39 protein-coding genes and 1 pseudogene are annotated in these 45,617 nt (G+C 70.7%); 15 read left to right on the top strand and 25 right to left on the bottom strand.

Annotated elements, in window-relative coordinates; genetic code table 11:
* The 7 genes from AC5P1B_RS33805 to AC5P1B_RS33775 all read right to left on the bottom strand — a co-directional run.
* A partial coding sequence (locus AC5P1B_RS33805) for a 1-deoxy-D-xylulose-5-phosphate synthase N-terminal domain-containing protein (RefSeq protein WP_493891839.1) occupies positions 1-1,166 on the bottom strand: 1,166 nt, incomplete at its 3' end.
* Positions 1,150-1,557, bottom strand: a complete 408-nt coding sequence (locus tag AC5P1B_RS33800; protein ID WP_493891838.1) for a DUF6917 domain-containing protein — start codon at positions 1,555-1,557, stop codon at positions 1,150-1,152. The genes AC5P1B_RS33800 and AC5P1B_RS33805, both read right to left, overlap by 17 nt.
* Positions 1,554-2,519 (bottom strand): Gfo/Idh/MocA family protein, encoded by a 966-nt coding sequence (locus AC5P1B_RS33795; RefSeq protein ID WP_493891837.1) that lies wholly within the window; start codon positions 2,517-2,519, stop codon positions 1,554-1,556. The genes AC5P1B_RS33800 and AC5P1B_RS33795 overlap by 4 nt, the downstream gene beginning before the upstream one ends.
* Positions 2,516-3,649 (bottom strand): Ldh family oxidoreductase, encoded by a 1,134-nt coding sequence (locus AC5P1B_RS33790; protein WP_493891836.1) that lies wholly within the window; start codon positions 3,647-3,649, stop codon positions 2,516-2,518. The genes AC5P1B_RS33795 and AC5P1B_RS33790 overlap by 4 nt, the downstream gene beginning before the upstream one ends.
* Positions 3,646-5,031 (bottom strand): M20/M25/M40 family metallo-hydrolase, encoded by a 1,386-nt coding sequence (locus AC5P1B_RS33785; protein WP_493891835.1) that lies wholly within the window; start codon positions 5,029-5,031, stop codon positions 3,646-3,648. Before AC5P1B_RS33785 ends, AC5P1B_RS33790 begins: the two co-directional genes overlap by 4 nt.
* Entirely contained in the window at positions 5,028-5,921 is an 894-nt protein-coding gene (locus tag AC5P1B_RS33780) for a sugar phosphate isomerase/epimerase family protein (RefSeq protein WP_493891834.1), read from the bottom strand. Before AC5P1B_RS33780 ends, AC5P1B_RS33785 begins: the two co-directional genes overlap by 4 nt.
* Complete coding sequence (locus tag AC5P1B_RS33775) at positions 5,911-6,981, bottom strand: Gfo/Idh/MocA family oxidoreductase (RefSeq protein ID WP_493891833.1); 1,071 nt, start codon at positions 6,979-6,981, stop codon at positions 5,911-5,913. The genes AC5P1B_RS33780 and AC5P1B_RS33775 overlap by 11 nt, the downstream gene beginning before the upstream one ends.
* A gap of 183 nt (positions 6,982-7,164) precedes the next feature.
* On the opposite strand from AC5P1B_RS33775, the gene AC5P1B_RS33770 reads away from it, so the two are divergent.
* From AC5P1B_RS33770 to AC5P1B_RS33760, 3 genes are all read left to right on the top strand, one after another.
* Complete coding sequence (locus AC5P1B_RS33770; RefSeq protein ID WP_493891832.1) at positions 7,165-7,965, top strand: class I SAM-dependent methyltransferase; 801 nt, start codon at positions 7,165-7,167, stop codon at positions 7,963-7,965.
* 301 nt (positions 7,966-8,266) lie between these two features.
* The gene (locus AC5P1B_RS33765) at positions 8,267-9,214 is read left to right on the top strand and encodes a UbiA family prenyltransferase (RefSeq protein WP_493891831.1); all 948 of its coding nucleotides are present in this window, start codon (positions 8,267-8,269) and stop codon (positions 9,212-9,214) included.
* Between the two features lie 319 nt (positions 9,215-9,533).
* Positions 9,534-11,792 (top strand): MMPL family transporter, encoded by a 2,259-nt coding sequence (locus AC5P1B_RS33760; protein WP_493891830.1) that lies wholly within the window; start codon positions 9,534-9,536, stop codon positions 11,790-11,792.
* Between the two features lie 188 nt (positions 11,793-11,980).
* Here AC5P1B_RS33760 and AC5P1B_RS33755 read toward each other — a convergent pair whose 3' ends face one another.
* The gene (locus tag AC5P1B_RS33755) at positions 11,981-12,562 is read right to left on the bottom strand and encodes a TetR/AcrR family transcriptional regulator (RefSeq protein WP_493891829.1); all 582 of its coding nucleotides are present in this window, start codon (positions 12,560-12,562) and stop codon (positions 11,981-11,983) included.
* A gap of 82 nt (positions 12,563-12,644) precedes the next feature.
* Between AC5P1B_RS33755 and AC5P1B_RS33750 the strand changes: the two genes are divergently transcribed.
* A complete protein-coding gene (locus tag AC5P1B_RS33750) occupies positions 12,645-13,091 on the top strand; it encodes a VOC family protein (protein WP_493891828.1) in 447 nt (148 codons plus the stop codon).
* Positions 13,092-13,284: 193 nt separating this feature from the next.
* On the opposite strand, the gene AC5P1B_RS33745 is transcribed toward AC5P1B_RS33750, so the two are convergent.
* From AC5P1B_RS33745 to AC5P1B_RS33730, 4 genes are all read right to left on the bottom strand, one after another.
* On the bottom strand, positions 13,285-13,782 hold the full coding sequence (locus tag AC5P1B_RS33745) for a hypothetical protein (RefSeq protein ID WP_493891827.1): 498 nt from the start codon (positions 13,780-13,782) through the stop codon (positions 13,285-13,287).
* The gene (locus AC5P1B_RS33740; protein ID WP_493891826.1) at positions 13,779-14,558 is read right to left on the bottom strand and encodes an alpha/beta fold hydrolase; all 780 of its coding nucleotides are present in this window, start codon (positions 14,556-14,558) and stop codon (positions 13,779-13,781) included. The genes AC5P1B_RS33745 and AC5P1B_RS33740 overlap by 4 nt, the downstream gene beginning before the upstream one ends.
* A gap of 294 nt (positions 14,559-14,852) precedes the next feature.
* Entirely contained in the window at positions 14,853-16,193 is a 1,341-nt protein-coding gene (locus AC5P1B_RS33735; RefSeq protein WP_493891825.1) for a protoporphyrinogen/coproporphyrinogen oxidase, read from the bottom strand.
* A gap of 307 nt (positions 16,194-16,500) precedes the next feature.
* On the bottom strand, positions 16,501-18,120 hold the full coding sequence (locus AC5P1B_RS33730; protein WP_493891824.1) for an AMP-binding protein: 1,620 nt from the start codon (positions 18,118-18,120) through the stop codon (positions 16,501-16,503).
* A gap of 291 nt (positions 18,121-18,411) precedes the next feature.
* On the opposite strand from AC5P1B_RS33730, the gene AC5P1B_RS33725 reads away from it, so the two are divergent.
* The 4 genes from AC5P1B_RS33725 to AC5P1B_RS33710 all read left to right on the top strand — a co-directional run bounded on the left by AC5P1B_RS33725 (position 18,412) and on the right by AC5P1B_RS33710 (position 24,350).
* Positions 18,412-20,616, top strand: a complete 2,205-nt coding sequence (locus AC5P1B_RS33725) for an FAD/NAD(P)-binding protein (protein WP_493891823.1) — start codon at positions 18,412-18,414, stop codon at positions 20,614-20,616.
* Positions 20,598-22,298: a class-II fumarase/aspartase family protein gene (locus tag AC5P1B_RS33720; RefSeq protein ID WP_493891822.1), complete on the top strand. Its 1,701-nt coding sequence runs from the start codon at positions 20,598-20,600 to the stop codon at positions 22,296-22,298. Before AC5P1B_RS33725 ends, AC5P1B_RS33720 begins: the two co-directional genes overlap by 19 nt.
* A gap of 64 nt (positions 22,299-22,362) precedes the next feature.
* Complete coding sequence (locus tag AC5P1B_RS33715; RefSeq protein ID WP_493891821.1) at positions 22,363-23,271, top strand: 4-hydroxy-3-methylbut-2-enyl diphosphate reductase; 909 nt, start codon at positions 22,363-22,365, stop codon at positions 23,269-23,271.
* Complete coding sequence (locus AC5P1B_RS33710; RefSeq protein WP_493891820.1) at positions 23,268-24,350, top strand: polyprenyl synthetase family protein; 1,083 nt, start codon at positions 23,268-23,270, stop codon at positions 24,348-24,350. Before AC5P1B_RS33715 ends, AC5P1B_RS33710 begins: the two co-directional genes overlap by 4 nt.
* A gap of 415 nt (positions 24,351-24,765) precedes the next feature.
* On the opposite strand, the gene AC5P1B_RS33705 is transcribed toward AC5P1B_RS33710, so the two are convergent.
* The 4 genes from AC5P1B_RS33705 to AC5P1B_RS33690 form a co-directional block, all read right to left on the bottom strand.
* Entirely contained in the window at positions 24,766-25,896 is a 1,131-nt protein-coding gene (locus AC5P1B_RS33705; protein ID WP_493891819.1) for a 4-(cytidine 5'-diphospho)-2-C-methyl-D-erythritol kinase, read from the bottom strand.
* 14 nt (positions 25,897-25,910) lie between these two features.
* A complete protein-coding gene (locus AC5P1B_RS33700) occupies positions 25,911-28,238 on the bottom strand; it encodes a winged helix-turn-helix domain-containing protein (RefSeq protein WP_493891818.1) in 2,328 nt (775 codons plus the stop codon).
* Positions 28,239-28,563: 325 nt separating this feature from the next.
* On the bottom strand, positions 28,564-29,187 hold the full coding sequence (locus AC5P1B_RS33695; protein WP_493891817.1) for a TetR-like C-terminal domain-containing protein: 624 nt from the start codon (positions 29,185-29,187) through the stop codon (positions 28,564-28,566).
* A gap of 289 nt (positions 29,188-29,476) precedes the next feature.
* Positions 29,477-30,133: a TetR-like C-terminal domain-containing protein gene (locus tag AC5P1B_RS33690; RefSeq protein WP_493891816.1), complete on the bottom strand. Its 657-nt coding sequence runs from the start codon at positions 30,131-30,133 to the stop codon at positions 29,477-29,479.
* Between the two features lie 473 nt (positions 30,134-30,606).
* Between AC5P1B_RS33690 and AC5P1B_RS33685 the strand changes: the two genes are divergently transcribed.
* Complete coding sequence (locus tag AC5P1B_RS33685) at positions 30,607-30,759, top strand: hypothetical protein (RefSeq protein ID WP_493891815.1); 153 nt, start codon at positions 30,607-30,609, stop codon at positions 30,757-30,759.
* A 54-nt stretch (positions 30,760-30,813) separates the two neighbouring features.
* Here the strand turns inward: AC5P1B_RS33685 and AC5P1B_RS33680 are convergent, their stop codons facing one another.
* From AC5P1B_RS33680 to AC5P1B_RS33650, 7 genes are all read right to left on the bottom strand, one after another.
* Positions 30,814-31,323: a GNAT family N-acetyltransferase gene (locus AC5P1B_RS33680; protein WP_493891814.1), complete on the bottom strand. Its 510-nt coding sequence runs from the start codon at positions 31,321-31,323 to the stop codon at positions 30,814-30,816.
* A gap of 128 nt (positions 31,324-31,451) precedes the next feature.
* Complete coding sequence (locus AC5P1B_RS33675; RefSeq protein WP_493891841.1) at positions 31,452-32,249, bottom strand: polysaccharide deacetylase family protein; 798 nt, start codon at positions 32,247-32,249, stop codon at positions 31,452-31,454.
* 478 nt (positions 32,250-32,727) lie between these two features.
* Positions 32,728-33,780 (bottom strand): aromatic ring-hydroxylating oxygenase subunit alpha, encoded by a 1,053-nt coding sequence (locus AC5P1B_RS33670; protein ID WP_493891813.1) that lies wholly within the window; start codon positions 33,778-33,780, stop codon positions 32,728-32,730.
* A gap of 262 nt (positions 33,781-34,042) precedes the next feature.
* On the bottom strand, positions 34,043-35,119 hold the full coding sequence (locus AC5P1B_RS33665; protein WP_493891812.1) for a Rieske 2Fe-2S domain-containing protein: 1,077 nt from the start codon (positions 35,117-35,119) through the stop codon (positions 34,043-34,045).
* A gap of 207 nt (positions 35,120-35,326) precedes the next feature.
* Positions 35,327-35,536, bottom strand: a complete 210-nt coding sequence (locus AC5P1B_RS33660; protein ID WP_493891811.1) for a DUF397 domain-containing protein — start codon at positions 35,534-35,536, stop codon at positions 35,327-35,329.
* Positions 35,537-35,559: 23 nt separating this feature from the next.
* Positions 35,560-35,757 carry a DUF397 domain-containing protein gene (locus tag AC5P1B_RS33655; RefSeq protein ID WP_493891810.1) on the bottom strand — a complete coding sequence of 66 codons (198 nt, stop codon included), beginning with the start codon at positions 35,755-35,757 and terminating at the stop codon, positions 35,560-35,562.
* 11 nt (positions 35,758-35,768) lie between these two features.
* Complete coding sequence (locus AC5P1B_RS33650; protein WP_493891809.1) at positions 35,769-36,650, bottom strand: helix-turn-helix domain-containing protein; 882 nt, start codon at positions 36,648-36,650, stop codon at positions 35,769-35,771.
* Positions 36,651-36,887: 237 nt separating this feature from the next.
* Here AC5P1B_RS33650 and AC5P1B_RS33645 point away from each other — a divergent pair, with 237 nt between their 5' ends.
* On the top strand, positions 36,888-37,328 hold the full coding sequence (locus tag AC5P1B_RS33645; protein ID WP_493891808.1) for an ATP-binding protein: 441 nt from the start codon (positions 36,888-36,890) through the stop codon (positions 37,326-37,328).
* A 22-nt stretch (positions 37,329-37,350) separates the two neighbouring features.
* Here the strand turns inward: AC5P1B_RS33645 and AC5P1B_RS33640 are convergent, their stop codons facing one another.
* Complete coding sequence (locus AC5P1B_RS33640; protein WP_493891840.1) at positions 37,351-38,394, bottom strand: ferritin-like domain-containing protein; 1,044 nt, start codon at positions 38,392-38,394, stop codon at positions 37,351-37,353.
* A gap of 336 nt (positions 38,395-38,730) precedes the next feature.
* Between AC5P1B_RS33640 and AC5P1B_RS33635 the strand changes: the two genes are divergently transcribed.
* The 5 genes and pseudogenes from AC5P1B_RS33635 (at position 38,731) to AC5P1B_RS33615 (ending at position 43,779) form a co-directional block, all read left to right on the top strand.
* Entirely contained in the window at positions 38,731-39,660 is a 930-nt protein-coding gene (locus tag AC5P1B_RS33635) for an AurF N-oxygenase family protein (protein WP_493891807.1), read from the top strand.
* Between the two features lie 149 nt (positions 39,661-39,809).
* Entirely contained in the window at positions 39,810-40,571 is a 762-nt protein-coding gene (locus AC5P1B_RS33630; protein ID WP_493891806.1) for a TetR/AcrR family transcriptional regulator, read from the top strand.
* A gap of 78 nt (positions 40,572-40,649) precedes the next feature.
* A complete protein-coding gene (locus AC5P1B_RS33625) occupies positions 40,650-40,916 on the top strand; it encodes a DUF8847 domain-containing protein (RefSeq protein ID WP_493891805.1) in 267 nt (88 codons plus the stop codon).
* A 384-nt stretch (positions 40,917-41,300) separates the two neighbouring features.
* Positions 41,301-42,317 (top strand): annotated as a pseudogene (locus AC5P1B_RS33620) (chitinase); the annotation flags it as partial.
* A 247-nt stretch (positions 42,318-42,564) separates the two neighbouring features.
* Positions 42,565-43,779, top strand: coding sequence for a C40 family peptidase (locus tag AC5P1B_RS33615; RefSeq protein WP_493891804.1), 1,215 nt, complete (start codon positions 42,565-42,567; stop codon positions 43,777-43,779).
* A 367-nt stretch (positions 43,780-44,146) separates the two neighbouring features.
* On the opposite strand, the gene AC5P1B_RS33610 is transcribed toward AC5P1B_RS33615, so the two are convergent.
* A complete protein-coding gene (locus AC5P1B_RS33610) occupies positions 44,147-45,385 on the bottom strand; it encodes a tyrosine-type recombinase/integrase (RefSeq protein WP_493891803.1) in 1,239 nt (412 codons plus the stop codon).
* Positions 45,386-45,617: the final 232 nt, after the last annotated feature.

The raw sequence follows: 45,617 nt of genomic DNA, 5'->3' as shown, positions 1-45,617 counted from the left end.
GCGGCTGAGGTGACCGCGTGCTGTTCGGCGATGCCGACGTCGAAGACCCGCTCGGGGAACTCCTTCGCGAACGCCTCAAGACCTACGGGCCGCAGCATGGCCGCCGTGATGCCCACCACGTCCTCGCGGTCGGTGGCGACACGGACCATCTCATCGGAGAACACCGACGTCCACGACGGTTTCAGCGGCGTGGCCTCCGGTGCGCCGGGGACCGCCCCGTCGGCGCGGCCCCGGCCGGGCTCGTGCCGCTCCGCCGGTTGACCGTTCCCCTCGCGCGTCACGCAGTGCACGATCACCGGCCCGCCGAGCGACTTGGCGCGCCGTAACGCCGACTCGACCGCCTTGACCTCGTGGCCGTCCACCGGGCCCAGGTACGCGAAGCCGAGGTCTTCGAAGAGGCCCCGGGGGGCGGTGAAGTCCCGGAATCCCACCGTGGCGCCGTACAGGGTCCCGAGTGGCGCGGCGCCCATCTCGGGGCGGTCGCCCACGGCGTCCTTGCCCCACTCCAGGAGCCGCTCACGTCCCCAGTTGGCACGCAACGTCGCCAGATAGTGGGCGAGGCCGCCGAGGGCGGGCGCGTGGGAGCGGCCGTTGTCGTTCACCACGATCACCAGCGGCAGGTTCCTCGACGCGGAGATGTTGTTCAGCGCCTCCCAGGCCATCCCGCCCGTCAGCGCGCCGTCCCCGATCACCGCCACCACATGCCGGTCCCGCAGCCCCCGCAGCCGGTGCGCCTTCGCGAACCCGTCCGCGTACGACAGAGCCGTCGACGCGCGCGCGTTCCCGGCCGTCTCGTGCTCGATCACCTCGTGCTCGGGCTCCCGCCGTGGGGAACACCCCGCGAGGCCGCCCCGGCCCCGCAACCGGAACTTCGTGCGTCCCGTCAGCAGCCGGTGCGCGTACGACAGGTGGCCGGTGTCCCACAGCAGCCTGTCGCGCGGCGAGTCGAAGACCCGGTGCAGCGCGATCGTCAGCTCCACCACACCCAGATTCGGACCGGGCTGCCCACCCGCCCGCGACACCGCCTCCCCCAGGAACCCCCTGATCTCCCGCGCCAGCTCGGGGAGCCGGGACGCGGGGAGGGCCCGCACGGCGCGGGGGCCGGACAGCGAGTCGAGCAGGGGTGTCGCGGCGGGCTGCGCCGGTCTGTCAGGGCGCAGGGTCAAAACGCACCTCCATGTCGGGCCTCAGTCCGAGGTCCGGTCCCGTGGACGTCTTGTCGGCCGCGATCAGGATGTTGTAGTGGTTCGGGAAGTGGCAGGAGTCGAAGCCGAGGACGGTGCCGACCAGGTGCCCGTCGACGCGCACCTCGTCGCCCCGGTCGATGACGCCGCCGGAGTTGACCTCCACGAAGCCGAGGAAGCCGACGCGGTCGATGACAGCGCCAGTCGAGGGGTCGTCGTGGTCGGTGGTGACCAGTTCGTGGATCTCCTCGCGGCGGACACAGCGGCTGGCGAACTCCGTCAGCTCCATGCCCCGGTCATCGCGCTTGTGGGTGAGGATCTTGACGAGGCCGCCGGTCACCGGCCGCTTCAGACCGTCTTCTTCGGGGTTCATCGGGTGCCTCCCTTGGTGTCCGCCGTGGTGCTGCCTGGCGTGGTGTTCTTCTCGGCCGCCTCGCGGCGGTAGACCTCGGCGACGAGTTCCAGTGCGGCCAGGCCGCCCCCGCTTCGGTCCTCCGCACCGGCGACGGCGGTCGCGAAGTCCCGCAGGACGCCGACGTACTCGTGCCAGAGCGAGGTCTTGAAGCCGTTGTGCCCGCCGAGCATGTCGGCGCGTCGCACGGTGCCGTCGGTGAGCGTCACCTCGACGTCCTTCGTCTCGCCCGGGTAGGCCCAGTCGAGCAGGACCCGGGCGGTGGCGCCCGAGGAGGCCAGCAGCGCGACGTCGGCCTGCCGGTCGGTGCCCTGGGCGTCGCGGATCACCTTGGAGTCGGTGACCGTCACGTCGCCGACGATCTGCCGGACGGTGTCGAAGGCGTTGGGCCCGTTGTCGGCGACGCAACCGCCGCCGCAGCGCTCCGGGTCCAGGTACCAGTGGTCGTCCCCGGCGTGCTCCTCGATCATCTCCAGGTAGCGGACGGTGAGGTGTTTGACGCCCACGTCCGCGGGGAGCCCGGCGATGAGGTCGAGGACGTTGTCGTTGTAGCGGCGGTGGAAGGACGTGAAGAGCACCACGCCTTTCTCGCGCGCCGCGCGCACCAGTTCCCTGCCGTCCTCGACGCGGGTGGCGAGCGGCTTCTCCACACAGACGGCGAGCCCGGCCTCGATGAGGTGGCCGCAGACCAGGGCGTGCACGTCGTTGGGAACGTTCACGACCACGGCGTCAAGACCGCCGTCGGCGATCATCGCCTGGTGGTCCCGGTAGGTGCGCGCCCTGCCCTCGAACGGGGCCAGCGCGTCCTGGCGCAGGTCGCACACGGCCACCAGCTCGACGTCGGAGAGCTCGTCGAAGGCCTTCACGTAGAAGCGGGATATGACGCCGAGCCCGACGATCCCGACCCGCAGCCTGCCGCTCACGCGCGCTCTCCAGCCGGGGCCTGGAGTCCCCATTGGGTGGCGACCTCGCACAGTTCCCCGTAGAGCGCGGGGCTGATCGGCACGCCGTCGGCGCGCGCGGCGGCGGCGACGGCTGCCTCTCGTGCGCCGGGGTAGCTGACGGGCGCGGCGGGGTCGATGGGCGGGCAGTCCAGGAGCGACTGGAACAGCCCGCCCGCCTGGGAGAGGAATCCGTCGACGGGGCGCAGCGCGCCGGGTGCGACGGCAAGCGCGAGGATGCCGATGTCGTCGTCGCGCCCGGAAGGGCCGCCGGTGCCGCTGTACGCCTCGGGGTCGGGGCCGAGCCCCGCGCCGGGTACCAGCGCGGCCAGCACTTCGACGAGCAGGGCGAGTCCGTAGCCCTTGTACGCGCCGGTCTCCGGTCGGCCGCCCAGCCACAGCGGGAAGCCCTCGCCCCGGTCGAGCGCGTGCGGGTCGGTGATGGGCTCGCCCCGCTCGTCGGCCATCCAGCCCTCGGGGATGGCGCGGCCCGCGCGGGCGGCCTCGCGTATCTTGCCGGTCGGCACGGCCGTGGTGCTCATGTCCAGGACGTACGGGGGGAGCTCGGGGCCCGCCGGGGCGGCGACGCTCATGGGGTTGGTGCCCAGCATGGCGACCTTGCCGCCCGGTGGCCGGGCGATGCGCTGGCCGCCGCAGTTGGAGGCGAGGATGCCGATCATGTCGCGCTCGGCGGTGCGCGCCGTGTGGAACCCGGCGCAGCCGAAGTGGGTGGCGTCGCGCACGGAGACCATGCCTATGCCGTATTCGGCGGCCCGGTCGGCGGCGAGGTCCATGGCCTCGCTGGCGACCCACAGGCCCAGCCCCTTGCGGGCGTCGAGCAGGACGGAGGCGCCCTTGTCGGCCAGCACCTCGGGCTCGGCGCCGGGGTCGGCCCGCTTGTCGTCGAACAGCGGCAGGTAGAGCCGGGTGAGGTTGGTGAGGCCGTGCGAGCGCATGCCCGCGAGGTCTCCGTAGACCAGGGCTTCGGCTGAGGTGCGGGCCCGGCCGTCCGGCAGGCCGCGGGCGGTGAACACCTCGGTGGCGAAGTCCACCAGGGCCTCGTACGGGATGCGCTGGGCCGTGTCCTCGGCTGTGGGTGGCGTCGGTGTCATGACGATCCGTTCCTGGCTAGGGCGGTGCGGCTGTAGCCGGCGGGTCGGGGGGCGCCGGCCGGGCCTGCCGGCCCTGTGGCGCGGACGAAGTGGGCGAGCAGGGAGCTGACGCCGGTGGCGAAGGACTCCAGGTCGGCGAGGTCGGCGTGCTCCCCTTCGGCGTGGGCGCCGTTCGCGTCGAGGTCGCCGGGCCCGTAGACGGCGGTGTACGCGCCGGGGACGCCGTGCATCCAGATGGCGTCGCAGGTGCAGACTCCGGAGCCGTCGGGCGCGTAGCGCAGTCCGGCCCCCGAGGTCAGCAGTTCCTCGGCCCACGGGTCGGCGCTGCTGAGCGCGGGAAGGCCGCGTTTGAGCCAGTCCAGGGTGGTGACCGCGGCGGCCTCGCGCGCGGTCAGGGCGAAGTCGGGGAGGCCGCCGAAGTGGGCGGTGAAGGCGGCGAGTCCTGCGGCGAGTTCGTCGGCCAGGGCCCGCTGGAGGGCCTGGCCCGCTTCGGTGGTCTGGTAGGCGAGGTTCAGCAGGAGCCGCCCGCTGCCGTAGACCTTGTTGTGCAGTTCGCCGGTGTGCAGTCCGGCGACGCACACCCGGCCTCCTTCGACGCGCCCGGAGAGCCGCTCCGCGAGGTGCTGGGCCAGGTAGCCGAGGAGCACGGTGGCGTTGTGGCCGCCGCCGGGCCTGTCGTCGATGGAGTCCTGCCCGGCGACGGTGACGCGGGCGGTGGCCGAGGCGGTGGAGCGCGGCACGAGCAGCGTCCGGGTGGGCTCGCAGAAGATGTTGAGCCTGCCGGTGTGGCCGCTTTCGACGAGCGGGCGGGTGCCGAAGACGCCCATCGCCCCGCCTTCCTCCCCGGCGACGAGCTGGATGAGCACGCTGACGCTGTCGCCGAGTCCGGGCACGGCGGCCCGCGCCGCGCGCAGTCCCGCGAGCAGCGCGACGGCGGGTCCCTTGGCGTCGATGGCGCCCCGGCCGTGGAAGCGTCCGTTCTCATAGCGCGGCGGCTCCCACCCGGCGACGGTGTCCAGGTGGACGTTGAACATGACGGTCCGCTCGCGCGGCAGCGCGGGCCCGAGCCGCAGCACCATGCTGGGCTGGCAGTCCAGGAAGCCGGGCATCGCGGCGGCGGCCTCGCGGACGGTGACGGGCACGCCGTCGCGGTCCAGCACGGACGGGTCGGGCGCGGCGTGGTGCAGCACGGTGAAGCCCAGTTCGGCCGCGGCCTCCGCGTAGGCGCGCTGAGCCTCCCACAGCTGCGGGCGCGGGCCGTCGGGGCCGGTCTCCAGCGGACCCGCTGTGGGCATGCCGATCAGCCGCAGCAGCAGGTCCCGCTCGGCGGGCAGCAGTTCGACGTGACCGGCGCCGGGGGCACCCGCCTGCTCGCCGCTCACGCCCGTTCCTTGGTGAGGCCGTCGATCAGCTTCTCCAGGGCCCGCCCGTAGTCGATGAAGGCGTCCACGCCGTCCCTGCCTTCGACGGCGAGTGATTCGTGCGGCCGTACGTTGATGTGCGGTTCGATGGACCAGACGCCGGTGTAGCCGTGGTCGAGGAGGTAGCGCAGCGAGTCGGCGACGCGGCAGCGGCCGTCGCCGGGAAGGGTGTAGCCGGCGTCCTCGGGGGTACCCAGGGCGTCCTTGATGTGGACGTGCGCGACATACGGCGCGATCTCGGGCAGCAGGTCGTACGCCTCGTAGTCGTAGGCGACACCGTTGCCGACGTCGAACAGCAGCCGCAGGGCGGGGCTGGCCACGTGGTCGAGCAGCTCGCGCATCCGGGCGGCCTCGGTCCCGGCCCAGCCCGCGCAGTTCTCGTGCAGCAGGACGAGACCGGCGTCCTCGGCGCGGGCGGCGAGCGTGCTCATCCGGTCCAGGACCGTCGCGCGCCAGCGCTCCTCGGGCAGCCCGTCGTTGGGGTAGGACATGACGCGGACGTTGCGGGTGCCAAGGCGCGGGCAGCGTTGGGCGAGGATGTCCAGCTCCCGCAGGTCCTGGTCGAAGTCGCCGGTGACGGGGCGGGCCCAGTTGGCGATCCGCGAGTCCACGCAGGTGACGGCGAGCCCGGCGGCGTCAAGGCGCTCCACGAGCCGGTCGAACGCGGCGTCGTCCAGGTCGGCCACGGCCGTCCCGTCGATGTTGCGCAGTTCGATATGGCCCCAGCCGAGGGTGGTGAGCGCGGTGATCTGCTCGTCCAGCGAGGCTCCCGCCTCGTCGCCGATCCCGCACAGCGCGATTCCCGCCGGTAGCGCGGTTCCCGCGCTGGTCCCGGTGGCGTCAGCCGACATGGACGCTCCCGTTCTTGTGTGACGTGGCCGCCGCTGCCACCGGTTCGCCGGAGGCCGCGTGCCGCTTGGCGCTCTCCAGCAGCTCCACCACCTGGGCCTGGAGTTCGAAGTCCGCGGTGAGGTCGGCATGCTCGACGAATCCGCGGTAGCAGCTCAGCAGGCATGCGTCGAGCGCGTCCTCCTGGAAGATCTCGCGCTCCTCCGGCAGGCCGGTGGGGGTGACGTACAGCTGGGCGTAGTTGTCGTCGCCGCTGATGGGGTAGTGGCCGACGGCGACGCCCGCGTCGAAGTCGAGCACGATGCTGCGTTCCCGTATGGGTGAGACCAGGTCCGTCACGATCCGCGTGGACACGCCCTCGTCGTGGGCGAGGGTCAGCTCGGCGGTGCCCATGTGGGGCACCACCTGATCACCGGCCCTGGCGTCGGTCCAGGCGGCGTCGGTGATCCGCCCACCGCCCGCGAGCCGCAGGGCGACGCCGACGGAGTGCGGCAGCTCCACGTCGAACGCGGTCGGGTGGCTGGGCGTGCTGAGCGTCCTGCGCAGCCGTGGCTTGCGCTGGTGGACGGTGATCCGGCGCAGCGCGCCGAGCCGCCCGGAGACAACGGTGCGGTGGAGCCGCTCGGTGAGCGTGCTGTGCAGCCAGGGCGCGACGACGGCGAGCCGCAACCGGTATTCGTCCCGCACGGCACGGATGTCCTCCACCGCGGCGCTGTCGAGGCCGAGTGGCTTCTCTACGAGGAAGCAGCGGAAGCCGTGGCCCGCGAGTTCGCGCAGCACCTCGGCACGCTCGCCCGGTGGCGTGCACAAGTGGACGACGGTGGTCTCCGGTTCGAGCCTGGCGCGGGCTTCGGCCAGCGAGGGCACGACGGTCAAACCTGGCACGGACTGGTCCTCAGACTGAGGCAGCAGGTCGTAGCCGAGCGGTGTGGCGGCGGCGAAGGGAGTGGTGGAAGCCGCGTTTCCGGAGCCGACTCCGGCGTCCTGCCGCAAACGGCGGAGTATCGGCAGATGCAGCTCTCGTCCTGACCGTCCGAGCCCGACGAGCAGTGTGTGCAGCATTGCGATCTCCTTATGCATGTACGTACGAAAGTGCCCACCGTACGTCAGACTTGACGCGGTCGTCCTTAGCAGATAACTGCCTGGAGTACCGCCGCGCGTGCAGCCTCTTGCCATAGCAGGGAATTGCACGGCTTCCTAGCCTGAGGGCCCACACAGGGGCACAGGCGGGGACGAGGGAGTGTTATGAGCGTCGCGGAGCGGAAGCCGAAATCCTACGTGTTCGATTCGGGTTGGGACCGGGAGACGGAAAGGCTACGCGCCAACGAGTCCATCTGGGACCCGGGCACCATCGAGCGGATGGAACGGCTGGGTGTGACCACAGGCTGGCATGCCCTGGAAGTGGGCGCCGGGTCGGGGTCCATCGCCCGCTGGCTGGGCGAACGGGTGGGCCCGACAGGCCGGGTGCTCGCCGCCGACCTGGACACCGAGCGGCTGGAACCGGTCAAGGCACCGCATGTCCAGGTCGAGCGGATCGACGTGCGTACCGAGGAGCTGCCCGCCGAGTCCTTCGACGTCGTGCACTCCCGCATGGTCGTCCAGCACCTCGAAGACCGCCCGGCGGCGGTGGCCAGGATGGTCCGCGCGCTGAAGCCGGGCGGCTGGCTGTTCCTTGAGGACACCGACTCGCTGCCGCTGTTCCGCAGCGCGGTCTCCGAGGACTTCCTCCAGGACGTGCGCGCGGCGGGCTACGAGCTGATGCGCCGCGCGGGCCATGAGCCGCGCGGCGGGCACTTCGACCTGGAGGCCGCCCTGGGGTGCGAGCTTGAGGAGGTGTCGGCGGAGGGCCGGGCCGTGATGGTGATGGGCGGCTCCCAGCAGGCCAGGCACTACCAGCTGTGGCTGGAATTCATGCGCCCGCGCATCGTCGCCGAGGGCATGCTGCCCGATTCCCGCATCGCCGAGGCCATCGACGAGATGGGCGACCCCGCCCACCACTGGCTGAGCCAGGTCCTCATCTCGACGTACGGCCGCAAACCCCGTTGAGCCCCGTGAGCCCCGGAAATCGCAGTAGCGCGGCGCGGGGCCGCACACCGCCGTAGCGCGGTACGCCGCCGGTACGCCGCTCACGCGCGTGCGCCGTGCGCGTACGGCGCGGGCGCCCGGCGGTGGATACGGCGGCCCGCGGCAAACAACCGAACAAGCGCCACGAGCGCCACCCCCACACCACACCACCGCCCCCCCCCACTGAGGCATCCACGCACCAGGCGCCGCCCGCGCGCCCCGCACCGAGGACGTCGGGAAGAACCCTCAAGCGCGAAGACAACACACAGAAGGCAGCCCTCTCATGACGCTCAACCTCGCCTTGTCGCCGAACACCAGAGACCGTCTGAACGCCTACGTCAAGCTCGGCAAGCTCTCGTTCTACGACTACTACCTGAGCGCGTTCGTCGTGTGGGCCGCCCTGCCGGGTTCGCAGCTGTGGGACGGCGAGACGTTCACCGTGCTGGTGCTGTACGTCGTGGGTTACGTCGGGGTGGTGTCGGCGACGGTCGCGCTGGACGATGTCACCGGCATCAAGGACGGCAGCGACGCGCGCAACTACTCCCCGGAGTCCGGGGCGCTGCGCGACTTCGCCCGTAAGCCGCTGCTGAGCGGGGCCCTGACGGTGCGACAGGCCGAGGTCTTCGGCTGGGTGGCGATACTGTGCGGCGCCGCCGTCTGGTCGCTGACCTTCGCCATCGCGCCCGAGAGCCCCCTGTGGGTCGGCCTGCTGATGGCGGCGGTCCTCGTGTCCAACGTGCAGTACTCCTACGGGGTGAAGATCAGCTACAACGGCGGCCAGGAGCTGATGCTGCTGACGCCCGGCCTCGCGATCCTCATCCCGTACGTGCTGCTGACGGGCGAGGTCACAGGCCTGATCATCCTGGAGTCGGTGATCTTCGGGCTCTGGTGCCTGCTGGTCTCCGTCTACTCGAACATGAACGACGTGGAGGGCGACCGGCTCGCCGGACGCCGCAACCTGGCGACGCTCACCTCCCCCACCACCTACCGGAAGATCATCGTGGCGACGCATCTGCTGGAGCCCGCCGCCGTGGTGACGGCCATCGCGCTCGGCGCGGTGGCGTGGTGGTTCGCGGCGCTGATGCTGCCGCTGTACGCGATGCGGGTCGTGCAGGCGAAGTCGGGTGTGCGCCAGGGGAATCTGCTGGAGGCCCGCATGCTCGGCATCAAGCTGCACCGCTGGGGCGTGCTCGTGCTGCTCCTCGCGAATGTGCTGGCACTTCACGTGTGAGCGGCCGGTCCCGGCCCGTCCCCTTCTCGGCCGCGCGTTCGCTGAATGTGTCCACTTGAGCGTGTCTGTTGGGCAGCTCCCGGGTTGAACTCCACGGCAGGGCCCAGGCATTCATCACCCCGCGAGCGCGCCGACCACGGAACCGGGGCAGTTATATGACGGGATGTCCGGGCCGCGCCACGACCTTGTCCACAGCCCTATAGAACAGCTTGCACCGGACCGGTCACAGGTGCAGACTGTTCCACAGGTCCAGTGCAACTTGTTCCACAAGTCTCGTCCGGTGCTTTCCCCTTCGCACCGCCCGACAGGAGATATCCACATGCTCGACAGACTAGCGAGTCTGATCCTCCCTCGGCCGAAGAAAGTGCTGCTGGCCGTGCTGATCATCGCGCTCGCCGTCGGTGGGGCCTCCATGGGCCTGACGGACAGGCTGACGATGGGGGGATACGAGAACACGGACACGGAGTCGCACAAGACCGAGGACATCCTGGAGCAGGAGTTCAAGCAGGGCAGCCCGAACCTGACGATCGTCGTCAGTGACCCGCGCGGCGTCGACGACCCGGCGGTCGCGGCGGCCGGCTTGAAGCTCACGCGGAAGCTCGCGCAGGAGAAGTACGTCAGGAACGTCGCGTCGTACTGGTCGATGGACAAGGCTCCGGCGCTGAAGGGGAAAACGGGCGACGAGGCGCTGCTGAGCGGGCGCATCATCGGTGACTTCGACGAGATCAACGACCGGGTGCAGGACCTGGACGAGGAGTACTCGGGCAAGGTCGACGGCCTCAAGCTCGAACTCGGCGGCATCGCCCTGATGAACTTCGAGAACGTCGACCAGTCGGCCAAGGACGCCGCCAAGGCGGAGACCCTGGTCTTCCCGCTGGTGCTGATCGTGCTGGTGGTCATCTTCGGCTCGCTGGTGGCCGCCGCCCTGCCGCTGGCGGTCGCGCTGGCCACGATGCTGCTGGTCTTCGGCCTGCTGTTCCTGATCACCTTCGGCTTCGACGCGAACAACCTGCTGACCAACGTCACCACCCTGCTCGGCCTCGGCCTGGCGATCGACTACAGCCTGCTCTTCATCACCCGCTATCGCGAGGAACTGAAGCGCGGCCTGGAGACCCACGACGCCATCCGCGCCACGATGCGGCAGGTCGGCCGCACGGTGACCTTCTCGGCCATCACTCTGGCCATCGCCTGCATGTCCCTGATGGTGATGCCGTTCGGCATGTTCCAGTCGATCGCCGTGGGCGGCGCGATGACATCGCTGACGGCGGCCGCCACCACCCTGGTCATCGTGCCCGCGCTGCTGGCCTGGGCCGGGCCGCGCATCGACAAGCTGCGGCTGATCCGCCGCAAGGCCCGCCCGGAGACCGAGTCCTCCGAAGGAGGCTGGCACCGCCTGGCGATCTTCGTCATGCGCAAGCCCGTTCCCCTGGTGGTCGCTGTTCTGGCGCTGATGGCCCTGCTCGGCTCCCCAGTCCGCGACCTCAACCTGCGGCTGCCGGACGAGCAGATCCTGCCGAAGTCCGCCCAGTCAGCGGAGGTCGCGCAGACCATCCGGGAAGACTTCGACACCCGCGAGTCCCAAGCCGTGCAGGTCGTCGGCCGTGACATCGGCAAGGTGACGGAGCGCAAGGGCGATATCAACGAGTACGCGACGACGCTGTCGGCCCTGCCCAACGTCGCCCGCGTCGACTCGATCACCGGCAGCTATGCGGAGGGCAGGCGGCTCACCCCGCCGACGAAGTTCTCCCAGCAGTACGCCACCGACTCCTCGACGTACCTGAGCGTCGTGCCGAAGGTGGACGGCCTCTCGCCAGAGGGTGAGGAGATCGTCCGCGACATCCGCGACGCCAACGCCCCCTTCCCGGTGAAGGTCGGCGGCCAGTCCGCCATCTCCGTCGACACCTTCGAGGTCTTCGCCGACAACCTCCCGATCGCGCTGGGCATCATGGCGATCGGCACGTACATCCTGCTCTTCCTGCTCACCGGCAGTGTGCTGCTGCCGCTGATGGCGATGCTGCTGAGCGTCCTGAGCCTGAGCGCCACCTTCGGCTCGCTGGTCTTCATCTTCCAGGACGGCCACATGCAGTGGATGGTCGGCGACTTCATCAACACCGGCGCGGTCAACTGGACGGTCCCCGTCCTCGTCGGGACCCTCGGCTTCGGCCTCTCCATGGACTACGCGGTCTTCATCCTCTCCCGCGTCAAGGAGGAGTACGACCGCACTGGTGACAACGAACTGGCGGTGGCGACCGGCCTGGAGCGCGTCGGCAAGGTGGTCACGTACGCGGCCATCATCCTGTCGCTGGTCTTCATCGTGATGCTGACCTCCGGGATCAGCTATATGAAGGCGCTGGGCCTGGGCGTGCCGCTGGCGATCCTGCTGGACGCCACGCTGATCCGGGGCATCCTGCTCCCGGCGTCGATGCGCCTGCTCGGCACGAAGAGCTGGTGGGCACCCGGCCCCCTGCGCACGTTCCACGACCGGTTCGGCATCAGCGAATCGGCGTCCTCCACCCAGACCACACCCCCACACGCGAGCGGCGAGCACTCCCCCGAGCGGACCGTAGACCGCGTGTGAGAAACCCGCTGCGCGACCGACCCCCGTGGACGCGCGGCGACGAAGGCGGAGCCCCGCACACCGTTCGCCCGGTGCAGCGGGGCTCCGTCGTCCGCACGGCCGTGCGTAGCGCCGTAGCGTGCCCGGCCATACCGTACCGGCCGGACGTCCGCGCCCGGAGCGCGCCGCACAGGCGCGGGAGGCGGGGATTACTGGCGCAGGCCGCTGAGCAGGGTGCGCAGGGCCGCCGTCGTGGCGTCCAGCGCGGACGGGTCGGAGGACCGGGCCAGCCATACGGCGGCCTCGTTCATGGCCCCCGACAGCAGCCGGGCCAGCGGCGCGACCGGCTGCCGGGCGATCACTCCGGAGGCGATCAGCTCCTCCAGGGCCTCGGCCAGATGGCGGGCGGAGGATGACTCGTCCATCGCTCGCCATGCGTCCCAGCCCAGCACGGTGGGCGCGTCGATGAGCACGATCCGCTGGATCTCCGGGTCGGAACCGGCGGCCAGAAACGCCCGGCAGCCCGCGAGCAGTTGGTCCCACGGGTCCTCTCGCGCGTCGGCGGCCGCCGCCACCCGGTCGCCGATCTCCCGCTGCGCCTGTTCGACGACGGCCTGGAACAGTCCCGCCTTGCTGCCGAAGTGGTGGTACGCGGCGCCCTTGGTCACCCCCACGCCACCGGCGACGTCCTCCAGGGTCACCCCGTGAAACCCCTCACCGGCGAACCGCCGCCTCCCCTCCGCCAGCAACGCACGCCGGGTCTCCGCACGTTGCTCGGCCCTGCTCGCCATGCTCCACCTCACCCTTCACCACGATTGACATACCGGGAGTATGTTACTAGCGTCACTTCACATACCGACAGTATGTGAACTCGTGGAGGTCCTTGTGCACGCCAAGCTCGACAGCTTCTATCCGGTGATCTGCACCCATGACGTCGCCGGGTCCCGCGACTTCTACGTGCGGCACTTCGGCTTCGACGTCACCTTCGCCGCGGACTGGTACGTCAGCCTCCGCCGACCCGAACCACCGTGCTACGAACTGGCGTTGCTCGACTACCGCCATCAGACGCTGCCCGAGCGCTACCGCACACCGGCCCGGGGCCTCATCCTCAACTTCGAGGTCGCCGACGTCGACGCCGAGCACCAGCGGCTGGTCAGGGAGGCCGGACTGACCGAGGAACTGTCCCTGCGCAGCGAGGACTTCGGCCAGCGGCACTTCATCGTGGCCGCGCCCGATGGCGTACTCATCGATGTGATCACGCCCATCGCCCCGGCAGCGGCCTTCACCGACCAGTACGCCACGGCCCCGGTCGACCGCTGAGACGACGCGCGGCGAGGCAGCGAGACGGAAGTGCAGCGGGGCAGAGCGGCAGCGGGCAAACAGCCGCGGACGAGAGCCGGGCTGCCGCCGGACGCCGGTCGCGCCACCTCGCCACCCGCGTGCCGTCTGCCCCCGTGTCGCCCCTCATGCCCGGCCCCGCACCGCCCCCACGCCGTCCTGAGCGGCCAGCAGGTCAGCAGTCGCGGGCGGTCGCGGAGAAGATGAGCGTGTCGCCGGGGCGCTCCTGCGCGTGCTGGGTGACGCTCAGCTTCCAGCCGCCTCGCTCCAGCATGCTGTAGACGAGCGTGCCCTTCGAGGACTGGTCCTTCACCTGCCACCCGTGCCGCTTCAAAGCGGCCACCGACTCGTCGTACGCCGGTTCCCTCGGGGACCGGCCACGCGCTCCGGACCACGCGAGGCGGCATCGCTCGGGCACGGCCGTCGCGTCGTCGCCGCTGTCAGCGATCGCGATGGCACGGAGGCCGTCCTTGGTCACTCCCGCCTCCTTCACGGCGGACTCGATCTCCTCGTCCACGGCCCTTCGCGTCAGCGGCGCGTCGCCGGGCTCCGCCGCTGTCTCCTCGGCCACGGCCCTGCGCTTCTGCGGGTCGCCGGGTTCCGCCGCTCCCCCGCATCCGGCCGCCGCGAGCACCACCACCGCGGCCAAGGCCGCCCGCCCCGCCCCGTTCACCGGTGGTCTCCCCGCGTCAGGGCCTCAGCCGTCGCCGCCGCGAACCCGTCAGGGTTGTCCAGCATGATGTTGTGGCCGCAGCCGGGGACCGCGACCACGCGCACGCCCGCCGCCGTCAGCGCGTCAGCGCCCGGCACTCCGCCGTCAGCCGCCGGGTGGAGGAACGTACGCGGAATCCTCAGATCCAGCAGGAGTTCGCGCATCGTGGGGACCGTGCCCTCGATGAGGTGGGTCGCACTGCGGTGCAGTGCCTCCCGGCCCGTCAGGCGCATCGTGGCCCACCAGTGCGGCCCGACCCGGTCCCTGACCTCCGCCCAGCCTCCGGCGAGGAACTCCCGTTCGGAGTAGGCCGCGATGCCGCTGCTGCCGCTCGCTCCCGGAGCGCGCGGGATCGGGTCGAGGTTGGCGTCGATCAGTACGAGCCGGGATACCAGGTGAGGGTGCCGGGCGGCCAGCACGATGGCTACCGAGCCGCCCATGCTGTGCGCGACCAGTTCGGCGCCGGTGACACCGGCGGCGGCCAGCGCGGCGGCCAGGGCGTCGGCGTGCGACTCCAGCGCGTAGTCGAAGTCCGTGGGCCGGTCGCTGATGCCGTGACCGAGCAGGTCGATCAGGAGGGAACGACGCCCCGCGAGCAGCGGGTGGAGGGCGGCCTCGGTGAAGTACGGGCCTGAGGCGGCGCCGAGGCCGTGCACGTAGACCCGTACGGGATCGCTGCCGGGCAGCTCGACCCAGCGGATGCGGGCCCCTTCGGTCGTCGCTTCGGCACTGCGCACGGCCCGCCCCCGTTGGTCGCGTTCGATAAAGGGCCGAGCGTAATCGCCCTGGCCGGACCCTTGGCACCCGGGGCCAGGTGACGCCGCACGAGGGCGGCGGCCACCCGCGCCACCACCCCGCCCCCGGACGCCACAGTCATCGCCGACGGGCCGGGCCCGGTGGGGGCCCGGCGAAGGGGCGCGCCCCGCCAAAGGCGCGGGGAACTGCGCGCCCGGCCACAACCCACCCGCAGCCCTCAACGCACAGACAGGCGCACGGACAGAGGCCCCCCACCACGACCCGCCGGCCACGGCCTAGTTCCGCCCCGCCAGCCAGGCGTGCACCCGCTCCACGGCCATCTTCGAGGACGCTATGGCCGCCTCGCTGCTCGGGCGGAGGTAGAGCCAGTCGCCCGCGTACTCGATGGGCTGCGGAGCCCGGCGTACGAAGCGGCCGCGCAGGGCCAGCGCGGCGGGCGGCGCGGCGGGAAGGCCGTTGCGCCAGCGGACGATGTGGTGACCCACGTACGCCTCGCGCAGACCGTCGATGAACGTCGTGCTCTCGTCCAGGGCCCGGTCCAGCACCTCCTCGTCGGGCAGGTCGTAGACCTCGCCGACCCGGCGCGGCGAGACGAGCAGGGTGATAAGTCCGCGTCCTGCGGGCACCCGGTCGGGGCACTTGTTGTGCTCGATCGTGGCGCCGGAGAAGAGGGAGCGCTCCTTCGGGCCGAGGACCACCGCGTAGGAGCGGGGCTTGTCCGGGTCGCGGCGGGGCTCCAGTGGGCGGTCCAGGCGGACGGCGACGCGCATCATCGTGGTGAAGGTGGACGCCTCGATGAACGGCCGTTCCTCGTCCGGTAGTCCGGGGTGGAGCGCGGGGATCTCCGGCGACGGCTGGGTGAGGACGGCGGCCCGCGCGGAGAGGTCGGTGCCGTCCGTGAAGTGGATGCGGACCTCGTCGCCCTCGCGGACCACCCGGTCGACCGAGCGGGACATGTGCACCTTGACCTTGGTGGCCAGGACGCGGGCCATGGTGTCCTGGCCGTCGCGGTAGGTCTGCCAGCGGAAGATGCCCTTGGTGCCCTGCATGATGGCCAGCAGTGGCGCCACCGCGCTCTGTTCCGGCTGCCAGCCGAAGGCGGTGTGGGAGATCGGGCCGAGGCTGCGCTCGACCATCTCGCGGCCGTAGCGTTCGCCGAACTCGGCGAGCGTCATGTTCCGGTACCGCGAGTTCTCCGGCCATTCGGGGTCCACCTGGCCCGAGCGGCGCATGCCTCCCAGCATCGAGCGGAACGACTGGAGCCGCCCGGAGACGGACAGCCCGGCGCCGAGCAGCATGCCCTTCGGGTGGCCCACCCAGGGGTGGTTGCGGCCCTGGTCCCACAGGCCGACCGGGTGCTGGATCTGGTGGATCTGACGGCCCCGGTCCAGGCCCAGTTCCTTGATGAACTCCCACGTCGCGGGGTAGCCGTACGGGGAGATCGTCTCCGCGCCCCGGTCGGTGGTGTAGCCGTCGACGCGGCTGGAGCGCATGCGCCCGCCCGGTGCGTCCTCGGACTCGAACACCTCCACCCGGTGGCCCTCTTGCGTCAGCCGGTAGGCGGTGGTCAAACCGGCTATGCCGGCGCCGATCACGGCTATGTCGATATCAGCCACTGGTGCTCCTCATACGCGTCTCGTACCCGTCGAAGTCGTCACAGCGGAATGTGGGGGCGATGTGCCGTGGTGCGGGAAGGCGCGCGGTGCGGGCCCGGCGCGCCAGGCAGCTGAGCAGGTGGACATACGGCCAGGCAAGCGGACATGGGGACGTGCCCGGACCTACACGTGCGGGCGGGCGGCGGACCGGCCGTGGGCCGCCCGCGCCGCGTCGCGAGTGCGGTGACGCGTCGCAGGCTGCCGACTGGTGCTCCGAGTGTGGCCGACCCGCCCTCGTGGCCCGTACGCGGTGTACCCCACGCGTCCGTCAGGTCCAGCGGCCTGTGCCGATGATCTGCTTGCTGCCGAGGACCTGCTCGCGCAGGTCCAGGCGGCGCACCTTCCAGGTCGCCGTCCTCGGGACCTCGGCCCAGGGGATCAGCTTCGGCTCGGCGAGCGGCGGCAGCCCGGCGGTCGCGGCCGCCCACTCCTGCGGGTCGAGCTTGTCGTCGGTCATCGACAGTACGGGCACGGGGAGTTCTCCCGGTACGCCGAGCACGGTGACGTCGGAGGCGCGGGGCAGCCGGTCGAGGAGGATGCTCTCCAACTCGATGCCGCTGGTGCCGGGGATGATGTCCACCTCGCGGTCGACCAGCTTGAGGCGGCCGAGGGCGTGCATCTCGCCGATGTCACCGGTGTTCCACCACTTGCCGCGGACCTTCTCCGCATGCCGGTCGCTCTCGCCGACGTAGTCCAGGCACTGGGCCTTGGTGGTGACCATCATGATGCCGGGCCGGCCCTTGGCGACCTTGCGGCCGGTTTCGGCGTCCACCACGCGGACCTTGTTGAAGCCGGGCGACGGCCAGCCGATGTCGCTGGTGACGGCCGAGTCGTCGGAGAGGTTCTTCATCCGGCCGCGCGTGAAGAGGGTGAAGCAGACGGGGCCGACCTCGCTCTGGCCCCAGCCCTGGAGCCACACCGGGAAGCGGCGCTTGGAGACGCCCAGGAAGGTCCGCACCGTACGGGGGTGAATGGCGTCGAACGTGCCGACGTACAGGCGTATCTGGCGGAACAGCTCCGGGCGCTGGTGGGCGATGTCCTCCCAGCGCTGGAAGATGTTCGGGCACGCCTCAAGGGAGGTGGGGCGGTGCTCCTCCAGCATGCGCTCGGCGACCTCCGGGTCATGCCGGGAGATGATCACGATCTTCTTGGGCGCGAGGACGAACTGCCCCATCACCCACGAGACGATCCGGCCGTGCGCGAACGACACCGAAGTGGCGGCCACGTCACGGTGCTTGCTCGCCAGGACCGGGAACCGGATGCGTTCCATCCGGGCGACGCCGCCGAGCAGTGAGTTACCGGAGTGCACCACGAGCTTGGGGACACCGGTGGTTCCGGAGCTGTGCATGATGAGCATCGACTCGTGCGGGGCGCGCAACCGGGTCGGCGGGGCGTCCGCGCCGTCCAGATCGCCGAGGGTCAGCGCGTCGTCCCGCGCCCCCTCCCCCCGTTCGCCGAGGACCAGCATCCTCGTCTTCGGACCGCACAGCTCGACGCCCGCCCGCGCGGCGTTGGCCAGCGCTGTCGGCGACACCACCAGAACCGAGGGTTCCAGTTTGGCGATCATGGCGCGGTGGTTTTCCGGGGTGTTGAGTCCGGCGATCGTCGCGGGTAAGGCGCCGAAGCGGGCGGCAGCGGCGGCGGCCAGCGTCATGTCGAGGTGATTGTCTTTGACAATGGCCACCCTGTCACCGGCACGCGCCCCTGCCGCGTAAAGCCGCGCGGAGAAGTCCCTGACCGTCTGTGCGAGCTGCGCCGCGTCGAAACGCGTGCCTTTGTCAGGGGCGATGTCAAAGGGCCGGTCCAGGTAAGCAACGGTCTGCTGCTTCGCCTGCGCGTGCCATTCAAACAGCTCAGCGATGTTCAGCGGGTGTTTTCGATAGGACATTCCGGCACTCCTGATGCGAACGACTTTTACCTTCACGGCTGGCTGTGCGGGTGGCCGCGCAGCATGCGTGCAGGCACTGGTCGCCCGGCGTTATGAAGGCTAGAAGTCGTCACAAAATAGGCCCCCACCTGCACGAATCGCCATAGCAAGCCACATGGCAAGCTCCACCATCTCAGATAGCAAGAACTAGCCGCTACCGTGCCCGCCCACTTTCCTCAAGAATCGGAGGCTAGTTCGCTCATGTCGAGCTAACCCTCTCGGTGATGCGTCGTACAGGGAATGGAGACCGACATGGCCAGCACGCGCCTCGATGTCTGCGTCATCGGGGCCGGCCCACGTGGCCTATCGGTCCTTGAGCGGCTCTGCGTCAATGCGCGGTACGGCGCGCCCCCCGACGCCCACGACGCTGTCACCGTGCATGTGGTCGACCCGTGCGCACCAGGACCCGGGCGGGTATGGCGTACTGATCAGTCCCGGCACCTGCTCATGAATACCGTGGCCTGCCAAGTGACGGTATTCACCGATGAGAGCGTCGAAATGGACGGGCCCCTTGAACCGGGCCCGAGCCTGTACGAATGGGCCCGTTTCGTCAGCGGGATGTGCGCGCCCGCCGACGGGACGCGCACGGCGGACGGCTCCAGCGTAGCCCCGCCCGGCGCGGAAAGCGCGGACGGACTACATGGCTCGGATGACACGTCCGCTGATGACACGTCCGCTGATGACATCACGTACGCGGATGGCACGTACGACGCCGCGACGCTCGCCGAGGCCAAGGCCCTTGAGCCCGACACGTACCCGACGCGCGCCCTGTACGGCACCTACCTCTCCTGGGCGTTCCGCAGGGTGCTGAGCGGCGCGCCGCCGCACGTGACGCTGCGGGTACATCCCACGCAGGCCGTCGCTCTCGACGACGATCCGGCGGGCACGCAGACCGTGACGCTGGCCGACGGCACCCGCCTCACGGGCCTGGACGCCGTGGTGCTGGCGCAGGGTCATGTGCCGGTCGAGCCCTCGGCGGAGGAGAACGGCCTCCGCGCCTTCGCCGCCGAGCACGGCCTGGCGTACATTCCCCCGGCGAACCCCGCCGATGTGAACCTATCCGCCATCGGGCCCGGGGTCACCGTGCTGCTGCGCGGCCTCGGGCTCAACTTCTTCGACCACATGGCGCTGCTGACCGAGGGCCGGGGCGGCGCGTACGAGCGGCACGGTGAACAGCTCCGCTACGTGCCGTCTGGACGGGAGCCGAAGTTGTACGCCGGTTCGCGGCGCGGCATGCCGTACCACTCGCGCGGCGAGAACGAGAAGGGCGTCGAGGGGCGCCACGAACCCCTGCTGCTCACCCCCGACTTGATCGCCAAGCTGCGGGCGCAGAGCGCTGGCGGGGCGGGGCTCGGGTTCCGTGAGGTGCTGTGGCCGCTGGTCTCCCGCGAGGTCGAGACCGTCTACTACACCGCGCTGCTCACCTCCCGCGGCCAGGGCGACCGGGTCGCCGACTTCCAGGAGCGGTTCCTGGCCCGCACGGCGGGCGGCACCGGGGAGGACGACTCCCAGGAGGCGTGGCTGCTCGACACGTTCGGCATCGGGCCCGCCGACCGCTGGGACTGGGAGGCCATCGAACGCCCCTACGGTGACCGTGAGTTCGCCGACCACGACGACTTCCAGGGCTGGCTGCTCGACTACCTGCGCAAGGACCTCGAAGAGGCCCACGCGGGGAACGTCAGCGGCCCGCTCAAGGCCGCCCTGGATGTGCTGCGTGACCTGCGGAACGAACTGCGGCTCGCGGTCGACCACGGCGGCCTCAGCGGCGACTCCTACCACGCCGACCTCGACCGCTGGTACACCCCGCTCAACGCGTATCTGTCGATCGGCCCGCCCGCGCGCCGCATCGAGGAGCTGCTGGCGCTGGTGGAGGCCGGGGTGCTGCGGATCGTGGGGCCCGGGCTGCGCGTGGGTCTTGACCGTACGGCGGGTGCCTTCGTCGCCGAGTCCCCCTCGGTGCCCGGCTCCCGGGTGACGGCCGGCGCGCTGATCGAGGCCAGGCTCCCCGAGATCGACCTGCGGCGCGCCGCCGACCCGCTGATGCGCCACCTGCTGGCCACCGGGCAGTGCTCCTCGTACCGCATACCGTCGGCGCACGGCGAGGCGTACGAGACCGGCGGCCTCGCGGTCACCGAGCGGCCCTACCACGTGCTCGACGCCAAGGGCCGGGCACATCCGCGCCGGTACGCGTTCGGGGTGCCCACGGAGGCCGTGCACTGGGTGACGGCGGCAGGCATCAGGCCGGGCGTCAACTCGGTGACGCTGGGCGACTCCGACGCCATCGCACGCGCCGTACTGGGCGCGGCGCGCACCGGCGATGCCGCCGCCCCGCTCGCCGACGCCGACGACATGCCGCTCGCCGCGCACCACGGGACGCCCCCGGCCGCGCAGCGTGACGCGTCGCCGGGCGACGGCGCCAAGCCGCTGACGGGCGCGACATGGGAGGCCGAGCGGTGACCGGCGCCCCGCTCCGTCCTCCGGCGGACGGAGCCCAGGACGCCCCAGCGGTCGGAGCCCAGGGCGGAGCCCTCTCCCCCGGAGCGGCGCCCACGGGCGCGGCTGCGGCCCGCGCGGGCGCGGCGGGCCCCACCGGCCTCGCCCAGTGGGCCGACTCCGGCCTGCTCTCGCCCGTGCGCGCGGGAACGCCCGTCGAAGCCGCCGTCGCCGACCACGCCTGGCTCCAGGCGATGCTCGACGCCGAGGCCGGACTGGCCCGCGCGCAGGCACGACTCGGGACCGTGCCGGCCTTCGCGGCACGCGTCATCACCGAGGCCGCCCGCGCCGAACACCTCGACCTTTTCGCGCTCGCCCGTGGCGCCCGGGAGGCAGCGAATCCCGTGGTAGGCCTGGTCCAGGAGTTCACGGCGGTCGTGGCGGCGCGGGACGCGGAGGCAGCCGAGTACGTCCATCGTGGCTCGACCAGCCAGGACATCTTCGACACCGCGGCGATGCTGGTGGCCGACCGGGCGCTGGCGCTCATCCTCGCCGACCTCGACCGGACCGCGGAGGCGCTGGCCGCGCTCGCCGAGCGGCACCGTGACACCGCGATGGCGGGCCGCACGCTCACCCTGCACGCGGTGCCCACCACCTTCGGGCTGAAGGCCGCCGGGTGGATGTGGCTGGTACTTGACGCCGCTGAGCGGCTGCGGCGGACCCGTGACAGCCTTCCCGTCCAGCTGGGCGGCGCGGCGGGCACCCTCGCCGGTTACCTGGAGTACGCCGGGTACGGGCACGCCACGCCCGGCGGCACCGGCCACGGAGCCCGGCGTGCGAACGGGGACCCGCAGGACGGCACGTACGACCAAGACGACGACCACAACGACAACCACAACCACAACGACGATCACACCTACGACTACGGCTACGAGCTGACCGCCGCCTTCGCCGCCGAACTCGGCCTGGCGCAGCCGGTGTTGCCCTGGCACGCGCTCCGCACGCCGATGGCCGACCTGGCGGCGGCCTGCGCCTTCACCGCCGGGGCGCTGGGGAAGATCGCGGTCGATGTGCAGTCGCTGACCCGTACCGAGGTCGGTGAGGTGCACGAGGGTGCGGTAGCCGGGCGCGGTGCCTCCTCCGCGATGCCGCACAAGCGCAACCCGGTGCTGGCCACGTTGCTCCGCTCCGCCGCCCTCCAGGTCCCGCAGCTCGCGGCCACCGTGACCAGCGCGATGGTCGCCGAGGACGAGCGCTCGGCGGGCGTGTGGCACGCGGAGTGGGAGCCGCTGCGCGACTGCCTGCGTCTGGTGGGCGGCGCGGCCAGGCACAGCGTGGAGCTCACCGGGAACCTGACGGTCTCCGGCGACCGGATGCTGGCCAACCTCGGTCTCACCGGCGGCCAGGTGGTCTCCGAACGGGTCGCCGCCGTGCTCGCCCCGCTGCTCGGCAAGGCAGCGGCCAAGGAACTGCTCCACCGGGCTTCGGCGCGCGCGGCGGCCTCGGGCCGCCCTCTCGGCGATGTGCTGGGCGAGCTGCCCGAGGTGACCGCGCACCTGACATCGGCGGCGGTCGCCGAGGTGGTCGATCCCACCGGATACACCGGAGCGGCGGGACGGCTGGTGGACCGCGCGCTGGTGCGGCCGCGCCCGGCCGCCCGGCGGGAGGTTGTCACGGCCCCGGACGGCGGCGGCCAGAAGAACTGAGCCTACGACCCCCTTTGGAGGGGCAGTGAACGCGATAAGTACCCCGGTGCGTAAACGCATCATCATGGCCGAACCGCGGGGCTTCTGTGCGGGAGTGGACCGCGCGATCAACATGGTGGAGCGGGCACTCGACATCCACGGAGCCCCCGTCTACGTCCGGAAGCAGATCGTTCACAACCAGCATGTGGTGACCGGACTGGAAGCACGCGGCGCGGTGTTCGTGGACTCCGAGGAGGAGGTCCCCGAGGGGGCCGTCTGCGTCTTCTCGGCGCACGGCGTCTCACCCCAGGTGCGGGCGAGCTCAGCGGCCCGCAAGCTGGACGTGATCGACGCGACTTGCCCGCTGGTCTCCAAGGTCCACCAGGAAGCCAAGCGCTCCGCCCACGCGGGCCACACCATCCTGCTGATCGGCCACGCCTACCACGAGGAGGTCGAGGGCACGGTCGGCGAAGCGCCCGAGGACACGATCGTCGTGGAGAGCGTCGAGGACGCCCGCACGGTCCAGGTGCCCGAAGGCCGCAGCGTCTCCTATCTCACGCAGACCACGCTGTCGCTGGACGAGACGATCGACATCGCCGACGAGCTCGCCCGCCGCTTCCCCGACATCAAGGGCCCCGGCACGGGCGACATCTGCTACGCCAGCCAGAACCGGCAGAACGCGGTGAAGGAGCTGGCCGCCGAGGCGGACCTGGTCCTGGTCGTCGGCTCGGACAACTCCAGCAACTCGGTGCGCATGGTCGAGGTCGCGATCCGGCACGGCGCCAAGAGCCACCTCGTCAACGATGTCTCCAAGCTGGACGAGAGCTGGCTGGACGGCATCGGTACCGTCGGCGTCACCTCCGGTGCCAGCGCACCTGAGATCCTTGTCGAACAGCTGGTCGGCCGCCTGCGCGAACTGGGCTACGACCACGTTGACACCATCACCACCACCACTGAGGACATCGTCTTCTCCATGCCCGGGAGCTTGTTGTGACATCCACCGAGGCAGTGGCCGCCCCCACGGCCACCAAGGCCGCCCAGCCCACGCCGCGCGAGCTGCGTGACCACATGCTCGCCCGCGTAGAGGATCGGCTCACGGCGCTCATCGCGGAAGAGCGTGCCTTCTGGAACGGCCAGAACCCCGACGCCCTGGAGCTCGTCGACTGCGTCGGCGACATGGTCACCAGCGGCGGCAAGCGGCTGCGGTCCGCCTTCTGCGTCGCCGCCTACCTCGCCGCCGGTGGCGACCCCGCGTCGCAGGTGGCTGTGGACGCCGCCGCGGCGCTTGAGCTGATGCACACCTCCGCCCTCCTGCACGACGACGTGCTGGACGAGTCGGAGCTGCGCCGGGGCGAGCCCACCGCCCACGAGAAGCACTCCAAGCTGCACACGGAGCGCGGCTGGCACGGCGACCGCAAGCACTACGGGCAGAGCGTGGCGATGCTCGCGGGCAACCTCGCCATCGTCTACGCGGAGCGGCTGCTGGCCGACTGCCCGCCCGCCGCCCGCAAGGTGTGGGGCGAGCTGTCCACCGAGCTCATGGTGGGGCAGTTCCTGGACGTACGGGCCGCCGCCCGGTTCCAGCCGGACATTCCGCTCGCCCGCTGGATCGCCCTCTTCAAGTCCGGCCGCTACACCGTCTACCGGCCGCTGTCGGTCGGTGCGATGCTCGCCGGCGGCTCCCCGGAGCTGCTGGGCCCGTTCGAGGAGTACGGGCTGGCGCTCGGCGAGGCGTTCCAGCTGCGCGACGACCTGCTGGACGCCTTCGGCAACGAGGAGGTGACCGGAAAGACCGCACGCCTTGACTTCAAGCAGCACAAGATGACGCTGCTGATGTCGTTCGCCCTCCAGGACGAGCCCGAGGTACGCGCCCTGGTCCGCGACGACCTGCCGAACACCGACCCGGACGAGCTGCACGCACTGCTGATCAAGACCGGCATCCGCGACCGCGTCGAGGCCGTGATCGAGGAGCGCCTGAGCGTCGCCAACGCGGCGGTGAGCGGGGCGCTGTCCCCGCAGTGGACGGCCGAACTCCAGGAGATGGCACGGACGACGGCCCACCGCGTCAAGTAGCCCTCGGTGGGCGGCTGGGCGGCCGCTCTGGACGCGACAACCGGTAACCGGCCGGCCGGTGCCGACGCCCTCGGCACCGACCCGCCCCTCGCGCGCCCGCGCGCGGGGCGGTGCCGGGACGTACACTCACGCCTCCGTACGCTCCGTAGCGCACGCGCGTCGGCGGCCTGGTGGTCGGCGTCGGTCGCGGCGGTGTTATTGGCGTTGCTTTCGTTACGGTCGTTGCTTCTGTTACGGGGTGTTCCTCCTGCGAACGCGGTCCGCACTGCGCGGGCGTCGCGGGGCGGTATCGGGTGCGGTCCGGGGCGTAGGGCGGCCGCTTGGCCCCCGTCTCCCGTCCGGCTGCGCGGGCGGCTCAGCGGCTCAACTGCCGTTCTCGTTCCCGCCCCAGGGCCTCAGTCCCTGGCCCGGCCGGTCACGGCCGTGGGCTGATGACCGTCGCGCCGTCCGCGGGGCCCGTCGCCACGCGTGCCGTGCGGCAGGTGTACGCGTCCGTCAGGGCGCGGGCCACGACCGCCGACGACCGCGCGTCCTGCGTCAGGAACGCACAGGTCGGCCCGGCCCCTGAGACGATCGCCGCCAGTGCCCCAGCGTCCGTGCCGACGCGCAGGGTGCGGGCCAGTGAGGGCATGAGGGAGAGTGCGGCGGCCTGGAGGTCGTTGCTGGTGCCGCCCGCCATCAGAGCTGCGCCTAATGCGACCGGGTCACCGGCCCGCAGCGCGCCGAGTACAGCCGGGGACGGTTCCGGCTCCGGGATGCGCCGGTCGGTGCTGCCGTCGTCCCAGGCGGCTCGCAGCCGGTCGCATTCGCGGTAGACGTCCGGGGCGGACAGCCCGCCTTCGGCGACGGCGAACACCCAGTGGAACTGGCCGCCCACCTCCAGGGGGTTGAGCAGCTCACCCCGCCCGCGCCCGAGCGCGGCGCCGCCGACGAGGCCGAACGGGACGTCGCTGCCCAGTTGCCCGGCGAGCGCCCGCAGGTCCGACCGGCTGGTGCGGGTCCCCCACAGGGCGTCGCAGGCGACCAGCGCGCCCGCCGCGTCGGCGCTGGCCCCGGCCATGCCGCCCGCCACGGGGATGTCCTTGGCGATGTGTAGGTGAAGAGGCACGCCGCTGCCATCGCCGCCACCCGCGCGCCCGCGCGCGTGGTGCTCGGCGAGCAGGGTGGCGGCACGGACCGCCGGGTTGTCGCTGCCCAGCGGCACCCGGTGGGCGTCCGGCCCCGAGACGGTGACGCGCACCGCCCCCGGCCCGGCACCCGGCCGCGACTCGGAACCCGACCCGGCCACGGTCCCCGAACCCGCCCCCGACCCGGCCACGGACCCGTCCCCCGACCCCGACCCGTACTCGGACCCGGGGCCTGACTCCGGCTCCGTCGCGGTGACTTCGTCGTACAGGCCGACGGCGAGGAAGACATTGGCCAGCCGGTGGTACCCGTCGGGGCGTGCCGGGCCCACGGCGAGCTGGATGTTGACCTTGGCCGGCACCCGCACCGTGACAGCCCTGGCACCGGGCCCGGCACCCTTGGGGGTACCGGGCCGGGCCATGTGATGGTCCTCCACTACCCGGCCGCCGTCCGCTGCACGATGCGGGTGACGTGCACACGGGAGGGGCATTCGAGCTTGTTCATGACCTGCCGGAGGTGGTTGACCACCGTCCATTCCGACAGGTCGAGGGACCGGGCGATCTGCCGGTTGGTCATGCCTTCCGCGACGAGTTCCGCGATCTGGTGCTGCCGTGGCGTGAGCCCCGCCAGCCTGGCGTCCGCTCCGGGAGCCCGCACCGGCTTGGGCAGCGGTGCGGACAACGCGGTGCCCAGGGCGGAATAGAGCGTGGGGCAGTCGCCCGCGCTGGCGGTGCGGGCCGGCTCTGCCTCGCGCGCGTCCCCCGACGCTTCCTTCAGTTGCCCGGCGAGTGCCCGCAGCGCCGCCGCGTCCTCGCTTTGCGGTACGGAGTGCCGCTCGCGCAGCGCTCCGGCGATCGACAGCAGTCTCAGGACGTGGGCTCGCTCAGTGCCGCCTCCGCTCGGCGCCGAGCGAGCTGCCGTCTCCAGTGCGAGCACCACGTCGGCGGGGCTTCCGATGTGCCGGGTGAGGATCTCCATCGCCTCCCTGACCGTGGTGTACGCCTCCGAGGACCGGCCACTTGACTGCCGTACCCGGGCCAGGTGGACCAGCGCGACGGCGCGCGCGTACGGCTCCTCCAAAGCCCGCAGATCCTCCAGGGCCCGCAGCAGCGGCCCCTCCGCGTCCGGCTTGCCCCGTCCCGCCCGGACCAGGGCCAGCAGCCGCCGGGCGTTCGCGGCTCCCCTGACGTCACCGAGCGCGTCGAGTTCGGCGATGGCGAAGTCGGCCTGACGCTCTGCCGCTTCGCTGTCTCCGGCCCGGCGCAGCAACTCGCCCTGGAGCGCGGCCACCCGGGCCCGGCCTCCCGGGTCGCCGGTGCTGCGGTACAGCTCGGCGGCGCGGGTGAGCAGCGCGCGGGCGCACTCCAGTTGCTCGGTCGCCGTCGCCCACCGGCCCGCTGTCTCCAGCGCGTCGGCGAGCAGCGCGGCGTCGCGGGCGTCCCTGACGTCAGCCGCCTCCAGGGCGGTGACGGAGCGGGACAGGATGCCGGCGGACTCGCTGAGCAGGTTGTGTACGGTCCATGCCTCTTCGAGGGCGAGCAGCGTACGTACCGCCGTGGCGTGCTCTCCCTTGGACTGGAAGCGGCGGATCGCGGTCCGGATGTCGGCCAGCCGGGACTGCGCGAGGGCGAGCCAGTGGGCCCGTTCGTCCGCGATACGCAGCCCGCGTTCGGCCGCGATGGCGAACTTCGCGTAGTGGTCGGCGTGCCTGCTGCGGGCCTCGGCCTGCTCTTCCGGGTCCTGGGCGATCCGCTTGCGGTAATAGTTGCGGGTCGCCGTGAGCATTCGGAACTCGGGCTCGCCGCCTTCCCGTTTGGCGCTGACCAGCAGGCTCTTGTGGACCAGGGAGTCCAGTCGGCGGGCGGCCTGCATCAGGGAGAGATTGCCGAGCCGCTGCGCCGTGGGCAGGTCGATGGACGTCTCGCAGACAGCGAGCCGCTGGAGCAGTGCCCGCTCCTCGGCGGAGAGTGCCTGGTCGCCCCATGAGAGCGCTCCCGGCACCGACTGGTGCCGGGTCGGGACGTCCAGCAAGCGGCTGTTGTACGGGTGTGCCCCGCGCCGCAGCTGTTCGAGCAGGGCCCGGGGGCTGAGGGTGCCGACGGCCCGCGCCGTGACCTCGATCGCCAGCGGTACGCCGTCGAGGAGTTCACAGATTTCGGCGATATTCTGCAGTTCGCCACCGTGCAGGATGTCGCTTCGGTAATGCGCCCGTACCCGGTCGATGAACAGCTGGACCGCTACGGAACTGTAGGGCGTCTGCCCCCCGGAACCCACAGGGAAAGGCGCTACGGGGAACAGGTGCTCCGCGTAGACCTCAAGTGAGATACGGCTTGTCAGCAGAACGCGCAGGGACGGGCATTCGCGGAGCAGGGAAGCGACATCCGTGGAGAGCAGTGGCGCCACGAGGTCGCAGTTGTCGAGTACGAGGAGCAGTTCCCGGTCGCCGATCTCGGTGCCGACCCGCTCGGGCAGTGTCAGCGCCGCGGCGTCGGTGCCCACACCCAGCGCCGAGGCGACCTGCCGCCAGGCGATGGTGCGGCTTCCGGTCGAGGCGAGGTCTACGCGGACGACCCCGTCCGCCGCGTAGGGCACGGCCCCGGCGAGCACCGCGTGCGCCAGGGAACTCTTTCCCACCCCGGCAGGTCCGGTGATGGTCAGCAGCCGAATTGCCGGATCATGCAGCATCCCGCAGAGCTCGGCGATTTCCCCATCCCTGCCGAATAACCGGGCGGTATGGGGTTGGTGCGTTTTTTCGCGGTTCATTACGGACAATATGGGAATTGCCTCGCAGACACCGCTATCCATGAGCTGGTTCACGAAATCACTCCCGCCATGACTTCAGGCACGTCGCCTCCGGCCAAGGGCAGCAACACGAGCACTCATCAGTCGTGTGAAGCTGGGCTCGCCAGACCCCCCGATGAGCGCCTCCGTTCGCTCTCCCCCGTGCGCGGTACAAGATGTTTCATAGAGCAGACATCCCCAGGGTCTGCGGCGCGAATAGAGCGCCGCTGGAGTCTCACTGAAACATCTGGCCGCTGAGCATAGCGGGCTTTGCTTGTGCGTCGCGCGTGGATGCGCGAGCCCGAGGTCAGCCCGTGCCCCGGACCTGCGGAAGGGCGTACGCGTCAAGGAACCGGTCGACGAGGCCCGTCACGTAACCGTCATCGAACGTTCCGTTGAAAAACAGCCTCCGGAAGACCATCGGCCCGGCCAGCTTGTCGACCGCCGCCGCCGCCGAGAGCTCGGGAGACAGCTCACCCCGGACCTTCGCCCCCTCGACAATTTCCCGTAGGAGTTCCGTACCTTTGCGGTGGCAATCTTCGAGGATGATGGCACTCGCACGGTCGGCCCTGGCCCGCTCGATCATCACGCGCAGTGCCCGCTCCGCGATGGAGTCGAGCAGCATGGACCGGCAGGCCCGCATTTCGGAGATCAGATCGGTGCGTAACTCTCCCGTCGGCGCGGAATGGTCGACCTCGAAGGAGCGGGCGAGCACGTCGCGTATGAGCATCGCGGACTCGGGCCAATGCCGGTAGAGAGTCGTCCGCCCGACGCCGCTGCGCGCCGCGACAGCGACATGCGTCACCGCGGCCCACCCGTCCTCGATCAGCAACTGCTGCGCCGCCGCCAGCGCCGCCGCCCGGCTCCGCTCCGCACGCGGATCGGGCCCTCGGTGGGCAACACCGAGGGCCGTGCCGTCCGTCTTCGCCATGCATCACGCTCCACGCCAGGGCTTGACTACTGTGGAGCAGTCTGCCCCAGACACCTGTGGACCGCCTACCTCATGAGCCCCGAGACCCGACTTTCCGGCCTGGTCAGACCGGGAAAGCGGCGCAATGTGAACGGTTGACGAACCGGAGCGCGACGGACCGGTACGCCTGACGGACGAGCCGTCCCGGCGGACAGCCCGGCGACGAGGCGCGCCCAAAGCGCGACAAACGGAACGAGTGGACCAGCGGGCCGGCCCAGAGAAGAAAGGCAGACCAGAGCGCAGCCGGAGGTCAGTAAGCCTGGTGTGCTCGCTGCGCTTGATCCGCTTCGGCCGCCAGCGGGCGCTGGCACTCGGGCGGCGGGTCGATCGCGTACGCCCGCAGGAAGCCGTCGACCAGCTCGGTCACGTAATCCCGCTCGAAGCCGCTGTTGGCGACCAGGCGGCGAAAGAACATCGGGCCGAGCAGCAGCCCGATCGCCTCTTCCGTACCCAGCCCCTGCGGCAGGTCGCCCTGCGCCCTGCCGTGCTCGATGATGGCGCCGAGCACCTCGGCGCCCTTGTGGCGGCACGCCTCAAGCACGTCGGCGTACTCGGGGTCGATGGACGCCTGGTCGATGATGACTCGCAGCGCCCTGTCACCGGTCGGGTTCTCCAACAGGCCCTGGAACGCCCGCAGTTCGCAGATCAGGTCCTCTCGGAGGTCACCGGTCCGCGCGGAGTGGTCCACCTGGAAGAGCTTGGCGAGGAGCTGCCGGATGAGCATCGCCGAGTCCGGCCAGTGCCGATAGAGCGTGGTGCGCCCGACGCCGCTGCGCGCCGCGACAGCGACATGCGTTACCGCTGCCCACCCCTCCTCGATCAGAAGTTCCTGCGCCGCGGCCAGCGCCGCCGCCCGGCTCCGCTCCGCGCGCGGATCGGGCCCGCGGCCCGTCACGCCGACTGTCATACCGTCTTTGTCCACTGGGCAACACGCTCCCCGCGAGGGCTTCACCGCCATGGAACGTTCCGCACCACAGCCACGCTTAGCCCCCCGAGGATACCAACCTCCCGGCCATACGATCAGTTCCGCGTAACGGTTATCAGCGGCATCGCTTGCGAGAAGCGTAGCGACGTGCACCCACGATGCGGCGCGAACGAGGGCCCGGACCCCCCGGCTGACCTGCGACGGAAGCCCACAGGGGGTGCCGCGGGGCCGGCGGGGGAGACCGGTTGACCCCGGGAAACGGCCCGCGTGATGTCCACAGGCTGGACACGCCTCCACCAAGGTGGCCCTTGCACGCAGTAGCCGGCGCCAGCCGATGATCACTGACGTCGGCGCGGGAGGCAGCGCGATGAGCGGCCCGGACCGGACGGGCGAAGCGGGGCCGCCGGACCCGGTGGAGCCAGGTCTCCGGAGAGAGTCAGGCAGGTCAGACGGCTGTGGCGGCCGGGGCGGCTGGTGTCGATGAGCCCTGCGAAGCGCTCGCCCCGCCCTCCCGCGAAGACCCCGCCGACAGCACAGCCGCACCGGGCACGTACATCGATACGCGCACCGGCACGCACACCGGCGCGTACATCGGCACGACGCGCTAATTAGCTGGCACTAAACCCGACTTGGCGCGGTCACCCTCGCCCGAGGGCGCCGCGTCACAGCTCCCGCAGCATGCACACCCGAGGCCAGCGGTCGAGGCCGTGCTCGGCCTCGCGGCGGCGGATCGCGCGCAGCCCGGGGGTCAGCTCGTCCTCGGCGAGCGGCCGGAAGCCGCAGCGCCGCTCGTAGTACGGGGCGTTCCACGCCACCTCGGCGAAGGTGGTCAGGGTCACCGCCCGTACACCCTCGGCTGCCGCGCGCGACGCGACGTGGTCGATCAGCGACCGGCCGAGCCCCTGGCCGGAGCTGTCGGGGTGCACGGAGACCTGCTCGATGTGCAGCCGCCTGTCCACCGCGTCCGTCAGCACGTACGCGACAGGCCAGCCGCCCTCGTCCGCCATGACCCACGCCCGGCCCGCCCGCTGGTAGCGGGTGAGCTCCCCGAGCGACGGCGGCTCGTCGTCGGCGATCTCCGGCATGCCGATGTCGCGGAAGCACTGCCCCGCCGCCCGTTCGATGTCTCGCAGCACGGGCAACTCGTCCCGGGTGGTCAGCCTGATACGCATGGGGCCATTGTTCAGCGTGCGTCCGGCCTCGGGACAGCCGCGACGCCCAGCGGATCTGGCCGAAAGCCGCCCAGCGGATCTCGGGAAAGCCGCCTGGCGGATTCGGGAAGGAGCGCCTGAAGGAGCGCCTAGCGGACTTCGGGGAAGCTGAGCGCGTACCCCTGGCTCTTGAGCCACGGCAGCGCCTGGTCCAGCGCCTCGACCGTCTGCCCGCGCAGCCCGCCACCGTCGTGGAAGAGGATCGTGGGCCCCAGGTGCAGCTCGCTCTTGAGCGTGGCGACGATCTGGCTGGTGCCGGGGCGCTCCCAGTCCCTGGTGTCCACGTTCCAGCCGAGCGGGCGCATCCCGTGCGCGGCGGCGATGCGGCGGCTGTCGGGGGTGAAGGCGCCACCGGGCGCGCGGTAGTAGCGCACCTTCGCGCCTCCGGCCGCCTTCTCGATCATGCGCTGGCCGTCGAGGATCTGCCGTTCCTGGTAGGCCACGGACTTCTTGTCCATCGTGCTGTCGTGGTCGACGGAGTGGTCACAGAGCCGGTGCCCGCCCGCGACGATCTTCTTGACCACGTCCGGGTGGGCCTTGGCCTGCGGGCCGATCATGCAGAAGACAGCCTTGACGTTGTGCTTCTTGAGCACCTCAAGCACCTTGGGGGTCCAGGTCGGGTCGGGCCCGTCGTCGATGGTGATGTTGACGGCCTTGCCCCCGCTCTCGGGTGCGTGCGCGATGCTCTCGGGGACCCGCTGTGTGGGCTCGGGCCGCGCTCGGGTCGTCGGAGCGCCCGCGCTCTGCTTGTCGGACACGGAGGTGCCCGGCGCGGCGTCGCCCTCGGACACATCCAGAGCGACGGTGCCCGCGATGCCCGCGGTAAGAGCCAGGGCCGACGCGACCGTAATCGCGATACGCCGCCCCTGGGCGGTCAGTCGTGCCATGAGTCGTACGTCCACTTCCTCGATTGCCAACACATAGGACGTACGGGCCGTACCCCGCGTTCCGTTTGTCCGGGTGTGTGACGGGTCACCCCTGGCAGGCGGCGCGCAGGCGGCGCAGCGCTCGCACGCCGTTCCCGCGCAGACGAAAGTGCCCTCCACCGCCGTGGAGGGCACCACCCGCCGTCCTCCCCAAAGGAAGCGGGTCGCACAACTGGGAGCTGGCGCCGCAGCGTTCCGATGCCTTAGGCAGCACCTTCGGCAGCGGCTGCGGCACCTTCGCGCTGAGAAGGTCAGCAGCGCGGCGGACAGCTCCGTGACCGCCTGATGACTCTCGGTCTTTTCACGTGCACTCCTCGCATCGGCCCACCGGCGCGTCGCCGGTGTCGTGGCCCTCGTCGGCTTGGGCGCCTCGCGACCTGTGTGCGCGGCGCCGGAAAGAAGCTAACTTCCGGAGTGTCACGAGATGATCTTGACGTGGTCACAGCCGATCACTGGCCGGTGCGGCGGCGCCGTCGGGCGCGCTGTAGAACTGCCCGGCCCACCGCCTGAACTTCATGATCGGACCGTCCCCCTTCGCGAGCCGGGGGCGCTCCACGTAGCTCTTGTGCTGCCAGATGGGGATGTCCTCGCGGGTGTCGCGCCAGGTCATCCACGCGAACGGCGCGGCCGTCAGCCCGGCGAGCCGCTGAGCGACCCGTCCGTGACCGGCCCCGGCGAGCCGCACGGCGACGGCCACCCGGATCTGGACGCGGAGGGGGTCCACCGGCGTGACGCAGAACCACGCGCGTGCCTGGGCCCCGAACTGCGGAATGTCGACCTGTACGCGGACGACGCCGAGCCCCTGGATCACCACCTTGGACGCGGGCGTGGTCGAGGCGACCTTCCACCGGGAACGCTCCGAGCGAAGCCGGGTCTCGGTCGCCAGCCGCTCCCCTTCGAACCGCGGCGGGTCGATGACCTCCAGCGTGTATCCGTGGATGGGGAAGAAGTGTCCGTAGTCCACGATGTTCTCGATCACGTCCTGCGGGTGGTCAAGCCGTGTGTGCGTGATCCAGTGCGGCTCGGGAAAGCCCGCCGCGGGTAACGCCTCGATCTCCCACGACGCCGGCTTGCCCAGGGCGTGCTGCCACACGAAGACCATGCCGTCCATCTCCCGGCATTCCAGCGTCGACAGCCGGGCCTTCGGCGGGGCAGTGCCATAGCCGGTCTTGACGCAGGTCCCCTCCGGGTCGAACTGGAAGTGGTGGAAGGGACAGACGATGTTCTCGCCCCGTACGGTCCCGCCGTACCCGAGATGCGCCCCCAGATGCGGGCAGTACGGCCGTACGGCGCGTAACCGCCCGGCCGCCGTGCGGTAGAGCACCACGTCGTCACCCATCAGCCGCCGGGTCAGCACCTTGCCCGGTTTCAGCTCGGCGCTGGCAGCCAGGCCGAACCAGCCGTCCGGGTACGGCAATCGCGGTGTCAGCTGCGTCCGCGACGGCGGCAACGCCCGCTCCTTGCCGGTCAGACGTGACGCCCAGTCCCTCATACCGCCCCCTCCATCCCTGCCGACGCCCACGCCTCGGTCGGCGGCATGCTGCCCGCCCCGGGCCGGGCGGCAATCGAAGGCCCTGGAGCGCGCGGTAGCGCGTAGGGGCTACAGGGGGCGCGAGCCGAGTTGGGTGAGTGCCGGTGGCGCCTGAGCTCATGCGCGTGGACGGGGCGCGTGCCGGTGACGGGCTGGGCCGCGACTCCCCGCGCTCCCGCGCTGCTTAGGGGTCTCCACATCGGCAGCCCCCGGTGCCCTCGTGTCAGCCGTCGGCCGCCAGCCGCTTGCCGTCAGCCTCTGTGTCCTCGATGTCCAGCACGCTGTAGAACTGCCTGCTCCAGTTCCTGAACCTCATGATCGGCCCGTCCCCCTTCGCCAGATGCAGTGGCTGGGCGTATCTCCGGTGCTCCCAGATGTGGAACTCCTTTTTGGTGTCGTACCAGGACAACCAGGTGAACGACCTGGCGGCCAGGTCGGCCACGGCCTCGGCCGCCCTGCCCTGCCCGATCCCGGTGATCCGCGCGCTGGTGGTCATGCGCACGTCGACGTGGGCGTGGTCCACGGGGGTGGGGCAGAACCGGGTGCGCAGCTGAACACCGAGCCGGGGCAGCTGGACCTCGGCGTAGCCGACGCCGACGCCTTGCACGACGACCGACACTTCCGGCACGACCGAGGAGGCCCACGCCGATTCGCCCGTGGCGGCCGGGCGGAACCGGTACGACGTCCCCATGCGGCCTCCGTCGAACCATGCCTCTTTGACGACCTCACTCCTGATGCCGTGGATCGGCACGAAGTGCCCGTAGTCCACGATGTTCTCGATGAAGTCCTGCGGATACTCCACCAGTGCCCGGACGGTGCTGTACGGCCGGGAGAAACCCGAGGACGGCCGGGTGTCGATCTCCCACGAAGGGCGCTCCCCCAGCGCGTGCCGCCACACAAAGACCAAGCCCTCCACCTCGCGGCATTCCGTGGTGGCCAGCCGTGCCTTGGGCGGCGTGGTGCCGTACCCGGTCTTGACGCACATCCCGTCCGCTCCGTACTGGAAATGGTGAAAGGGGCAGACGATGTTCTCGCCGCTCACCGTCCCGCCGTAACCGAGGTGAGCGCCCATGTGCGGACAGTGCGGCTCCGTGGCGCGGACCTGCCCGGCGGTCGTGCGGTACAGCACCACGTCCTCGCCCATCAGCCGCCGGGTGAGGACCTTTCCCGGCTTCACCTCGCCGCTCGCGGCCAGCGCGAACCAGCCGTCCGGATAGGGCCCCCTGGACGCCCGTCGCGCCATCGACGGAGGCAGGCCCGCTTCTCCTCGATCGAACCAGCCCGTCTTCCTGACCTTCATGTCGCCCCTTCCGTGACGGTCGGGGTGCCGCCTCCGCAGCGCACCCGGCGTTCCCCTCTGCCTGCTGCGACCTTCCCGATCGCCGTCCCCCGGCAACCAAGGGACGTGAACGGGCCGTGGTGAACAGGGGGCGCGCCAAGCGCACACGTAGGGGCTCAGCGACACGCACCGGGAATAGCCGCGCATTTCCGGCGGAAAACGGCGTAGTTAGGGGTGGGTTCGGTGCGTACGGCCGAGCTCCCCGTCCTTGATCCTCCGGATCAGCGCCCCGAACGCGGCTGACGTAGTCACCCCGACCACGCTCGGGGCGTCGCTCTCGCGGAAGTGGATCGATCCGTTGGGGCCGGTCGCCACCTCGACGCACTCACCCTCACCTCCACCACTGAACGAAGACTTACGCCAGTTGAGCTGAGACATCGCGCTCTCCATCTGCCAGATCGTCACCGAAGGCGGCCGAACTCCCCGTCCTTGATCCTCCGGATCAGCGCCCCGAACGTGGCTGGCGTAGTCACCCCGACCACGGTCGGAGCGTCACTTTCGCGGAAGTGGATCGCCCCCTCGGGGCCGGTCGCCACCTCGACGCATTCACCCTGTCCGCCAGTGCTGTACGAGGACTTGCGCCATACGAGCTGGGACATCGGACTCCTTCTCACAGTTCATACATGGCGTGCTGGATCAGGCTCAGAGAGTCGCGAGAGTCGTGTGACTCGGGCGGGGTCTCCGGGTCGACGGGAGCAAGCGCCAGTTCGGTCAGCTTCTCGAACATCTTGGCGTACTCATCGATGCGTTCTCCATCCCCCAGGAACACCGAGTTGCTTGGGTGTTCGAGGTACACGGTGCTCAACTCCGGTGTGGACCCTTCGAAGATCAGGAAGGGTCGGCTGTAGGCCGCGTAGGCCCCCTTCTCGAAGGGGAAGATCTGGAGGGTCACATGTGGCAGCCGGGCGACTTCAATGAGCCTCAGCAGTTGCTTGCGCATGAGCCTCGTCCCGCCGATTCGCACTCGCAGCGCGGCTTCGTGGATCACCGCGTGATACGTGGCCGGAGAGTCTTTGTCGAGAATCCGCTGCCGTGCCATCCGGAAGTTCACGTACCCGTCGATACGGTCAAGATCCCCTTCGATCGTCTGAATCACCGCGTCCGCGTAGTCCCGTGTCTGCAGCATGCCGGGAATGAACAGCGGCTCATGCATCCGGATGGCGGTGGAGCGATTCTCCAGCTCCGCCAGGTCGAGGGCACTGCGGCCCATCACGTCGCGATGCTCGTCCCACCAACCTTTTCCCCGTTCCTGTGCCATCTCCATGAGCCCGTCGAAGAGCGGGCCCTGTGGGCAGCCGTACTCCCGCAGAAGCTTGTAGAGCCGGTTGCGCGACACATCGATCCGTCCGGCCTCGATGTTGCTGATGCGAGCGCGATCGGCATCCAGGATCACAGCGGCCTGATCGCCGGAGAGTCCGGCCCGATTGCGCAACTTACGCAGCTCTGCGCCGAGTCGGCGCTGACGCTCGCTCGGCGCACTTCTAGGTGACATGCACTCCTCCTCGTAGTTCCAGGCAGTCTGCCCAGCGCCGCGCGGGCGGGTCCACCAAATGCGCAGCCCACCACTCGTGCGGGGGAACTTCTGCGAAAAGGTTGCGATTCAGGAAAACCGTTCCCTACCGTCAGCACCACAACTCGCCCGCCGCGCACGAGGCATAACCACACGTGATTCAGGGCCACTTGGCCCGCGCAGGGGCACCCCGGCACCCACATTGCAGGAGGCCGCGTCATGCGACCCGAACCCTCCCCCAGCCGCCTCGTCTCGCTCGTCTTCCCGCCCGAGCCCATCTGGGTCCGTACCGCGCGTGAAGCCGTACGGGCCCTCCTCATCGCGGCTCACCGGAGCGATCTGACCGACCTCGCCTTGCTGCTCACCTCCGAGATGGTCACCAACGCGGTCAACGCCTGTGCCAGCAAAGGCTGTTCGACGCCCGTCACGCTTTTCGCCGAGTGGGCTGTCGGCGCCGCCGACCCGTACCGGCTGCGGGTACTCGTGCACGACGAGGCGCCCGGCCTTCCCGTCTGCCAGGCGCCTGCCGTGAGCGACGAGCGCGGACGCGGCATGCTGCTGATCTCGGGCGGCGCCGACGCCTGGGGCGTCTGTACGCACGCACCGGGGCCGGGGAAGTCCACCTGGTTCGAGCTGGGCGCGCGGGCGGCGGCCCGCTGAGAGCGGTGCGGGGCGGGTGCGCTCAGTCCACGGCAGCCGCGCCGTCGGCGATCGCGCCCGCGACCTCCTCCGTACGGGCCTGCTCCTCGCGGGCGAAGCGTTCCGCGTCGAGCTGGTCGGCCAGGCCCTCATCCTGGGACATCAGCGCGTCGAGGTTGCTGTCGCCCAGTTCGAGCACGCCGAGGTCCACGTAGGCGCGCTGGAGGCGTTCGCCCCACAGACCTATGTCCTTCACGCACGGGACGATCCGGCTGAACAGCAGCTTGCGGAAGAGCTGGAGGAACTCGGAGTTCTCGGTGTATTCGGCGGCCTCGGCGGCCGGTATGCCGAAGTTCTCCAGCACCTCGACGCCGCGCAGCCGGTCCCGCATCAGGTAGCAGCCGTCGATGACGAAATCCTCGCGTTCGCGCCGCTCGGCGTCCGTCAGCTGCCGGTAGTAGTCGCGCAGCGCCATCCGGCCGAAGGCGACATGCCTGGCCTCGTCCTGCATCACGTACGTGAGGATCTGCTTCGGCAGCGGCTTGTTGGTCGTGTCGCGGATCATGCCGAAGGCGGCGAGTGCCAGGCCCTCGATCAGTACCTGCATGCCGAGGTAGGGCATGTCCCAGCGGGAGTCGCTGAGGGTGTCGCTGAGCAGCGACTGGAGGTTGTCGTTGACCGGGTAGACCGTGCCGACCTTCTCGTCGAGGAAGCGGCCGTAGATCTCGGCGTGCCTGGCCTCGTCCATGGTCTGGGTCGCCGAGTAGAACTTCGCGTCCAGGTCGGGCACGGACTCCACGATCCGCGCGGCGCACACCATGGCGCCCTGCTCACCGTGGAGGAACTGGCTGAACTGCCAGGAGGCGAAGTGGTGGCGCAGTTCGGCCTTGTCCCTGCCGGTCATCAGGGGCCAGTACCTGGTGCCGTACAGGGCGAGTGACTCGTCGGGCGCGCCCAGCGGGTCGTCCGGATCGACGTCCAGGTCCCAGTCGATGCGGGTGGCGGAGTCCCACTGCTTGTCCTTGCCCTTCTGGTACAGGGCGAGCAGCCGTTCGCGGCCGGCGCTGTCCTGCTGCCCGGGGTACATGGCCTGCCAGCTGAAGCGGGCCGCGCCGGTGGCCGGAACCAGCGCCGTCGCGACCGGCGCCTCGCCCGTACCGGGGGCTGAAGGAGCCACGGGGAGTCCTGAGACGGGCGGATGACCTGGGCTGTGTGCGTAGAGTCCGTGCGTCGTCACTGACGCCTCCTTCGCCTCGCCGCGCCCCGTCACGAGCGGGCATCCCGTGGACGGGCGGATATTTGAGACTCACACGGGTGTTACCGCCCAGTCAACAACTTGCATCAAGGGGATTGACTGGCTTGCTGACAAGCAGTCTCATAAGAGCGTGACCGCGGGTAACCCACAAGCGAGGTGTCCTCAGCCATGACGACGATGACCGAAATCGAGATGCTCCGGGACGCCCTCGGACAGCTCAAGGACCGTGAGCAGGTGGCGGAGCGGCTGCTCGACTCCTCCGCCAAGCACTCCTTCGACCCCGACACCGAACTCGACTGGGAAGCGCCCTTCGAGGACGGGAAGTGGTTCTGGCCGCCGGAGCTGGTCTCGCTCTACGACACCCCTATGTGGAAGCAGATGTCGGAGGAGCAGCGCATCCTCCTCTCCCGCCACGAGTCCGCCGCGCTCGCCTCGCTCGGCATCTGGTTCGAGATCATCCTGATGCAGCTGCTCATACGGCACATATACGACCGCCCGGCCACCAGCGCCCACGTCCGCTACGCCCTCACCGAGATAGCCGACGAGTGCCGCCACTCCATGATGTTCGCGCGCCTCATTCAGCGCTCCGACGTCCCCGCGTACCCCGTCTCGCGGATTCACCACAACCTCGGCCGCCTCTTCAAGACCATCTCCACCACGCCCGGTTCCTTCACGGCGACCCTGCTCGGCGAGGAGATCCTGGACTGGATGCAGCGCCTGACCTTCCCCGACGAGCGCGTCCAGCCGCTGGTGCGCGGTGTCACCCGCATCCACGTCGTGGAGGAGGCCCGGCACGTCCGGTACGCGCGTGAGGAGCTGCGCCGCCAGATGGTGCGCGCGCCGCGCTGGGAGGCCGAGTTCACCCGGCTCGTCTCCGGCGAGTTCGCCCGCGTCTTCTCCGTCGCCTTCGTCAACCCGAAGGTCTACACGGACGTCGGCCTCGACCGCCGTGAAGCCGTCGCCCAGGTCAAGGCGAGCGGCCACCGCCGCGAGGTCATGCAGACCGGCGCCAAGCGGCTGACGGACTTCCTGGACGACATCGGCGTCCTGCGCGGCCCCGGCCGCGCCCTGTGGAAGAGCTCGGGCCTGCTCGCCTGACCCATCTGCTTCCTCCAGCTCCCCCCCCAGCTCCCCGCACCCGCCCCGCCCCGACCGCCCGCGCCAGGCGGCCCGGCCGACTGGCGGGGGACGTTCAACACGCCCCCCGCCGAGGCGGTTACGCTGCTTGCCATGAGAGGCACCCCTTCATGACCAGCGGCGGGACCGCACCCGCGGCGCCGACGGAGCCCCGGCCCGCCCCCCGCGGCGCCTACCGCAGGCTCAGTGTCGAGGAGCGCCGCGCCGAGTTGCTCGCCGCGGCGCTGGACCTGTTCGCCCACCGGCCGCCGGAGGAGGTCTCGTTGGACGATGTCGCAGCAGCCGCCGGGGCCTCCCGCCCTCTCGTGTACCGCTACTTCCCCGGCGGCAAGCAGCAGTTGTACGAGGCGGTCCTGAGCAGCGCCGCCGACCAGTTGCAGCGCTGCTTCGACGAGCCGCAGCAGGGGCCGCTCACCGCGCGGCTGCGCAGGGCGCTCGACCGTTTCCTCGGATTCGTGGACGAGCACGACACGGGTTTCTCCGCGCTGCTCCAGGGCGGCAGCGTCGTCGAGACGTCCCGTACGAACACCATCGTCGACAGGGTCCGGCGCACCGCCGCCGAGCAGATCCTCGTCCATCTCGGCGCCCCGGAGCCAGGCCAGCGGCTGCGGATGATGGTCCGCACATGGATCAGCGCGGTCGAGGCCGCGTCCCTCATCTGGCTGGACGAGGGAAAGCAGCCGCCCATCGAGGAGCTGCGCGACTGGCTGCTCGACCACTTCATCGCGCTGCTGACGGCGACCGGTGCCGGCGACCCGGAGACCGCCGAGGTGGCGCGGTCGGCGCTCGCCCAGGAAGTCGCGGACGGCGCGGTCGGCGATCTGGTCCGCCGCATCCTGCCCCTCGTCGGTGACGCGGGGCATCTGCTCTGAGGATCTTGGTCCGCGGTCCGCCGCCTCCGTGGCGTGGCCCCCTGCGCCCGGCTCGGCGCCCGGTGTGACACTGGTGGTGTGAGAAGCGTAGAAACGCCCTTTGTCGGCGGGCCGCTGGACGGCCGGGTGCTGCCAGTGCTGACCGGGGCGACCGGGCAGCCGCCGAAGACGTACGAGGTGCCGGTACCCAACGACGACGGCACTCCGCCGACCGTCTACGTCTACGTCCGCGCGCCCGCGGCGATCTCCAAACGGCTGGGGGTGCCGCGCGGCTGGCTCTACGAGTACGCGCCCGACGGCAAGCCCGCCAGCGGCCTCAAGTGGCCTTGGTCGAAGCCAGGCTGATACTCCCACTCGCTCCCGGCCACCCGTCGGGACATCCTCCGTTCCAGTTTTGGTACGGACCATTGACACCTCTGGTCTAGTCCTTGTTTGCTGCTTGCGCGGCGAGAGCCGCTTCTGTGCCTCCCTGGCCGTCCCCCACCCACAGAAGCGCTCTCCCGCCCTCGACCCGTACGCCCCACTCGTACCGCAGTCGAACGAGGAGCCGCCCCCATGCGCCCGCACCCGCGCCCCCGCCCGCACCTCCACGCGAGATCCCTCGGCACCGTGCTCGCCGCCGCCACCGCCCTGGCCGTGACCGCCCTCGCCGCACCCGCCTCCGCTGCCCGGCCCGCCCCGCCCCGGGCAGCGGACCCCGCTCCGGCCGCCACCGCCCCGGCGGCCGCCCTCCCCGAGCACGCCCTCGTCGGCTATCTGCACGCCAGCTTCGCCAACGGCTCCGGCTACACCCGCGTGGCCGACGTCCCCGACAGCTGGGACGTCATCGACCTCGCCTTCGGTGAGCCCACGTCCACCACCTCGGGGGACATCCGGTTCGGCCTGTGCCCCAAGAGCGCGTGCCCGAACGTGGAGACCGAGGCCGAGTTCAAGGCCGCCATCAAGGCCAAGCAGGCGGCGGGCAAGAGGGTCCTCATCTCCATCGGCGGCCAGAACGGGCAGGTCCGGCTGGAGACGACCGCCGCCCGCGACAAGTTCGTGTCCTCGGTGAGCGCCATCATCGACCGCTACGGGCTCGACGGCCTCGACATCGACTTCGAGGGGCACTCGCTGTCCCTCAACACCGGCGACACCGACTTCAAGAACCCAAGGACGCCCGCCATCGTCCATCTCATCTCGGCCGTGAAGACCCTCAAGGCCAGATACGGGGCGGGTTTCACCCTCACCATGGCGCCGGAGACGTTCTTCGTGCAGCTCGGCTACCAGTTCTACGGCTCCGGGCCCTGGGGCGGGCAGGACCCGCGCGCCGGGGCGTACCTCCCGGTCATCCACGCACTGCGCGACGACCTCACCCTGCTGCACGTACAGGACTACAACTCGGGGCCGATCATGGGTCTCGACAACCAGTACCACACCATGGGCGGCGCGGACTTCCACATCGCCATGACCGACATGCTGCTCACCGGTTTCCCCGTCGCGGGCAACAAGAACAACGTCTTCCCGGCCCTCGCCCCGTCCCAGGTCGCCATCGGCCTCCCGGCGAGCACCCACGCGGGCAACGGCCACACCCCTCCCGCCGAGGTCAACAAGGCGCTGAACTGCCTGACGAGGAGAACAGACTGCGGCAGCTACCAGACCCACGGAAGCTGGCCCGCGCTGCGCGGGCTGATGAGCTGGTCCATCAACTGGGACTCCTTCAACGGGCGTGAGTTCTCGAAGAACTTCGACGCCTATTTCGGGCGGTAACCCGCAGGGGGACGGGATCTACGGGCCCACGAGCCCTGGCGAAGTGGCCTGGGGGCCCGGCGGTGGTCCGGGAGCCGGGCGATCCGGTGGCCCGGAAGCACGGCGACCCGCCGTACCCGTCCATCGGACGAGTGACGGCATTAGCCGGAATCGCCGTATAAAAATATAGAAAGCATGACCACGCGTGCCACGATCCACCTGGGCCGGACCACCCGACCGGCCACCGGAACCAGGCGGAGGTGAGCCCATGTCAGGACAGCCGAAAAGGCGGCGCATACGACCGGCGTGCGTGCTGGCGCTCGCCGCCGGACTGACGCTCCCCCTGACTCCACCCGCCACCGCTGCCGCCCCGGCGCTCACCCCCGCCCGGCCGGCCGAGCCGGACGGCACCTCCGTCAGTGCCCTGCTGACCCGGCTTCAGACCCACTACCGCAAGGCCGAGGAAGCCAGCGAGCGGTACAACGCGACCGAGGAGAAGCTCAGCGCGCAGCGCCGTACCACCCAGCGGCTGGTCACCCGGCTCACGGCCACCCGCGAGGACCTCGCCGACGCCCGCGACCGCGCGGGCGGCATCGCCCGCCAGCACTACCGGCACGGCGCCGGGTTCTCCCGCTCCGTACGCGTCATCCTCAGCCGCCGCCCCGAGCGGGCGCTGGACGAGGACCACCAGCTGAGCCGGGCCGTCGAACGGCACGCCGCCATCCAGGCGCGGCTGGCCGACGCGGAGGTGCGGGACGACTTCCACGCCTCCCGGGCCCGTACCGCGCTCGACCGCCAGCGGGAACTCACCGAACGGCGCAAGCGGCAGCGCGACGCGGTGCGCGGGCGGCTGGAGGAAGTGGAGGGCCTGCTCGCGTCGCTGAGCGAGAGCCGGCTCGACCAGCTGCGGCGGCTGGAGGCACGGAGCGTGGACGCCGCCCAGCGCCGGCTGATCAGGTCGGGCGCCCTTGGCGCGCCCGGCGCACCCCGCAAGGCGGCTGCGGCGGGGAAGGCGGCGGCGGGGTCGCCCTCGGAGGCTGGCGCGCGGGCGGTGCGGTACGCGTTCGACCAGCTCGGCAAGCCGTACGCCTGGGGGGCGGAGGGGCCGGACTCCTTCGACTGCTCCGGGCTCACCTCCCAGGCGTGGGCGCACGCGGGGCGGACGATCCCGCGCACCAGCCAGCAGCAGTGGCGAGCGCTTTCCCGGGTGCCCCTGAAGCAGCTGCGCCCCGGCGACCTGGTGATCTATTTCAAGGGCGCCACGCATGTCGCGCTGTACATCGGCGACGGCCGCGTCGTGCAGGCACCGCGCCCCGGTGCGGTCGTGAAGGTCTCGCCGATCGCGGCGAACCCGCTGCTCGGCGCCGTACGTCCCGATCCGGGGCAGCGTCCGATGCACGGCTACGTCCCGCCGGAGGTCCCCGCCGGAGCGAGCGACGGCAAGGACACCGGCTACGGCTCCGCCACGGCCCCGCGCGCCTGACCGGCACCAGCGGGCGTCACAGGACCTACCCGAGGGCGGCACGCCGTCGCCGGCCGTCGCGCCCGCCGAGACACCACACCCGCCCCGGGCGGCGCGCCACTCCCGGAGCGGCGCACCTGCCCCAGGCGCGCCTCAGACGGCGGGCTGGGCCGGGCCCTCGGCGCCGGTCCTGTCCTGGGCCGGGACCTCAGCTGAGCCCTGGGCCTGGTCCTGGGCCTGCGCCGCGGTGACCTCCGCCAGGTACGCCTCGGTCTTCTCCGGCTCAGAGAAGCAAGCCCACGGCTCTACAGGCGATCTACCAGCAGGTTTCCCCCAACTGAGGTCCCCATAGGAGGCCGTGGGCCGTCTGTGGGCCGTCTGTGGGCCGTCAGACCGAACGCCGGGCCTTGTCGTAGACAGTCGCGATCGCCGTGCGCGTGCGTTCCTGGCTGCTCGGCATGAGGTGGGCGTAGATCCTCAGCGTCAGGGCCGCGTTGCTGTGGCCAAGGTACTCACTGACGGCCTTGATGTTCTCCCCGCCGTCCAAGAGGGCTGACGCGTAGAAGTGCCTCAGCGCGTGCATGCCGTGCTCGCGAGCGGCAGCATAGCCGTCTGCCTTCGTCTCAGGTTCGGGGATGACTCCGGCCGCGACGAGGGCGGGCTTCCACGATTCCTCGTTCAGGTTCGGGCGCCACACGTGGTTTCCGCCCGGCGCCATGAAGATGAGCCGCCTGGTCATCTTCCGGCCGTCCGGCGTCTTCCAGGGCAGCGTGATCTCAACTGGCGGGAACTGCTTCATGTGGGCCCTGAGCGCGTCGGCCACAGGGCCCGGCAGCGGAACATCCCGCGTCTTGCCACCCTTGGGGAGCGCGAACACGGGCTTACTGCGGCTGAGCTTGAGTTGCTGGACCACGTGAAGCGTGTCGGATTCGAAGTCGAGAGCGTCTATGGCAATGCCAAGGTTCTCCCCCTGTCGCATGCCGCAGCCCGCGCCTAGATCGACCATCGCCTGATACCCGTCCGGCATGGCTGCCTGCACGGCGAACACTCGCTCAGCAGACCATGGCACCACACGCATGGGGTCAATCGTCGGCGGCTTCACGGAACGCACAGAGACCGGGTTTCGGCTCAGGTAGCCGTCGTCCACGGCGGCGCCTAGAGCAACGCGTACATTCGCGTAGATGATCCGGCCGTACGAGCCGGGCACGCTCGCTTCGAGCGCTGCCACCCACTCACGGATGTGTTCCGGCTTGAACGGCCCGAGCGGGCGAGACCCGATGTACGGGAAGGCGTGCAGCCGGAGTTGGGAGTTCATGGACTCGATGGTGTTCGGGTCGGCCCCGAGCGTCTTGAGCCACTTCTCGGTGTACTGCTGAAACGTCGTCTTGGCTGCGCGAGGATCGGTGTACTGGCCACTGTCCATGTCGGCTTCAATCTTGGTGAGCCACTTCTCCGCGAGGCGTTTTTGTCCGTCGGGGAAGCTCTTGTGCTTCTCGGTTCCGTCGGGGCCGATGTAGCGGGCGCGGTAGCGCATGCCGGTGTTGTGGCGGTCGGTCTTGACGCGCCTGGTCTTGCCGTCGTCTGCGGTCTCGTCCTTGTACCAGCGGTCTTGGATGTGGCCAGCCATGGGCGGGTTGCTCCTCGGTGGTTTCGTCACGGGGGCGCTCGCGAGTGCGGCCGGGGCGCGGTGGGGCGTTGGCGGGTGCGTTTGCCGGTTGGCGCGGGGTGGTCGCTAGTCGCTAGGTGCCTGGTCATGGGCGTCTTGGGTCGCTAGCAAGGTCGCTAGTCTTCTGAGTCAGGAATTCTGTTCAGATATGAAGCGAGGCGTTCGAGGATTTCGTCGGCGGTCTTGGTCCAGA

Source organism: Streptomyces sp. A01 (assembly GCF_059026195.1).
Note: the sequence above shows the minus strand (reverse complement) of the source record. Positions and strands in the feature narration are given on the sequence as shown.

Bases quoted from the DNA above. Each gene is read 5' to 3' on its own strand.
- AC5P1B_RS33800 (WP_493891838.1), bottom strand. From the start codon at position 1,557: ATGAACCCCGAAGAAGACGGTCTGAAGCGGCCGGTGACCGGCGGCCTC.
- AC5P1B_RS33790 (WP_493891836.1), bottom strand. From the start codon at position 3,649: ATGACACCGACGCCACCCACAGCCGAGGACACGGCCCAGCGCATCCCG.
- AC5P1B_RS33780 (WP_493891834.1), bottom strand. From the start codon at position 5,921: ATGTCGGCTGACGCCACCGGGACCAGCGCGGGAACCGCGCTACCGGCG.
- AC5P1B_RS33775 (WP_493891833.1), bottom strand. From the start codon at position 6,981: ATGCTGCACACACTGCTCGTCGGGCTCGGACGGTCAGGACGAGAGCTG.
- AC5P1B_RS33770 (WP_493891832.1), top strand. From the start codon at position 7,165: ATGAGCGTCGCGGAGCGGAAGCCGAAATCCTACGTGTTCGATTCGGGT.
- AC5P1B_RS33765 (WP_493891831.1), top strand. From the start codon at position 8,267: ATGACGCTCAACCTCGCCTTGTCGCCGAACACCAGAGACCGTCTGAAC.
- AC5P1B_RS33760 (WP_493891830.1), top strand. From the start codon at position 9,534: ATGCTCGACAGACTAGCGAGTCTGATCCTCCCTCGGCCGAAGAAAGTG.
- AC5P1B_RS33755 (WP_493891829.1), bottom strand. From the start codon at position 12,562: ATGGCGAGCAGGGCCGAGCAACGTGCGGAGACCCGGCGTGCGTTGCTG.
- AC5P1B_RS33730 (WP_493891824.1), bottom strand. From the start codon at position 18,120: ATGTCCTATCGAAAACACCCGCTGAACATCGCTGAGCTGTTTGAATGG.
- AC5P1B_RS33725 (WP_493891823.1), top strand. From the start codon at position 18,412: ATGGCCAGCACGCGCCTCGATGTCTGCGTCATCGGGGCCGGCCCACGT.
- AC5P1B_RS33720 (WP_493891822.1), top strand. From the start codon at position 20,598: ATGGGAGGCCGAGCGGTGACCGGCGCCCCGCTCCGTCCTCCGGCGGAC.
- AC5P1B_RS33715 (WP_493891821.1), top strand. From the start codon at position 22,363: ATGGCCGAACCGCGGGGCTTCTGTGCGGGAGTGGACCGCGCGATCAAC.
- AC5P1B_RS33705 (WP_493891819.1), bottom strand. From the start codon at position 25,896: ATGGCCCGGCCCGGTACCCCCAAGGGTGCCGGGCCCGGTGCCAGGGCT.
- AC5P1B_RS33700 (WP_493891818.1), bottom strand. From the start codon at position 28,238: ATGAACCGCGAAAAAACGCACCAACCCCATACCGCCCGGTTATTCGGC.
- AC5P1B_RS33695 (WP_493891817.1), bottom strand. From the start codon at position 29,187: ATGGCGAAGACGGACGGCACGGCCCTCGGTGTTGCCCACCGAGGGCCC.
- AC5P1B_RS33690 (WP_493891816.1), bottom strand. From the start codon at position 30,133: ATGACAGTCGGCGTGACGGGCCGCGGGCCCGATCCGCGCGCGGAGCGG.
- AC5P1B_RS33680 (WP_493891814.1), bottom strand. From the start codon at position 31,323: ATGCGTATCAGGCTGACCACCCGGGACGAGTTGCCCGTGCTGCGAGAC.
- AC5P1B_RS33675 (WP_493891841.1), bottom strand. From the start codon at position 32,249: ATGGCACGACTGACCGCCCAGGGGCGGCGTATCGCGATTACGGTCGCG.
- AC5P1B_RS33670 (WP_493891813.1), bottom strand. From the start codon at position 33,780: ATGAGGGACTGGGCGTCACGTCTGACCGGCAAGGAGCGGGCGTTGCCG.
- AC5P1B_RS33665 (WP_493891812.1), bottom strand. From the start codon at position 35,119: ATGAAGGTCAGGAAGACGGGCTGGTTCGATCGAGGAGAAGCGGGCCTG.
- AC5P1B_RS33660 (WP_493891811.1), bottom strand. From the start codon at position 35,536: ATGTCTCAGCTCAACTGGCGTAAGTCTTCGTTCAGTGGTGGAGGTGAG.
- AC5P1B_RS33655 (WP_493891810.1), bottom strand. From the start codon at position 35,757: ATGTCCCAGCTCGTATGGCGCAAGTCCTCGTACAGCACTGGCGGACAG.
- AC5P1B_RS33650 (WP_493891809.1), bottom strand. From the start codon at position 36,650: ATGTCACCTAGAAGTGCGCCGAGCGAGCGTCAGCGCCGACTCGGCGCA.
- AC5P1B_RS33645 (WP_493891808.1), top strand. From the start codon at position 36,888: ATGCGACCCGAACCCTCCCCCAGCCGCCTCGTCTCGCTCGTCTTCCCG.
- AC5P1B_RS33640 (WP_493891840.1), bottom strand. From the start codon at position 38,394: ATGTACCCCGGGCAGCAGGACAGCGCCGGCCGCGAACGGCTGCTCGCC.
- AC5P1B_RS33635 (WP_493891807.1), top strand. From the start codon at position 38,731: ATGACGACGATGACCGAAATCGAGATGCTCCGGGACGCCCTCGGACAG.
- AC5P1B_RS33630 (WP_493891806.1), top strand. From the start codon at position 39,810: ATGACCAGCGGCGGGACCGCACCCGCGGCGCCGACGGAGCCCCGGCCC.
- AC5P1B_RS33615 (WP_493891804.1), top strand. From the start codon at position 42,565: ATGTCAGGACAGCCGAAAAGGCGGCGCATACGACCGGCGTGCGTGCTG.
- AC5P1B_RS33610 (WP_493891803.1), bottom strand. From the start codon at position 45,385: ATGGCTGGCCACATCCAAGACCGCTGGTACAAGGACGAGACCGCAGAC.